The organism is Cupriavidus sp. GW822-FHT02D05 (genome assembly GCF_058802485.1).
This window is the reverse complement of the sequence record NZ_JBXAOE010000017.1, coordinates 1-55,194: the sequence shown is the minus strand read 5'-3', so window position 1 is coordinate 55,194 and position 55,194 is coordinate 1. Positions and strand designations below refer to the sequence as shown.

54 protein-coding genes and 1 pseudogene (1 of these 55 only partly in view) are annotated in these 55,194 nt (G+C 66.3%); 27 read left to right on the top strand and 28 right to left on the bottom strand.

Going from position 1 to position 55,194, the window contains the following annotated elements:
* From AC1RQK_RS22510 to AC1RQK_RS22500, 3 genes are all read right to left on the bottom strand, one after another.
* A protein-coding gene (locus AC1RQK_RS22510) for a glycosyltransferase family 4 protein (protein WP_492372225.1) crosses the window boundary here: on the bottom strand, positions 1–439 show its start. The gene continues 767 nt to the left of window position 1, outside the view; only the first 439 of its 1,206 coding nucleotides appear in the window; it begins with the start codon at positions 437–439; its stop codon lies beyond the left edge, outside the window.
* Positions 436–1,176 (bottom strand): polysaccharide deacetylase family protein, encoded by a 741-nt coding sequence (locus AC1RQK_RS22505; RefSeq protein WP_492372226.1) that lies wholly within the window; start codon positions 1,174–1,176, stop codon positions 436–438. Before AC1RQK_RS22505 ends, AC1RQK_RS22510 begins: the two co-directional genes overlap by 4 nt.
* Before the next feature lie 81 nt (positions 1,177–1,257).
* On the bottom strand, positions 1,258–2,019 hold the full coding sequence (locus tag AC1RQK_RS22500) for a MipA/OmpV family protein (RefSeq protein WP_492372227.1): 762 nt from the start codon (positions 2,017–2,019) through the stop codon (positions 1,258–1,260).
* Between the two features lie 268 nt (positions 2,020–2,287).
* On the opposite strand from AC1RQK_RS22500, the gene AC1RQK_RS22495 reads away from it, so the two are divergent.
* The 5 genes from AC1RQK_RS22495 (at position 2,288) to AC1RQK_RS22475 (ending at position 8,056) form a co-directional block, all read left to right on the top strand.
* The gene (locus tag AC1RQK_RS22495) at positions 2,288–2,866 is read left to right on the top strand and encodes a hypothetical protein (protein ID WP_492811245.1); all 579 of its coding nucleotides are present in this window, start codon (positions 2,288–2,290) and stop codon (positions 2,864–2,866) included.
* A complete protein-coding gene (locus AC1RQK_RS22490) occupies positions 2,752–3,204 on the top strand; it encodes a HAMP domain-containing protein (RefSeq protein WP_492811393.1) in 453 nt (150 codons plus the stop codon). Before AC1RQK_RS22495 ends, AC1RQK_RS22490 begins: the two co-directional genes overlap by 115 nt.
* A 274-nt stretch (positions 3,205–3,478) precedes the next feature.
* Positions 3,479–4,612, top strand: a complete 1,134-nt coding sequence (macA, locus tag AC1RQK_RS22485; RefSeq protein ID WP_492811243.1) for a macrolide transporter subunit MacA — start codon at positions 3,479–3,481, stop codon at positions 4,610–4,612.
* Complete coding sequence (locus tag AC1RQK_RS22480; RefSeq protein ID WP_492811241.1) at positions 4,609–6,609, top strand: MacB family efflux pump subunit; 2,001 nt, start codon at positions 4,609–4,611, stop codon at positions 6,607–6,609. The genes macA and AC1RQK_RS22480 overlap by 4 nt, the downstream gene beginning before the upstream one ends.
* The gene (locus AC1RQK_RS22475; RefSeq protein ID WP_492811239.1) at positions 6,602–8,056 is read left to right on the top strand and encodes an efflux transporter outer membrane subunit; all 1,455 of its coding nucleotides are present in this window, start codon (positions 6,602–6,604) and stop codon (positions 8,054–8,056) included. The genes AC1RQK_RS22480 and AC1RQK_RS22475 overlap by 8 nt, the downstream gene beginning before the upstream one ends.
* 9 nt (positions 8,057–8,065) lie before the next feature.
* Here the strand turns inward: AC1RQK_RS22475 and AC1RQK_RS22470 are convergent, their stop codons facing one another.
* The gene (locus AC1RQK_RS22470) at positions 8,066–9,361 is read right to left on the bottom strand and encodes an MFS transporter (protein ID WP_492372232.1); all 1,296 of its coding nucleotides are present in this window, start codon (positions 9,359–9,361) and stop codon (positions 8,066–8,068) included.
* A gap of 177 nt (positions 9,362–9,538) precedes the next feature.
* Between AC1RQK_RS22470 and AC1RQK_RS22465 the strand changes: the two genes are divergently transcribed.
* Positions 9,539–9,985, top strand: a complete 447-nt coding sequence (locus AC1RQK_RS22465) for a DUF4279 domain-containing protein (protein ID WP_492811237.1) — start codon at positions 9,539–9,541, stop codon at positions 9,983–9,985.
* A 23-nt stretch (positions 9,986–10,008) separates the two neighbouring features.
* Here AC1RQK_RS22465 and AC1RQK_RS22460 read toward each other — a convergent pair whose 3' ends face one another.
* The gene (locus AC1RQK_RS22460; protein ID WP_492811235.1) at positions 10,009–10,998 is read right to left on the bottom strand and encodes a GlxA family transcriptional regulator; all 990 of its coding nucleotides are present in this window, start codon (positions 10,996–10,998) and stop codon (positions 10,009–10,011) included.
* A 94-nt stretch (positions 10,999–11,092) separates the two neighbouring features.
* Here AC1RQK_RS22460 and AC1RQK_RS22455 point away from each other — a divergent pair, with 94 nt between their 5' ends.
* From AC1RQK_RS22455 to AC1RQK_RS22430, 6 genes are all read left to right on the top strand, one after another.
* Complete coding sequence (locus AC1RQK_RS22455; protein WP_492811233.1) at positions 11,093–11,551, top strand: tautomerase; 459 nt, start codon at positions 11,093–11,095, stop codon at positions 11,549–11,551.
* Positions 11,552–11,577: 26 nt separating this feature from the next.
* Complete coding sequence (locus AC1RQK_RS22450) at positions 11,578–12,432, top strand: dienelactone hydrolase family protein (protein ID WP_492811231.1); 855 nt, start codon at positions 11,578–11,580, stop codon at positions 12,430–12,432.
* 362 nt (positions 12,433–12,794) lie between these two features.
* Entirely contained in the window at positions 12,795–13,886 is a 1,092-nt protein-coding gene (locus AC1RQK_RS22445; RefSeq protein ID WP_492811229.1) for a porin, read from the top strand.
* Positions 13,887–13,923: 37 nt separating this feature from the next.
* Positions 13,924–15,558 carry an OPT/YSL family transporter gene (locus tag AC1RQK_RS22440; RefSeq protein ID WP_492811227.1) on the top strand — a complete coding sequence of 545 codons (1,635 nt, stop codon included), beginning with the start codon at positions 13,924–13,926 and terminating at the stop codon, positions 15,556–15,558.
* 63 nt (positions 15,559–15,621) lie between these two features.
* Positions 15,622–16,680 carry an S-methyl thiohydantoin desulfurase domain-containing protein gene (locus AC1RQK_RS22435; protein ID WP_492811225.1) on the top strand — a complete coding sequence of 353 codons (1,059 nt, stop codon included), beginning with the start codon at positions 15,622–15,624 and terminating at the stop codon, positions 16,678–16,680.
* On the top strand, positions 16,677–18,161 hold the full coding sequence (locus tag AC1RQK_RS22430; protein WP_492811223.1) for a M20/M25/M40 family metallo-hydrolase: 1,485 nt from the start codon (positions 16,677–16,679) through the stop codon (positions 18,159–18,161). Before AC1RQK_RS22435 ends, AC1RQK_RS22430 begins: the two co-directional genes overlap by 4 nt.
* Positions 18,162–18,197: 36 nt before the next feature.
* Here AC1RQK_RS22430 and AC1RQK_RS22425 read toward each other — a convergent pair whose 3' ends face one another.
* On the bottom strand, positions 18,198–18,965 hold the full coding sequence (locus tag AC1RQK_RS22425) for an IclR family transcriptional regulator (protein WP_150986080.1): 768 nt from the start codon (positions 18,963–18,965) through the stop codon (positions 18,198–18,200).
* Between the two features lie 137 nt (positions 18,966–19,102).
* On the opposite strand from AC1RQK_RS22425, the gene AC1RQK_RS22420 reads away from it, so the two are divergent.
* Both AC1RQK_RS22420 and AC1RQK_RS22415 read left to right on the top strand, forming a co-directional pair.
* The gene (locus AC1RQK_RS22420; RefSeq protein ID WP_492372241.1) at positions 19,103–19,861 is read left to right on the top strand and encodes an SDR family oxidoreductase; all 759 of its coding nucleotides are present in this window, start codon (positions 19,103–19,105) and stop codon (positions 19,859–19,861) included.
* Positions 19,862–19,959: 98 nt separating this feature from the next.
* Positions 19,960–20,937: an aldo/keto reductase gene (locus AC1RQK_RS22415; RefSeq protein WP_492811221.1), complete on the top strand. Its 978-nt coding sequence runs from the start codon at positions 19,960–19,962 to the stop codon at positions 20,935–20,937.
* A gap of 62 nt (positions 20,938–20,999) precedes the next feature.
* Here the strand turns inward: AC1RQK_RS22415 and AC1RQK_RS22410 are convergent, their stop codons facing one another.
* From AC1RQK_RS22410 to AC1RQK_RS22400, 3 genes are all read right to left on the bottom strand, one after another.
* Positions 21,000–22,364: an MFS transporter gene (locus AC1RQK_RS22410; protein ID WP_492811219.1), complete on the bottom strand. Its 1,365-nt coding sequence runs from the start codon at positions 22,362–22,364 to the stop codon at positions 21,000–21,002.
* A gap of 287 nt (positions 22,365–22,651) precedes the next feature.
* A complete protein-coding gene (locus tag AC1RQK_RS22405; RefSeq protein WP_492811217.1) occupies positions 22,652–23,005 on the bottom strand; it encodes a VOC family protein in 354 nt (117 codons plus the stop codon).
* 76 nt (positions 23,006–23,081) lie between these two features.
* A complete protein-coding gene (locus tag AC1RQK_RS22400; RefSeq protein ID WP_492811391.1) occupies positions 23,082–23,900 on the bottom strand; it encodes a DUF6597 domain-containing transcriptional factor in 819 nt (272 codons plus the stop codon).
* 155 nt (positions 23,901–24,055) lie between these two features.
* Between AC1RQK_RS22400 and AC1RQK_RS22395 the strand changes: the two genes are divergently transcribed.
* The 3 genes from AC1RQK_RS22395 to AC1RQK_RS22385 all read left to right on the top strand — a co-directional run bounded on the left by AC1RQK_RS22395 (position 24,056) and on the right by AC1RQK_RS22385 (position 26,103).
* Positions 24,056–24,817 (top strand): metallophosphoesterase, encoded by a 762-nt coding sequence (locus AC1RQK_RS22395; RefSeq protein WP_492372245.1) that lies wholly within the window; start codon positions 24,056–24,058, stop codon positions 24,815–24,817.
* A 277-nt stretch (positions 24,818–25,094) separates the two neighbouring features.
* Positions 25,095–25,565 (top strand): MarR family transcriptional regulator, encoded by a 471-nt coding sequence (locus tag AC1RQK_RS22390; RefSeq protein ID WP_492811215.1) that lies wholly within the window; start codon positions 25,095–25,097, stop codon positions 25,563–25,565.
* 49 nt (positions 25,566–25,614) lie between these two features.
* Positions 25,615–26,103: a hypothetical protein gene (locus tag AC1RQK_RS22385; RefSeq protein ID WP_492372247.1), complete on the top strand. Its 489-nt coding sequence runs from the start codon at positions 25,615–25,617 to the stop codon at positions 26,101–26,103.
* 34 nt (positions 26,104–26,137) lie between these two features.
* Here the strand turns inward: AC1RQK_RS22385 and AC1RQK_RS22380 are convergent, their stop codons facing one another.
* Positions 26,138–27,055 carry a LysR family transcriptional regulator gene (locus tag AC1RQK_RS22380; protein ID WP_492372248.1) on the bottom strand — a complete coding sequence of 306 codons (918 nt, stop codon included), beginning with the start codon at positions 27,053–27,055 and terminating at the stop codon, positions 26,138–26,140.
* A gap of 163 nt (positions 27,056–27,218) precedes the next feature.
* On the opposite strand from AC1RQK_RS22380, the gene AC1RQK_RS22375 reads away from it, so the two are divergent.
* Together AC1RQK_RS22375 and AC1RQK_RS22370 are read left to right on the top strand one after the other, a co-directional pair.
* A complete protein-coding gene (locus tag AC1RQK_RS22375; protein ID WP_492811212.1) occupies positions 27,219–28,199 on the top strand; it encodes a tripartite tricarboxylate transporter substrate binding protein in 981 nt (326 codons plus the stop codon).
* Between the two features lie 11 nt (positions 28,200–28,210).
* The gene (locus AC1RQK_RS22370) at positions 28,211–29,668 is read left to right on the top strand and encodes a M81 family metallopeptidase (RefSeq protein ID WP_492811210.1); all 1,458 of its coding nucleotides are present in this window, start codon (positions 28,211–28,213) and stop codon (positions 29,666–29,668) included.
* Positions 29,669–29,762: 94 nt separating this feature from the next.
* Here the strand turns inward: AC1RQK_RS22370 and AC1RQK_RS22365 are convergent, their stop codons facing one another.
* From AC1RQK_RS22365 to AC1RQK_RS22345, 5 genes are all read right to left on the bottom strand, one after another.
* The gene (locus AC1RQK_RS22365; RefSeq protein ID WP_492372251.1) at positions 29,763–30,083 is read right to left on the bottom strand and encodes a high-potential iron-sulfur protein; all 321 of its coding nucleotides are present in this window, start codon (positions 30,081–30,083) and stop codon (positions 29,763–29,765) included.
* Positions 30,084–30,443: 360 nt separating this feature from the next.
* Entirely contained in the window at positions 30,444–30,818 is a 375-nt protein-coding gene (locus tag AC1RQK_RS22360) for an RcnB family protein (protein ID WP_492372252.1), read from the bottom strand.
* A gap of 359 nt (positions 30,819–31,177) precedes the next feature.
* Positions 31,178–32,374 (bottom strand): methyl-accepting chemotaxis protein, encoded by a 1,197-nt coding sequence (locus AC1RQK_RS22355; protein WP_492372253.1) that lies wholly within the window; start codon positions 32,372–32,374, stop codon positions 31,178–31,180.
* Between the two features lie 121 nt (positions 32,375–32,495).
* Complete coding sequence (locus AC1RQK_RS22350; protein ID WP_174428415.1) at positions 32,496–33,224, bottom strand: FadR/GntR family transcriptional regulator; 729 nt, start codon at positions 33,222–33,224, stop codon at positions 32,496–32,498.
* A gap of 131 nt (positions 33,225–33,355) precedes the next feature.
* A complete protein-coding gene (locus AC1RQK_RS22345) occupies positions 33,356–34,678 on the bottom strand; it encodes an MFS transporter (RefSeq protein ID WP_492372283.1) in 1,323 nt (440 codons plus the stop codon).
* 258 nt (positions 34,679–34,936) lie between these two features.
* Between AC1RQK_RS22345 and AC1RQK_RS22340 the strand changes: the two genes are divergently transcribed.
* Positions 34,937–35,479: an ureidoglycolate lyase gene (locus AC1RQK_RS22340; RefSeq protein WP_492372254.1), complete on the top strand. Its 543-nt coding sequence runs from the start codon at positions 34,937–34,939 to the stop codon at positions 35,477–35,479.
* A 105-nt stretch (positions 35,480–35,584) separates the two neighbouring features.
* Here AC1RQK_RS22340 and AC1RQK_RS22335 read toward each other — a convergent pair whose 3' ends face one another.
* The 3 genes from AC1RQK_RS22335 to AC1RQK_RS22325 form a co-directional block, all read right to left on the bottom strand.
* Complete coding sequence (locus tag AC1RQK_RS22335; RefSeq protein WP_492811206.1) at positions 35,585–36,541, bottom strand: Bug family tripartite tricarboxylate transporter substrate binding protein; 957 nt, start codon at positions 36,539–36,541, stop codon at positions 35,585–35,587.
* Positions 36,542–36,639: 98 nt separating this feature from the next.
* The gene (locus tag AC1RQK_RS22330; RefSeq protein WP_492811204.1) at positions 36,640–37,473 is read right to left on the bottom strand and encodes a phosphate/phosphite/phosphonate ABC transporter substrate-binding protein; all 834 of its coding nucleotides are present in this window, start codon (positions 37,471–37,473) and stop codon (positions 36,640–36,642) included.
* Complete coding sequence (locus AC1RQK_RS22325; protein WP_492811202.1) at positions 37,470–38,471, bottom strand: ornithine cyclodeaminase family protein; 1,002 nt, start codon at positions 38,469–38,471, stop codon at positions 37,470–37,472. Before AC1RQK_RS22325 ends, AC1RQK_RS22330 begins: the two co-directional genes overlap by 4 nt.
* Before the next feature lie 230 nt (positions 38,472–38,701).
* On the opposite strand from AC1RQK_RS22325, the gene AC1RQK_RS22320 reads away from it, so the two are divergent.
* Entirely contained in the window at positions 38,702–39,589 is an 888-nt protein-coding gene (locus AC1RQK_RS22320) for a LysR family transcriptional regulator (RefSeq protein WP_183033095.1), read from the top strand.
* Positions 39,590–39,630: 41 nt separating this feature from the next.
* Here the strand turns inward: AC1RQK_RS22320 and AC1RQK_RS22315 are convergent, their stop codons facing one another.
* Together AC1RQK_RS22315 and AC1RQK_RS22310 are read right to left on the bottom strand one after the other, a co-directional pair.
* On the bottom strand, positions 39,631–40,740 hold the full coding sequence (locus AC1RQK_RS22315) for an extracellular catalytic domain type 1 short-chain-length polyhydroxyalkanoate depolymerase (RefSeq protein ID WP_492811389.1): 1,110 nt from the start codon (positions 40,738–40,740) through the stop codon (positions 39,631–39,633).
* A gap of 52 nt (positions 40,741–40,792) precedes the next feature.
* Entirely contained in the window at positions 40,793–41,224 is a 432-nt protein-coding gene (locus AC1RQK_RS22310; protein ID WP_492372258.1) for a CopG family transcriptional regulator, read from the bottom strand.
* A 299-nt stretch (positions 41,225–41,523) separates the two neighbouring features.
* Between AC1RQK_RS22310 and AC1RQK_RS22305 the strand changes: the two genes are divergently transcribed.
* A complete protein-coding gene (locus AC1RQK_RS22305; RefSeq protein WP_492372259.1) occupies positions 41,524–41,949 on the top strand; it encodes a hypothetical protein in 426 nt (141 codons plus the stop codon).
* A 91-nt stretch (positions 41,950–42,040) separates the two neighbouring features.
* Here AC1RQK_RS22305 and AC1RQK_RS22300 read toward each other — a convergent pair whose 3' ends face one another.
* Positions 42,041–42,436 (bottom strand): DUF1801 domain-containing protein, encoded by a 396-nt coding sequence (locus AC1RQK_RS22300; RefSeq protein WP_492372260.1) that lies wholly within the window; start codon positions 42,434–42,436, stop codon positions 42,041–42,043.
* 280 nt (positions 42,437–42,716) lie between these two features.
* Between AC1RQK_RS22300 and AC1RQK_RS22295 the strand changes: the two genes are divergently transcribed.
* The 4 genes from AC1RQK_RS22295 to AC1RQK_RS22280 all read left to right on the top strand — a co-directional run bounded on the left by AC1RQK_RS22295 (position 42,717) and on the right by AC1RQK_RS22280 (position 46,454).
* Positions 42,717–43,112 carry a DUF6331 family protein gene (locus AC1RQK_RS22295; protein ID WP_492811198.1) on the top strand — a complete coding sequence of 132 codons (396 nt, stop codon included), beginning with the start codon at positions 42,717–42,719 and terminating at the stop codon, positions 43,110–43,112.
* Between the two features lie 120 nt (positions 43,113–43,232).
* The gene (locus tag AC1RQK_RS22290) at positions 43,233–44,126 is read left to right on the top strand and encodes an alpha/beta hydrolase (protein WP_492372262.1); all 894 of its coding nucleotides are present in this window, start codon (positions 43,233–43,235) and stop codon (positions 44,124–44,126) included.
* Positions 44,123–45,169, top strand: coding sequence for an Ldh family oxidoreductase (locus AC1RQK_RS22285; RefSeq protein ID WP_492387159.1), 1,047 nt, complete (start codon positions 44,123–44,125; stop codon positions 45,167–45,169). Before AC1RQK_RS22290 ends, AC1RQK_RS22285 begins: the two co-directional genes overlap by 4 nt.
* 421 nt (positions 45,170–45,590) lie before the next feature.
* Positions 45,591–46,454, top strand: coding sequence for a helix-turn-helix transcriptional regulator (locus AC1RQK_RS22280; protein ID WP_492372263.1), 864 nt, complete (start codon positions 45,591–45,593; stop codon positions 46,452–46,454).
* Between the two features lie 39 nt (positions 46,455–46,493).
* Here AC1RQK_RS22280 and AC1RQK_RS22275 read toward each other — a convergent pair whose 3' ends face one another.
* The 3 genes from AC1RQK_RS22275 to AC1RQK_RS22265 are packed head-to-tail and all read right to left on the bottom strand — an operon-like array spanning position 46,494 to position 49,425.
* The gene (locus AC1RQK_RS22275; RefSeq protein WP_492811195.1) at positions 46,494–47,684 is read right to left on the bottom strand and encodes an acetamidase/formamidase family protein; all 1,191 of its coding nucleotides are present in this window, start codon (positions 47,682–47,684) and stop codon (positions 46,494–46,496) included.
* 11 nt (positions 47,685–47,695) lie between these two features.
* Positions 47,696–48,346 (bottom strand): c-type cytochrome, encoded by a 651-nt coding sequence (locus AC1RQK_RS22270; protein ID WP_492811194.1) that lies wholly within the window; start codon positions 48,344–48,346, stop codon positions 47,696–47,698.
* A 32-nt stretch (positions 48,347–48,378) separates the two neighbouring features.
* Positions 48,379–49,425, bottom strand: coding sequence for a Bug family tripartite tricarboxylate transporter substrate binding protein (locus AC1RQK_RS22265; protein WP_492372266.1), 1,047 nt, complete (start codon positions 49,423–49,425; stop codon positions 48,379–48,381).
* A 269-nt stretch (positions 49,426–49,694) separates the two neighbouring features.
* Between AC1RQK_RS22265 and AC1RQK_RS22260 the strand changes: the two genes are divergently transcribed.
* Positions 49,695–50,483, top strand: a complete 789-nt coding sequence (locus AC1RQK_RS22260) for an alpha/beta fold hydrolase (RefSeq protein WP_492372267.1) — start codon at positions 49,695–49,697, stop codon at positions 50,481–50,483.
* 73 nt (positions 50,484–50,556) lie between these two features.
* On the opposite strand, the gene AC1RQK_RS22255 is transcribed toward AC1RQK_RS22260, so the two are convergent.
* From AC1RQK_RS22255 to AC1RQK_RS22240, 4 genes and pseudogenes are all read right to left on the bottom strand, one after another.
* Positions 50,557–51,063 carry a GlcG/HbpS family heme-binding protein gene (locus tag AC1RQK_RS22255; RefSeq protein ID WP_492372268.1) on the bottom strand — a complete coding sequence of 169 codons (507 nt, stop codon included), beginning with the start codon at positions 51,061–51,063 and terminating at the stop codon, positions 50,557–50,559.
* An 85-nt stretch (positions 51,064–51,148) separates the two neighbouring features.
* A complete protein-coding gene (locus AC1RQK_RS22250; RefSeq protein ID WP_492811191.1) occupies positions 51,149–52,201 on the bottom strand; it encodes a porin in 1,053 nt (350 codons plus the stop codon).
* Between the two features lie 409 nt (positions 52,202–52,610).
* The gene (gene katG / locus AC1RQK_RS22245; RefSeq protein WP_492811189.1) at positions 52,611–54,851 is read right to left on the bottom strand and encodes a catalase/peroxidase HPI; all 2,241 of its coding nucleotides are present in this window, start codon (positions 54,849–54,851) and stop codon (positions 52,611–52,613) included.
* A gap of 266 nt (positions 54,852–55,117) precedes the next feature.
* Positions 55,118–55,194 (bottom strand): annotated as a pseudogene (locus AC1RQK_RS22240) (hydrolase); the annotation flags it as partial.

Below are 55,194 nucleotides of genomic sequence, written 5' to 3'. Positions count from 1 at the left end.
ACACCGCGATCACGTTGGAGAACGCCGCCAGGTAGCGGCGCGTGCGCTCCTTGAGCTGGGTCATCAGGTGACGCGTCACCACCACCGATGCAGTTCGGCCAGACAGCATCCAGGCCGCGATCGCCACCCAGTAATCGCGCCCGTGATGCGCGTGGATGACATCGATGCGCTGCTCGCGGATATAGCGTGACAGCACCAGCGGCCAGACCACGCGCCCGGCATCCAGCGCAAGCACCTGGATGCCGGGCATGGCTTGCGCCGCGTCAATCCAGCGTGCGCGCGCCGGCGCGGCCAAGCTCACCACGCAATCCTGCAGCCGCAGGGCCCGGCACAGCGACAGCGTGTGCGAATCGATGCCGCCGCCATCCATCCGGGAGTTCAGCACCAGCACCCGCAACTGGCCGGCGGACAGCGCGGCGCCTCGGTCAGCGTGCATCATGACACCACCTCCATGCCGCGGCGATCTTCATAGGTAGTCGCCAGCTTCAGCAAAAAATGTCCGGCATGCGAGGTCCGCGCGACCGGCACGCGCGGCAGGCCGAACAGGTTGCCGCCGATCGCGGCGCGGCCGCGCTGCGTGGTCACCGCACTGTGGTAGCCGGCTTCCCGCACCAGGTCGGCGACAGGTTGATTGAATGCACCATAGGGATAGCAGAAGTGCCGCACCGGTGCCCCCAGCGCATCTTGCAGCGCGAGCTTGCTGCCCGCGATCTGGTCGCGCGCGGCATCGCCATCCATCCTGGTCAGGTCCACATGGGTGCGCGTATGCGCGCCGACTTCCATGCCCGCACGGGTCCAGGTGCGCAGTTCCTGCATGGTCATCAGGGGCGTCTCCGGCACGCCAATGGCCGTGTCCCAGGCATTGGTCCTGCCGAGCAGGCTGCTGACCGCATAGCAGGTTGCGCTGAACCCGCAACGCTGCAGCACTGGCAGCGCATGGTCCAGGTTGTTCCGGTAGCCGTCGTCCAGCGTGATGCCCACCACCTTGCCGGCCTTATCGCCGCGCAGGTAAGGCAGCAGGTCGCGCAAGGCCAGGCCGCGATAGCCCATCAGCCGGAGCAGGCGCATCTGCCAGGAGAAATCGCGCACGGCCACCACAAGGCTGCGCATCGGTGTGCCACGCGGCGGCGGCGCATCGATCTGGTGGTACATCAGGATGGGGATTCGCGGTGTCATGTCTTCCCTCGGCGAACAGGAGCAAAGCAGAACGGAGTTGCGCAGCCGGTGCGGCCGGTGCAGCCGGTGCGGCCGGTGTGGCTAGAAGCGGTACTTGAGCGCCGTCAGGCCAACGAACGACTGTTTCGACTGCACGATCGGGCTGTTGGCGCTGTCACCCAGCAAGCGGGTCACGGCCACCGTGCTGTTGACCGACCAGGAGGGCGAGATCTCGTATTCCCAGGACACGGCCACGCTGGCGCGGTCGAATCCCGCCTTGGTGGTGTAGGGGCGGAACTGGCTGTTCGCGGCTTGCGCGTCGGTCACGCCGTAGAAGGTCTGGGTGTACTTGCGCGAGCCGAAATGCAGGCTGGGGCTGACGCTGACGAGGTGCTTGCCGGCCTTGTACACCGGCACGGACAGGTCGATATGGCCGCTCAGGCCACGGTCGCGCTTGGTCATCGGCGCGTCGAGCGTCACGCTGAGTACGGCGCCGCCGTACACCGGCATGCCGACCTGCAACGCCCCAACCAGGGAACCCGGGATCCGCCCCATGCCTTTCAGGTGATCGGAGCCCGGCAGGTCGAAGCGCTTGCTGTCGGTGCGGCCCAGGTCGTAGTCGAGGCCAAACGACGCAAACATGCCGTTGGAGAACGTGTGGCCGTAGCCCGCGCCGCCGCGCAGGGGACTGATGAAAAAGCCATTGCCGAACTCCGCGCTGAACAGCGGGCCGCCGATCAGCCGGTACTCGTTGCTGCCCTCATAGCGCGGCGCGACGCCCAGGCCCAGTCCGACCGTGTAAATATTGTCGGCATACGCGCTGGCACAGCCAAGGCCGCTGGCCAGAAATGCGCCGGCCCACATCGATCTCTCCAACTTTCTTCTCAACATGCGATTCACCTAAGCCCCCTTGGATCAAGCCCCAGAGTCTAGGGACAGGGCCTATCGGTGTCTGTTGGAAAGTGACGCGAAACTGTGCGTAATTGTGCGTAATTGTCTCGAGTTGATACGAGCCGCTTCAGGGCGAAGCGTTGGCCTCTAGAATCGCTTCGCATTGGCCGGGCAAGACCAATGCGATCCACCCGACGAGATCCTTTCGCCCGCCGCCAAAGCGCGAAGGAGACAAGCCAAGATGTTCCGATCCCTGTTCAAGCTTTTTCTCTTGCTCAACCTGGGCGTGTTCGCTGCCTTTGCCGCGATCGACCATGTACTCATCCCCGCGTACCACCAGCAACTCAGCGAGAGCGAGCGCAAAGAGGTTGGAAGCTATGCCTTCCTGCTCACCGGCTACCTGGCGCGCCACTCGGGCCCCGCGCGCGAGGCTGCGCTGCAGACGTTGCGGCGCAACGCGAGAGAGGGCTTCGCCGTGGTCGGCATGCATGCCGTGGCCCATCTGGGCGAACGCCGCCTGCGCGACCTGCGCGACGACAAGATCGTGTTTGGCGATGATGGCGACGATGCCTACCTGCCCTTGCGCGACGGCCAGGTCCTGCATATCAGCCAAAGGAACGCGAGCCAGGCCAGGATCGAGTTGATCGCCTACACGCTGATCGCATCCGCCACGCTGCTCGCCGTGATTGGCTGGCTCTTTTATCACTGGCGCGAACTCAATGCCCTGTCAATGCCCTGCGCGAGGCGGCCAGGCAGTTCGGCCGCGGCAACCTTGCCGCCCGTGCGCGCTTGTCCAGGCGCGCCAACCTCTATCCGTTGACGCGCCAGTTCAACGACATGGCGTCGCGTATCGAGGCCTCCGTCATGCAGCAGCGCGACATGATCCACGGCATCTCGCATGAGCTCAAGACGCCGATCACGCGGCTGGAATTCGGCATCGCCCTGCTGCAGTCCGCCGATGCCCGGCCCGATCCGCTGCAGCGCGCGCAGCGCCTCGAGGCCCTGCGGCTGGACGTGCGCGAGCTGGATGCGCTGGCCCACGGCGGCCAGGCCTCGCTGGACAGCGGCGTGGCGGGCTGCACGCGCCTTGCCATCACGCTGCCCGCCCGGTACCTCGCGCCAGTGCCTGTGCCTCCATGTCCGGCACGGCGAGACTAATCGGGCAAATCCCACGCTGGCAAGGCCCGCCCTCGCCCAGCCGCACCGCGCGCCCCCGCCAACACAGGCGCGACGACAAAGCCGCACATCTCGCCACACTTTCATACAAGCGGGGATAGATTGCCCACAGACACGGCAGGCCTGTCCGTTCACAATCCCCTCATGCATCGCCACTGCCTTTGATTTCAAAAATAGGCCTCTGCGCCTATTCCCCAAGACATCCGCCGCAGATTGCCTGACCTTGATCCTTTTTCCGTAGATCCCCGCAACGCTAATGGCCCATCCCCCAAACCGCCGCAGGCACGGCTTGATCATCGCCGTGCTCACCCTGTCCGCCATCATTGCGTTGGCGGCCTGGCGCCTGACGCCCGGCAAGCACCCCGAGTACATCACCGCCACCGTCACCCGCGGCGACCTCGAAGTCACCGTGCTGGCCAATGGCGTATTGCAGCCCATCCGCCAGGTCGAAGTCGGCGCGCAGGTCAATGGCCAGCTCAAATCGCTGAAGGTGAAGCTCGGCGACAAGGTCAAGCAGGGTCAGTTGCTGGCCCAGATCGACCCGGTGCTGCTGGAGAATGCGCTGCGCCAGGCGAATGCCGCCGTGGCCAGCGGCAAGGCCCAGCGTGACGCCAAGCGCTCGCGCCTGCGCCAGGCCCGCCTGAACTGGCAACGCCAGCGCGAGCTGCAGTCGCAGGAGGCGGCCTCGCGCCAGGACCTTGAAATCGCCGAAGCCGACCTGCGCTCGCTGGAGGCCGAGCTGATCGCTCTGGACGCCGATATCGCGCAGCTCAGCATCAAGGCCGAGTCCGCCCGCATCGACCTTGGCTACACCCGCATCGTCGCGCCGATGGACGGCGAGGTAGTGGCGCTCACCACGCTGGAAGGCCAGACCGTGGTGGCGTCCTACCAGGTACCGACCATCCTCAAGCTGGCCAACCTCGATGCCATGACCGTCAAGGCGCAGGTGTCGGAGGCCGATGTGATCCGCATCGCCGACCGGCAGGCGGTCTACTTCACCATCATGGGCGAGCCGGACCGCCGCTACCACGCGTCGCTGCAGGCCATTCAGCCGTCGCCGGAGAAGATCAACAACGCCGTGTTCTTCAATGCGTTGTTCGACGTGCCCAATCCGGGCCACAAGCTGCGCATCGATATGACGGCACAGGTCGCCATCATGCTGGGCGAGGCCAGGAACACGCTGCTGGTGCCCTTGGCCGCGCTGGGGCCGCGCGGCCAGGACGGCAGCATGGAAGTCCGCGTGCTGCACCCGGACCAGCGCGTGGAGACGGTGAAGGTGCGCACAGGCCTGAGCAACAACGCGCATGCGCAAGTGCTGAGCGGCCTGGCGCAAGGCGACCGCGTCATCACCGGCGATGCCGGCGCCGTCAACGCGGAGGCCAGGCCATGACGCATGCCCCGCTCTTGCTGTTGCAGCATGTGGAGCGCACGTTCCGCGCCGGCGACCAGGACATCCCCGTGCTGCGCCAGGTCAGCCTGGCCATCTGCGCGGGCGAGATGGTCGCCATCGTCGGCGCGTCCGGCTCCGGCAAGTCCACACTGATGAACATCCTGGGCTGCCTGGACCAGGCCAACGCTGGCCGCTACCTGGTGGCGGGCCAGGACGTGGCGGCCCTGGACGATGACGCGCTGGCCCGCCTGCGCCGCGAGCGCTTCGGCTTTATCTTCCAGCGCTACCACCTGATGGCCCAGCTTTCCGCCGCGGACAACGTGGAGGTGCCGGCCATCTACGCCGCCACCGACCGCGCCGCGCGCCGTGCCCGCGCCCTGCAGCTACTGGAGCGGCTGGGCCTGGGCGAGCGCGCCGGACACCGCCCTTCCCAGCTCTCCGGCGGCCAGCAGCAACGCGTGAGCATTGCCCGCGCGCTGATCAACGGCGGCCAGGTGATCCTGGCGGACGAACCCACGGGCGCGCTGGACAGCCATAGCGGCAAGGAAGTCCTGGCCATCCTGCGCGAGCTGCATGCGCTCGGCCACACCGTGATCATCGTCACCCACGACATGGGACTGGCGCGCAACGCCGAGCGCATCATCGAGATCGCCGACGGCCGTATCGTGGCCGACCGCGCGAACCGGCCGCCGCGGGCCGAGGATGAGCCGGGCAGCAGCCTCGTGCAAGCCAGGCCGGCCACGCAAGCCCCGGGGGCCGGCGGCAACGCCGAGGCTCCGCTGCGGCGTGCGCGCGCCTGGCAGGGCTTCACCGAGGCCTTTTCCATGGCCTGGGGCGCATTGATGGCGCATCGCATGCGCACCGCGCTGACCATGCTGGGCATCATCATCGGCATCGCCTCCGTGGTGTCGATCGTGGCCATCGGCGAAGGCGCCAAGCGCTACGTGATGGCGGATATCCGCGCCATCGGCGCCAACACGCTCGAGATCTTCCCCGGCAAGGATTTTGGCGACGACCGCGCCGCCGGCATCCGCACCCTGGTGGCCGCCGATATCGAGGCCCTGCACGCGCTGCCGTATGTGGACAGCGCCACTGCGATCACCAGCAAGGTCCAGCGCCTGAGGTACCGCAGCGTCGACGTCAACGCCACCGTGCATGGCGTGGGCGCCAGCTTCTTCCGCGTGCGTGGCCTGGGCCTGACGCAAGGCGCGGCCTTCCTGCCGGACGAGCTGCGCAGGCACGCGCAAGTGGCCGTGATCGACGAAAAAACCCGCCGCAAGCTGTTCGGCAATGCCTTGAGCGCGCTGGGCCAGATCATCCTGGTGGGCAACCTGCCTTGCGTGGTGATCGGCGTGGCGCGCGAGAAGAAAACCATGTTCGACGACAACGGCAGCAGCCTCAATATCTGGCTGCCCTACACCACCGCGGGCAGCCGCATCTTTGGCCAGTCGCATTTCGACGAGCTGTCCGTGCGCATCCGCGATGGCCAGCCCAGCGCGGCGGCCCAGCAAGCCATCGAGCGCCTGCTGACGCTGCGCCACGGCAAGAAGGACTTTTTTACCTACAACATGGACAGCATCGTCAAGACCATGGAACGCACCGGGCAGGCGCTCACGCTGTTCTTGTCGGCGGTCGCCGTGATCTCGCTGCTGGTCGGCGGCATCGGCGTGATGAACATCATGCTGGTCTCGGTGACCGAGCGCACCCGCGAGATCGGCATCCGCATGGCCGTGGGGGCCCGCCAGCGCGACGTGCTGATGCAGTTCCTGACCGAGGCCGTGCTGGTATGCCTGCTGGGCGGGGTGATCGGCACCGCCGTGGCCTGCCTGATCGGGCTGGCGCTGGCGCTGCTGATCCCGCAATGGCAGATGGTGTTCTCCGCGGGCGCGGTTGCCGGCGCCTTCCTGTGTTCGACACTGACCGGCGTGGTGTTCGGCTATGTGCCGGCGCGCAACGCGGCGCGCCTGCAACCGATCGAGGCGCTTGGCCATGAATAGGCGCAGTCCGCATTCGCCGCGGCCACCACGGCCGCCACATTCGCCGCGCGCGTTGCCGGTGCGCCTGCTCGCCGCGCTGCCGGTGATTGCCGTTGCCCTGAGTGCTTGCAGCGGACTGCGCACGCCGGAGGTGGAGCCCGCGCTAGACGTGCCGCAGCACTGGCAACATGCGCCCCGGCAGGACACGGCCGGGCAGCCGGGCACGGCGCTGGAGCCGCACGCCTGGTGGGAGGCCTTTGGCGATCCACAGCTGAGCGCGCTGGTCGCGTCCGCACTGGCAACCAACAACGATCTCGCCATTGCCGCGCTGCGCTTTGAGCGCGCCCGGCTGCGTGCGGGGCTGGCCGCCACCAACGGCGCGCCCGAACTGAGCGCGCAGGCCAGGGGCACGCGCCAATGGAGCCTGGACGGCCCCGGGCGGCGCGACGAAGGGGGGATCAATGCGACAGTGAACTATGAGATCGACCTGTGGGGGCGGCTGGCCAGCCTGCGCGGCGCGGCGGACTGGGAAGCGCGCGCGAGCGCGGCCGACCTCGAAGCCGCAACCATCGCCCTGGCGGCCACCACGGCCACGCTGTACTGGCGCGCCGGGCTGTTGAACGAACTGATCGACATCTCCGGCCAAAGCCTGGCGGACGCACGGCGCACGCTTGGCCTGGTGGCCGCGCGCTACCGCGCCGGCGCAGTGTCCGGCCTGGACCTGGCGCAAGCCGAGCAGCAACTGGCCGCCCTGCTGGCCGAGCGTACCGTGCTGGACCAGCAGCGCAGCGAAAACCGCCAGGCCCTGGCCATCCTGTTCAACCGTCCTCCCGGGCAGGGCGTGGCCGAGCCGCAGGCCTTGCCCGTCGAAGCGCTGCCGCGCATCGCCGCCGGCATTCCCGCCGCGGTTATCGGACGTCGGCCCGACGTGCGGCAGGCCGAATGGCGCCTGCGCGCCGCCCTGGCAAACGCCGACGCAACCCGCGCCAGCTTCTACCCCAAGCTGACGCTGACCGGCATCGTCGGCACCGGCAGCGCGGCGCTGGCTTCGCTGCTGCGCGATCCCACCGCGCTGCTCGGCGCCGGACTGAGCCTGCCCTTCCTGCAATGGAACACCACGCAGCTGACAATACAGGTGTCGCAGAACGAGTACCAGGAAACGGTGGTGCAATACCGGCAGTCGCTGTACACGGCCTTTGCCGAAGTGGAAAACGCGCTGTCCGACCATACAGGGCTGGGCGTGCGCGCGGATCGGCTGGCGGAATCGCTGGAGTCCGCGAGCCGGGCGGAGCGGCTTAGCGCGGCGCGCTACCGCGCCGGCGCCACCGCGCTGCAGCCCTGGCTCGATGCGAAGGAGACGTTGCGCCAGGCAGCGGCGGCGGCGGCGCGCAACCGCTTTGACCGGCTGGTGAACATCACGAGCTTGTACAAGGCGTTGGGGGGGCCGCCGGTGGAGAGCGGGGCTTAAGGGTCCGGGCTACTCCAGCGCGGCGCCCTTGCGCTCCGGAATCAGGAACAGCGTGGCCAGGATATCCAGCACATAGATCGACGCCAGCATGGCAATGGCGGTGCCGAACGAATAGCTGGCGGCCAGCGCGCCGACCACCAGCGGGCCAAAGCCGCCCACGCCACGGCCGATATTGAACAGCACGTTCTGCGCGGTGGCGCGGGCCTGCGTGGGATACAGCTCCGAGATCAGCGCGCCGTAGCCGCCGATCATGCCGTTGACGAACAGGCCCATCACCGCGCCGCCGAACAGCAGCGCGTAGGGCGTCGATAGCTGGGAGTAGACAAAGACCATCACCACCGCCCCGGCCTGGTAGATCAGGAAGGTGGGCCGGCGGCCGATGCGGTCCGCGAGCTGGCCGAACACCCAGATCCCGATGGCCATGCCGATGATGGTCACCGAGGTCCACAGCGCGGACTTGGTCAGCGAGTAATTGAACTGCTTGGCCAGATAGGTCGGCATCCAGATCATCAGGCCGTAGTAGCCGAAGTTCTGCACGGAGCACAGCACCACCACGCCCAGGCTGGCACGCGCGGTCGCGGCATCCGCCACCAGCATCTTGAGCGGGTTGCCCTTGCGCGCCACCTTGCTGCTGGCAACGAACACTTCCGGCTCGCCGATAAAGCGGCGCACCACGAACGACGCCACCGCCGGCAGCACGCCGATGGCAAACATGCCGCGCCAGCCGATATAAGGCAGCAGTACCGGCGTCAGCAGCGCCGCGGCAAGCACGCCCGCCTGCCAGCCAAGGCCCACATAGGAGGAAACGCGGGCACGCTGGCCGGGCCGGCAGGCCTCGGTGGCCAGCGCCATGCCGATGCCGAACTCGCCGCCAAGGCCAAAGCCGGCAATGGTCCGGTAGGCCAGCAGGTCCCAGTAGCCCTGCGCGAGCGCGCACAGGCCGGTGAAGACGGCAAACAGCAGGATGGTCCAGGTCAGCACCTTCACCCGGCCCACGTAATCGCTCAGGATGCCGAAGAAGATACCACCGGCCACCGCGCCCACCAGCGTCCAGGTGACCAGCGAGCCCGCCTGGGTGCTGGTCAGCCCGAGGCCGGCAGACACCGCGCTCAAGATAAAGCCGAGGATAAGCAGGTCGAAGCCGTCCAGCGCGTAGCCGACCGCCGAGGCGATCACGGCCTTGCGAGCGTAGGCGCCCTGCTCCTGTTCCGTGAGGCCTTGCCGGCCGTGCGGTGGATTTGCTGCCGCGGCCGGCTCCAGCCCGGTCACCGCGGCGGCGTTGGCATTGGCGTTGCCCTGTGTCATGTCGATTCCCGTGCGCCACAAGCGAAAAATTTTGCGAGATTCTACTCTCGTGGCTGGCCGGCTGGCCGGGAAGGGAGAAAGGGGGGAAGATAGAAAACGAATGACGCACGAATTGCATTCGGCGCGGGAGCAACAATCGGACAGCCAGCCAGACATTGCACGCACGGAACGGGAAAAATGCTAACCAGAATGTATGCGAGCCTTTGTTTCTATGGCGATCAATTCGATCCCGAGGCGCTTGCCGACACCATAGGGCTCAGCACCTACGACTACTCTCGGAAAGGGGAACGCCAAGCGCTGGGCGTCGTTCCTCACTCGGTCCTGAAAGTGACATCCCGCGATGAGATCGAGGGATGTTCAGCGGATGAGCACATCATGTCGCTGATAGAGAAGATCTCCCCGATGTATCAGCACATCCGCGCGGCGCTCGGCAGCGATGGCTATATCTTGTGCTTTCTGTTCTGCGAGGGGGATATCGAAAACGTCGGCGTCTACGTATCACCGCAGACACTCCGGCAATTGGCTGCGGTCGATGCTGGGCTTTCCATCGACACCTGGGCGCCTGCCGCGCCCCCAGGCCCCGAAGAGGGCAACGAGGATGCGCCATATCACCTGCGCCATTGAATGGTCGCCGATGACGACCCGCATCAAGCCGCTTCACCCGCCGTTCGATACTGGCTTGGGGTGACGCCCGCCCTCTTGCGCATCAGGCGCCTGAGCGCCGTGGCATCCTCATAGCCCACTTGCTCGGCAACCTGCTCGACGGACATCCGGCTCGATTCGATCAGCATGCGGGCGCGGTTGAGCCGCACGCTCTGCACCAGCGCCAAGGTACTCTTGCCCGTGGCCTCGCGCACGCGCCGCGACAGCGTTCTCTGGGACATGGCGAACTCGTCCGCCAACACCTGGATGCTGGGTGGCTGCGGCAACGCGGATTCGATCCGTGCCACCAGCCGGCCGACCAGCGCATTGCCGTTGGACAACATGGCCGGCACCACGAAGCGCGCTTGTGCTTGCCGGCCGTCGATCAGCAGGACCCGGCTCACCGCGTCGGCAAGCGCAACGCCAAACCGGCTGCGCAACAGGTGAAGCATCAGATCGGCCTGTGCAAATGCCGCGCCGGCGGTGCTCACGGACTCATCCGCGCAGACCATGCGGTCGGCATCGACGATGCAACGCGGCTCCAGGCGCTGCAACTCGGCTGCCAGCCACCAGGATGTCGTGACCCGGCGCTGCGCCAGCAGGCCCGCGGCCTGTAGCAAGAACACCGCGGAGCAGGATGCCGCGACATGGCCGCCAGCGGCGGCATGCGTGGCAACAGCCCGGGCCGCCAGCCGCGCATCCTCCTGCGCCAGCCGGCTGGCGATGGCGTTGGCATCGTCGATGCCCAGCCCCGGCACGATCCAGGTCGTCGCATGCCTGGCCTGCGCACGCGGCCGCGTTGGCAAGGCCGCGGCTTCGATATGCATGCCGCCGCTCAACGGCACGGAACGCCCGGACGTCGATACAACGCGCCAGGTCGGCCGGGGCAGATGCATGCGCGGCGCAAGCAACGAAGCCGCGCGCAGGATATCCAGCGTCGTAGCCACGCTGGTTGAGTAGGCGCCGGACAGCGCCAGAACGGTGAAATCCTTCATTGGCCGAAAACGCCCCAAAGATGTCTAAATTGACACTCAAAGTCTAACTGACCGAAGCGTCTAATGCACCTACCCCAACGACAACCACGCTTCGATGCCCAATATCCTCGTCAACATTCCCAAAGACGCGTTTGCCGGCCCTGCCCGCGCAGATCTCGCCCGCCACATCAGCGACGCCGCCGCCATGGCTGAGCGCATGCCCGACGACCCGCACAAGCGCTTCGCGATCTGGGTCGTGATCGAAGAAGCGGAGGCCGGCTTGTGGACGTGCGGCGGCGTCGACATGTCATCGCAGGTGCTGCCCTGCATCGCGACGGTCTATGTGCCCGCAGGCGTGCTGGACGCGCCGGCCAGGGCGTTGTACGTGCGGTTGATGCACGACGCCTTCCAGCAGGCACAGCCAGCCGGCGACCGGCGGCGGCTGGCCACCTCGGTGAGGCTCCACGATGTGCCGGACGGCACCTGGGGGGTCAATGGCGATGTCTGGCAGTTGCCTGGCTTCGCGAAGGTGGCCGGCTACGGGCACCTGCAGTATCTGGCCGACGCGGCCTGACTATCCAGCGCACGGGAGACGACGCCATGGCGAACCGCAGCATGATGGAGGAAGATCCCCTTGACGATTTCACGCACCGCACGATCACGCTCGACGGCGTGGCCAAAGTGGTCCACGTGGCAGGCTCGGGGCCTGCCGTGATCGTCATGACGGAGATGCCGGGCATCAGCCCGCACGTCGCACGCTTTGCCCGGTGGGTACGCGATGCGGGCTTGACGGTCTATATGCCGTCGCTCTTCGGCCGCGACGGGGCAGTGCCGGACGCCGAGGCAGGTGCGGCGGTCTTTCGGCGCGCCTGCGTTAGCGCAGAGTTTCGCGCATTCGCTGCCAATCAGGCGAGCCCGGTGACACAGTGGCTAAGGGCGCTGGCGAGGCTGGCGCACCAGGAATGCGGCGGCCCCGGCGTCGGTGCCATCGGCATGTGTTTCACCGGCAACTTCGCGCTGTCGATGATGCTTGAGCCGGCGATGCTGGCGCCGGTGATCTGCCAGCCCTCGCTGCCGTTGGATGATCCGGGTGGCATCGAAATGGCGCCCGGGGAGCTCGCCGTGGTGCGCGAGCGGCTCGAGCGGGAGGATCTCACGGTGCTGGCGTATCGATTTGAAGGCGATCGGTTTTGCAGGGCGGAACGCTTCACTGCGTATGCCGAGGCCCTTGGCGACCGGTTCGTGGGACGCGCGCTGCCGGACAGCGCCGCCAACCCCGATGTCCCTGCCTTCTTTGCCCAGCACGTGCCTTGCCCGCACAGCGTCGTCACCGTCCACCTGATCGACGAAGCTGGCGAGCCGACAGTGGCCGCGCGCGACGAAATCCTGTCGTTCTTTGTGCGGCGCCTTGGCGAGGCGCGCCGAAGCCCCAACCTCAATCCGGCAACCCCTTAACCCGCGACAGCGCATCGACACGTTTCAACGGTTGCCCGGCAATCAGCGCCGGGCTCTCGCTGCCGCAAGCGCATTGCCCGAACGGCACGGCAATGTCGGGGTCAGCGCTGCAAGCCGTGCAACCTGCCCTCCCCCGCAAGCATCGCTCTTCTCCGAGCGCACTCCCCCAAAGCCGTACCGCCGCGCCAGCGGCTGCCTGCACTCGCCAGCTCAAACGGGCTCGAACGGGCTCGAACGGCCTGGATACAAGCCCTCCTTGACAACCAGACTCCATGCATTACCATACGCACATCCATTTTATGGATCTTGATTCCATAAAATGGAACTCGATAAAAAAGAGAAAAAACGCTGGAGGAGAATCGATGCATCGGAAGACCTGGGCATGGCTGCCCTGTACCCTGCTGTGCGCCCCCGCCGTGGCCACGGCAAGTAGCGTCACCCTGTTCGGCCTGATGGACACGGGCCTGGATCTTTCAAGCGCTGGCGGCCCCACCACGGCCCGCATGCAGTCCGGCCAATACGCCGGATCCCGCTTCGGCCTGCGCGGCACGGAAGACCTCGGCGACGGCTTGCAGGCGGTATTCGTGCTGGAAAACGGCCTGAACAGCGATACCGGGGTGGCTGGCCAGAGCGGCCGCCTGTTCGGGCGGCAAGCCTATGTCGGCCTGAGCGGGCGCGCAGGCGCCCTGACGCTGGGCCGGCAATACAGCCCGCTGGTGTCGGTGGCGTTCCAGATGGATGCTTTCGAAAACGGCATGGCCCCGCAGTTCCCCAACCTTGGCCTCTACCCCGGTGGCGAGCGCATCGACAACGCCATCAAGTACACCAGCCCCTCGTTTGGCGGGCTGACGATGGCGGCCATGCTGGCGCTTGGCGAACGCAGCACCGCGCCGCGCGCGGGCGATGACTCGTATGGCGTCAACGTGCACTATGCCAGCGGCCCGATGCGCCTCGTCGCAGCCTATGGCGTGCGCAAGTTCGCCTCCGCGGCGGCGCTGGGCGAAGTGGTGAAGCCCGTGGTGGTGCTGCCCAATGTCGTGACCAACGGCAGCATCACCACCTACATGGCGGGCGGCAACTACGACTTCGGCCTGTTCGCCCTGTACGGCGGCTACCAGCGCCAGCGCATCGCGGATGACGTGTATTTCGGCCGTATCGACCAGGACTTGTACACGTTGAGCGTAGCGGTGCCGGTCGGCAAGGCTGGCCGCTTCCTGGCGGGCTACAGCTTCCTGAACGACCACAGCCCCGCGCAACTGGATGCCTCGCTGTTCGGCTTCGGCTTTGTCTACTCGCTGTCCAGGCGCACCAGCGTCTACACCTCCACGGCCTGGCTGAACAACCACAACGGCGCGGGCAATGTGATTGGCGGCAACACCAGCCCGGGCTTGCCGCTGGCCTACCCGGGCGCCAACGCGCGCACGATCCAGGTCGGGCTGCGCCACGCCTTCTGAACCCGCCCCGCCAACCCACACACCCGGAGACTGCCTCATGCATGACGCTGCGATCCCGCTAGAGAGCGCCGCACCGCCGGCGCGCCACCCGCGCGCGCTGGCGCCCGCCAACCTGCTGCTCATGATCGCCATCAGCGCGTTCGGTGCGGTAGTGGGCATCCAGTTGCTGACCACCCTCGGCATCACGCCCAACACCTCGCTGATCGGCGCGCTGGTGGCCATGACGCTGGCCCGCATCCCGCTTGCCGTGCTGTCCGGCTTCCGCTCGGTCCACGTGCAGAACCTGGCGCAGACAAGCATCTCGTCGGCCACCTTCGGCGCGGCCAACAGCCTCATCCTGCCGATCGGCATTCCCTACGTGATGGGCATGCCCGAGCTGATCCTGCCGATGCTGGCCGGCGTGTCCGTGGCCATGCTGCTGGACGCCTACCTGCTCTACCGCATGTTCGATACCCCCGCCTTTCCTGCGTCCGGCGCCTGGCCGCTTGGCGTGGCGGCAGCCGAGGCCATCAAGGCTGGCGACAGCGGCGGCAAGCAAGCCTGGCTGCTGGCCGGCGGGCTGGTCACCGGCGTGGCCGGTGGCTTGCTCAAGCTGCCGATGTCGGCCTTTGGCGTGGCCTTTATCGGCAGCTTTGGCGCGATGACGGCGTTTGCCGTGGGTCTGCTGCTGCGCGGTTACTCGATGCCGCTGTTCGGCACCGAGATCGGCTCGCACTACGTGCCGCACGGCATGATGATCGGCGCCGGGCTGGTGGCGCTGGCGCAGGTGGCGCGGGCCATGTTCGGCAAGGCCGCGCAGCGCGCACAGGCCGCGAGCCAGGGCGCGGGCGCCACGGTGGATGCCCGCGCCGACGCCCGGCGCATGCGCGCTTCGTTCCGGCTCGGCGGCTTCGGCTATCTGGCCATCATGGCGGGCCTGGCCCTGGCCACCGGCCTGCAGGCAGGCATGCCCTTGCCGCTGCTGCTCGGCTTCATCCTCTACGGTGCGTTCTCCGCCTTTGTCCATGAGCTGATCGTTGGCATCGCGGCCATGCATTCGGGCTGGTTTCCCGCGTTCGCGGTGGCGCTGATCTCCTTGCTGATCGGCATCTGGATCGGGTTTCCGCCGCAGGCGCTGGTGGTGCTGGCGGGCTTTTCCGCCGCCACGGGCCCCGCCTTTGCCGACATGGGCTACGACCTCAAGGCGGGCTACATCCTGCGTGGCGAAGGCGCGGATGCCGCCTATGAGCGCGAAGGCCGGCGCGAGCAGCTGATCGCGGCGATGGTGGGCTTCCTGGTCGCCATCGTGGTGGTGCTGGCGTCCTACCGGGGCTTGTTCGCCAACCATCAGTTCGCCCCCATCAACAACGCCTATGCCGCCGCCATCAAGGCCGGCATCTCGGCGGACACCGCGCGCAACCTGCTGCTGTGGGCCCTGCCCGGCATGGCGCTGCAACTGATTGGCGGCGCGCGCCAGCAGCTTGGCGTGCTGCTGGCCACGGGGCTGCTCATCACCAATCCGGCCGCAGGCTGGATGGTGGCGGCTGGCCTGGTGGTGCGCGCCGCCATGCTGCGTTGGCAAGGGCAGGCCGCAAAGGAGCGCCTTGAAGTCTTTGCCGGCGGCGTGATCGCCGGCGACGCGCTCTTCAGCTTCTTCGGCGGCCTGACCAAGAGCCTGCCGCTGAAAAAGTAAGCGGCAGGAAGCCGGAAGCCGGCACAACACGAAGTAAACATCCATCCATCAAAGGAGCCTGTAGTGAAAAGACAATTGACGGTAGACGACGTGGAAGCCGCGGTGCTCGGCGGCGCCATCCTGGGCGGTGGCGGTGGCGGCCTGATCGAAGAGGGCCTGCGCGTTGCCCGGCTGGCGCTTGCCGCCGGCGTGCCGGAACTGTGGAGCGTGGACGAGTTCGATCCGCAGGCGATCACCACCACCGTGGCCATTGTCGGCGCGCCCGCCGCGCCGCTGCCCTGCGTGCGCCCCGCGCACTTGCTGCGCACGCTGGAGCTGATTCGCGAACATGCCGGCGGGCGCCCGCTGGTGGCGCTGAACTCGAACGAGAACGGCGCCGAGACCACGGTGAATGGCTGGTTCCATGCCGCCATCACCGGCATCCCCGTGATGGACCTGGCCTGCAACGGGCGCGCCCACCCGTCGAGCGTGATGGGCGCGCTCGGGCTGCACACCGAGGCGGATTACGTCTCCGTGCAGGCCTTCGCCGGCGGCGCCCAGGCACGCTACCTGGAAGGTGTGGTTTCCGGCCGGCTGGAGCTGACCTCGGCACTGGTGCGCCGCGCGTCCGTGGAGGCGGGCGGCGTGGTGGCGGTGGCACGCAACCCGGTGACGGTGGGCTACGCCGCCGCGCACGGCGCGCCTGGTGCGATCAGCCATGCCATTGAAGTGGGCCGCGCGTTCTTGTCCGGCGGCGTCGATGGGGCGGCGGCGGCGCTGGGCGGGCGCATCGTGGCAGACGGCATCGTGGCCGAGTACCGCTGCGAGCAGCGCGAGGGGCTGGATGTGGGGCACCTGGTGTTCGACGACACCGCGCGCACCGAGCTGCGCTTTATCAACGAGTACATGACGCTGGAACAGCACGGCGAGCGCCAGAGTGCCTTCCCCAACCTGATCATGACCTTCGATGACGACGGCCAGCCGGTGGTCTCGGCGCGCGTGCGCCAGGGCATGCGGCTGCGCGTGCTGGTGGCCCCCGGCGAGCGCCTGCTGCTGTCGCGCACCATGAACATGCGCGAGCTGTATCAGCCGCTGGAGGCCTCCCTGGGCACGGCGTTCGCGCCGCTGGAGCCGGCGGCATGACGGCAGCCGCGCCGCGCCAGGACGCCGCCGCCCCGGCGGCGGGCCTGCGCGCCATCGGCGCCTTTATCGATGCGAAGTGGGACGGCGAAATCCTGCCCGCGCTGCACGACTACATCCGCGTGCCGGCCAAGAGCCCCGCCTTCGACGCCGGCTGGCAAGCGCGGGGCCTGCTGGATCGCGTCGTGTGCTCGGCCGCCGCGTGGGCCGAGGCACAGAAGATCGCGGGCATGACGGTCGAGGTGATCCGGTTGCCGGGGCGCACGCCGCTGCTGTTCTTCGAGATCCCGGCCACCGCGGACGCGGGCGCCGACACGATCCTCTTCTATGGCCACCTCGACAAGCAACCTGAGTTCGACGGCTGGCGCCGCGACCTCGGGCCGTGGGAGCCAAAGTACGAGAACGGCAAGCTCTACGGCCGCGGCGGCGCCGACGACGGCTACGCGCTTTATGCCGCCCTGGCCGCCGTGATGGCCGTGAGAGCGGGCGGCGCCAGCCATCCGCGCTGCGTCGGCATCATCGAGACCTGCGAGGAATCCGGCAGCTATGACCTGCCCGCCTACCTGGATGCGCTGGCGCACCGCCTGGGGCGCATCGGCCTGGTGGTTTGCCTGGACTCGGGCGCGGGCAACTACGACCAGCTCTGGATGGTCACGTCGCTGCGCGGCTATGTCAGCGGACGGCTGGAAGTGCAGGTGCTGGACGAAGGCGTGCATTCCGGCGATGCCAGCGGCATCGTGCCGTCCAGCTTCCGCGTGCTGCGCCATGTGCTGGACCGGCTGGAGGACAGCGGCTCGGGCGAGATCCTGCCCGCCAGCTTCCATTGCGAGGTGCCGCCACAGCGCCAGGCGCAGGCTGAGCATGCGGCGCGCCAGCTTGGCGACCTGGTGTGGAAGCGCTTTGCGTGGGCCTGCGGCGCGGACGGCGCCAGCGTGCTGCCATCCACCACCGATCCCGCCACCGCGCTGATCCGGCGCGCCTGGCGCCCGGCGTTGTCGGTAGTGGGCGCCGAAGGCCTGCCGCCGCTGGCTACCGCGGGCAATGTGCTGCGCCCGCGCACGGCGTTCAAGCTGTCGCTGCGGCTGCCGCCGCTGGTCGACAGCGCGGCCGCCGCGCAGGAGCTCAAGCGCTTGCTGGAAAGCCACGCGCCATACAACGCGCGCGTGGCCTTCGTGCCGGACAAGAGCGTGGCCGACGGCTGGAACGCACCGGCCACGGCGCCGTGGCTGGCCTCACGGCTGGAGGCGGCCTCGCAGCAGTACTTCGGCGCGTCTTGCGGCTATCTGGGGCAAGGCGGCACGATTCCGCTGATGGGCATGCTGGAAAAGGCCTTCCCCCGCGCGCAGTTCATGGTGTGCGGGGTGCTCGGCCCCAACGCCAACGCGCACGGCCCGAACGAGTTCCTGCACGTGCCGTACGCCAAGCGCCTGACGGCATCGATCGCCAGCGTGATCGGATCGTGGCAGGAGGATGCCGGGCATTAAGGGGCCACAGCAGGGGCAGCGGCAGAGACAGCGGCGTCAGCGCGGCGCAAAGGCGAGCCAGTACGGGTCGCCGATCTGCCGGCCGGCGTCGCTGGTGGCCTCGACGATGCGCGCGCCAAAGCGCTGGACCATGGCATCGGTGAGGTCCTGCACCGGCATGGCGATGCCAAGGCCATAGATTTGCCGCGTGGTCGGATCGCGCAGCGCGGCGGAAATCCCCGCCACGTTCTGCACGAACTCGCCGCGCGACAGCGCCCAGCCGGTTTCCCGCGCTTCCTTCAGCCGCGCCAGCAGGTCCTTGCGCGTGCGCGGGATGTTGCCGCGCCGCACCTCGAAGCCGTCCTGCACCAGCGCCGTGACCTCTTCATCGGTCAGGCGCGACAGGATTGCCCGGCCGATGGACGAAGCATAAGCCGGCGCGCGCGACCCCGGCGGCGTGTAGACCTGCAGCGAGCCCGCGCCGGTGCGCATCTGGATGACGACCGAATCGGCACCGTCCAGCACGTTGATATAGCCGGTGTAGCCGGTCTCGCCGACCAGCTTGTCGAGCACGCCTTGCAGCAACGTGAGCGCGGTATGCGAGGCGCGGAAGTGGTAAGAGGCCTCCATCACCACCGCGCCCGGCCGGTAGGCGCGCGAGACGCTGTCGCGCTCCAGGAAGCCGTACTCGGCCATCATGCTGAGCGTGCGCGAGGCGGAGCTCTTGGCCAGCCCGAGATGAGTCACCACGTCGGTCACCGTGATGTCGCTGCGGAGCTTGGCGATGAGCTTGAGGACATCGGCGGCATTAACGAGTGTGCTCATGAGGAATGGTTCGTTTTATGGATTGAGGTTCCAGAATATAGTCCAAGACCCATAGCGTCAATTTGGGATTCCCCTTAACAACCGCGACAAAGCCCGCGGCAACGCTCACGACAACGCTCAAGACAAGGCACGCATCGATGCACGCACAGACCACCCAAACCCATCCAACCCAGCCGCTGTCCGGCCGGACCGCCGTCATCATCGGCGGCACCTCCGGCATCGGCCGCGCCGTGGCCAGCCGCGTCGTCGCGGCCGGCGGCGCGGTGATCCTCGGCGGCCGCTCGCAAGACGCGCTGGATGCGGAACTCGCCCGCATCGAAGCCGCCGGCGGCGCCGCCTGCGGCCATGTGGTCGACATGGCGGAGCGCGAATCGGTCGCAGCGTTCTTCGCCAGGATTACCCGCCTCGATTACCTGTTCGCACCCGGCGCCACCTACCAGGTCGCGTCTATCCACAGCGATGACCACGATGCGGTGGAAAGCCCCTTTCGCAGCAAGTTCTGGGGCCAGTACCACGCCGTGCACGAAGCCGCGCCCAAGATCGCGCCGGATGGCGCCATCGTGCTGATGTCCGGCGCCGCCGGGGCGCGCCCGATCAAGGGCGCCTCGGCCTATGCGGCTTGCAATGCCGCCATCGAGGGCCTTGGGCGTTCGCTCGCGCTCGACCTGGCGCCGGTGCGGGTCAACAGCGTGTCACCAGGCACCATCGACAGCGACCTGTGGCAGCGCCGGCCTGCCGAGCTGCGCTCGCACGCGTTCGAGAGCTACAGCCGCAGCACCGCGCTTGGCCGGGTTGGCAACGTGGATGAAGTAGCGGATGCCGTGCTGTTCCTGTTCGGCAACGGTTATATGACGGGATCCACCTTGTTCGTCGATGGTGGCTACGTGCTGCCTTGAGCGCCGTCGTCCTCGCTGGAATTGGCATACCATGCCGGAGTCCGCCGCGGGCCCACCGCCCGGCATCGATGGCGGCGACGCATTCAAGGAGAGGCAAGATGGACTATGTAAGGTTTGGCGCGACGGGACTGAAAGTCTCCCGGCTGTGCCTGGGCTGCATGACCTACGGCGTGCCCGAGCGCGGCAACCACCCCTGGACGCTTGGCGAGCCAGCCAGCCGCCCCCTGATCCGGCAGGCGATCGAGGCTGGCATCAACTTCTTCGATACCGCCAACGTGTATTCCGACGGCACCTCCGAGGAAATCGTCGGCCGCGCGTTGAAAGACTTCGCCAGCCGCGACGACGTGGTGATCGCCACCAAGGTCCACGGCCGCATGCGCCCCGGCCCGAACGGGGCCGGCCTGTCGCGCCGCGCCATCCTGGCCGAGATCGACAACAGCCTGCGCCGCCTGGGCACCGACTACGTCGACCTGTACCAGATCCACCGCTGGGATCCGCATACGCCCATCGAGGAAACCCTCGAAGCGCTGCACGATGTGGTCAAGGCGGGCAAGGCGCGCTATATCGGCGCGTCCTCGATGTATGCCTGGCAGTTCTCCAAGGCCATCTACACCTCGCGCCTGCGCGGCTGGACGCAGTTCGCCAGCATGCAGGACCATGTGAACCTGCTGAACCGCGAAGAGGAGCGCGAGATGCTGCCGCTATGCGCCGCCGAGGGCATCGCGGTGATGCCGTGGAGCCCGCTGGCGCGCGGCCGCCTGACCCGGCCGTGGCTTGCCGGCAGCGCCCGCGAGGAGAGCGACACGTTTGGCAAGACGCTGTACCGCGATACCGAGGCGTCGGACCGCAAGGTGGTGGAGCAGGTGCACGCCATTGCGCAGGCGCGCGGCGTGCCGGCTGCCCAGGTGGCGCTGGCGTGGTTGTCGCAGAAGCGGGAGATCACCTCGCCGATCATCGGCGCGTCCAAGCCGCACCATATCGAGGACGCCGTGGCAGCGCTCTCGCTCGGTCTCACCGCCGAGGAGATCGCCGCGCTGGAGGCGCCCTACGTGCCGCACGCGCCCGTGGGCTTCTGAGGCAGCAACGGCAAAGACGGAAGCAACGGCGATGACGGCGCCGGTGAACTACCGGCGGCCGGTCACTCGCCCGAGGGCCGCAGCGCGGCCGCGCCCGGCTCACGCGTGATCAGACGCAGCCCGCTGGCGATGCTGGCCACGCCAGCGAAGCCCGCGCCGATCGCCAGCGCCAGGGTGGGGCCGTGGCGGCCCGCAATGCCGAAGCTGAGCGCGACCAGCGCCGCACCGGTTGCCTGGCCGAGCAGGCGCGCGGTGGCAATCACGCCGCTGGCGCCGCCGGCGCGCTCGCGCGGCGCGCTCGACATCAGCGCCTTGAGGTTGGGCGACTGGAAGAAGCCGAAGCCCGCGCCGCAAATCGCCATGCGAATGCCAATATCCAGCGCGCTGGGATGCGCCGGCAGCAGCGCCAGCGACACCATGCCCATGCACATCACCGCCAGCCCCACGCCGCCAAGCAAACCCGGCGCATAGCGGTCGGACAGCCGCCCGGCCAGCGGCGCCATCAGCGCCACCACCGCCGACCACGGCGTCATCAGGAAGCCCGTCTCGATCGGGCTGCGCCCCAGCACGCTCTCGAAGTAGAACGGCAGCGACACGAAGGCCAGCCCCTGCGCGGCGAACGAGCAGATCGCGGTCATGGTCGACAGCGCGAACATGGGCCGCTTGAGCAAATCGATGGGCAGCATCGGCGCGGAATGTCCACGCTCGCGGCGCAGCAGCAGCACGAACGCCACCAGGAACAAGGCCAGCGCCGCCAGCGACTGCCCCAGCGGCGCGCGTTGCGCGCCCTCGCCCAGCGCAAAGATCAGCGAGGCGAACATCACCACGTTGAGCCCCGCGGCGACGCGGTCAAAGCGGTGCGCGCCGCGCACCGTCTGGGGCAGCGCGGGCCAGGCGATGTAGAGCGCCAGCAAGCCGATCGGCAGGTTCACGGCAAACAGCCACGGCCACGGCCCCAGCGACAGGATGATCGAGGCCACCGTGGGCCCCACCGCAAACGACACGCCAACCACCAGCGCGTTGAGCCCGACGCCACGCCCGAGCCGATGCGGCGGAAAGATCGCGCTGATCAGCGCCGCGTTCACGCTCATGATGGCGCTGGCGCCCACGCCCTGCAGCAACCGGGCTGCCACCAGCGTGGGCAGCGACCAGGAAAGCGCGCAGACCACCGACGCGGCGATGAACAGCATCAAGCCGCCGAGATACACGCGCCGGTGCCCGACGATGCCGCCCAGCGCCGCGAACGGCAGCAGCGTGGCCACCATGGCGAGCTGGTAGGCGTTGATGACCCAGACGGATGCCGCCGGGGTGGCATGCAGCGAGGCCGCGATGTTGGGAAGTGCGGTGTTGGCGATTGCCGTATCGAGCGTAGCGAGCGAGACCGCCACCAGGATGGCGGCCATGCCGCGGCGCTCCAGCGACGTCATGGGCGCATCCGCCGCGCGAGAGGGGAGATTGGATTCTGCTGTGTTCGACACTGTCTTTGCCAGTTACCGCCGCGCCCGGGAAGCCGCGCGCGATGCGCCGGCGCCCTGCCCGATTGTTTGATACATGCACCATGGCTCACCCTCCCGATGCGAGAGAGGGCATGGCAAGCCGACACAATACGGGATAACGCGAATATCTGCAGGCGACGGCGTCGCCGGCAGATAGGCAAATGGCCGAGTTGACCGCCGAAAAGACCGCTAAGGCAGCGCCAGGCGACGCGCCTGCGCTATGCCGCCGACCACACCGCCAGCTCGTAGCCGTCCGGGTCGCGGAAGTGGAAACGCCGCCCGCCCGGGAACGAGAAGACCGCCCGGACCACGGTGCCGCCGGCCGCCTCCACGCCCTGCTGCGCCCGTGCCAGATCATCCGCGTACAGGATCACGAGCGGCCCGCCGGGGCGGACCTCTTCGCCGGTGGTGAAGCCGCCGGTCAGCCGGCCATCGCTGAACTCGCAGTAGGCGGGGCCGTAGTCGGTAAAGGTCCAGCCAAAGGCTGCGCCATAGAACGCCTTGCTGCGCGCGATGTCGCTGACGTTGAACTCGATGTTGTCGATCTGCCGGTCCTGGCCTCTGGTGCCCATGGCGAACTCCCTGGTGATGGATAAGGAACACCATTTTCACCCGGATGCCGTGGCAAAGCTTGAACAAAACGGCCAATCAAGCCTTTGGCGCGCACAACTGGCGCAGCAGGGCCGACGCCGTCATGCCGCACAGCGACTGGATCTCCCGGCTCAGGTGGGCCTGGTCGGCGTAGCCCGCATCCGCCGCGAGCGCGGCCAGCCCAAAGTCGGACCTGTCCGCCCTGCCTGCCCGGTTGCCTGCCCTGCCGCCTGCCCGCTGCGTCGATGCCAGCGCCAGCGACAGCGCACGCTGGAACCGCAGGATCCGCTCCAGCGTCTTCGCGCCATAGCCGAAATGCTCGACGCTGCGGCGCCGCAGCGTGCGCTCGCCAAGGCCCAGCCGGCGCAGGAGCAGGGGAATCGTCTCGCCCGCCATGCCGGCGTTGGCCTGCACCAGCGCGAAGATGGCTGCCGCCTCGCGGCTCGGGGCGTCGACGCTCAACGCCGTCCGCGCCAGTTGGCTCTGGAATACTTCCACCTCGCGCCCTGCAGCCGCGGCCTCCTCCATCCTCCCGGCAAATTCCCGCCCACGCGCGCCCCACAGATCAGCCAGCTCGACCTGGCTCCCGACGATCTCCGACATGGGCAGGCCCAGCCAGGGCAGCGCCGCGCCCGGTTGAAAGCGCGCGCCCAGCACCACCACGCCGGGCGTCAGGTCCGGCCGGGCCGCGGTGATGTCAGGCCCGACCACCAGCAGCCGGCCGGCGCGCCAGAGCACATCCACGCAGCCGTCCGGCACGACGGCGATCGCACCGGCGTGGTCAGTTGGCAAGGCACTGGTCCACACGCACTGGAAGTGCGGCTGGAGTTCAGGCCGGGGCCGGGCTTCGCAGTAGTGCCCGACCGTGCCTGCCAGCGCGGGAATGTCCGGTGAATGTCGCGAATCCGGCTGTTGCATTACTCTGTGGGTCCCCGCAAACGTTGATGGCGATTCATGGCGATTAATGGCGATGGATTGCGATCCAGGCATGGCGCCGGAATTGGCATCGCCAGCCCCCCAAGGAGAGACGCATGAAAATTGGCCTGGTTTCGGACCTGCATCTTTCGGTCTATCCGATGGACTTTCCGAATCCCGATGTCGACGTGATGATACTGGCTGGCGACATCTGGCGCCCCCGGGAAGCCATGGCATGGGCCGCGGCCGCCACCCTGCCCACCCTGTACGTGGCTGGCAACCACGAGTTCTACGGCAGCGACCTGGCCACCACCATGGACGCCCTGCGCGCCGGCGCGGCCGGCACGCAGGTACAGGTGCTGGAGCGCTCGGAATGGCATTACCGTGGCGTGCGCTTTCTCGGCTGCACGCTGTGGTCGGACTACCGCTTGTTCTCCTCCCCGCAGCAGCGCGAAGATGGCCTGCGCGACGCCCAGTCACTGATGCGCGACTTCTCCCGCATCCGCGTTGCGCCGGATTTCGAGGAGCGCTTCACGCCCGCCACGTCGCAGGCGCTGTTCAGGGATTCGGTGGCCTGGCTGGCGCAGCGGTTCCAGGCGCCCCACGACGGCCAGACCGTCGTCATCACGCACTTCGCGCCGTCGCCGCTGAGCATCAGCCCCAAGTTCGCCGGCTCGCACCTCAACGCCAGCTTCGTCTCCGACCTGCGCCAGGAAATCGCGGCATGGCAGCCTGCGCTCTGGGTGCATGGGCATACCCATGACAGCTTCGACTATCGCCTGGGCGCCACCCGCGTGGTGTGCAACCCGCGCGGCTACGCACGGGATGGCAAGCTCGAAAACCCGGGTTTCAATCCGGGCCTTGTCATCGAACTGTAAAGCAACGCCGGCCAGCAACCGCACCGAAGTTCGCGGTGCGAACGCCGGCGTGATGCGCACCGGACAAGCCACTTGGGATTTTCCCTTGGTTTGCGCTGCGTAATGCACTGCCAGACCTTTCGGCCCGCAGGGGCACTTCGCCATGGCAGAAGTTGTCTGCTAATGTCTGCTCCGCAGGAAATCAAGGCAGGCGACGCCCGCCGCATCCCCTGCGCCGCCCGGGCCGGCCACGCGCCGGCCCCTGGTCTGGCAAGCCCGAAAGACAGGAGATAAAGCAATGCAGCCTAAGGCTCTCGAACCGACGGAATCCGTACTTCTTGCTTTGATGGACAGCGTGCGCGAATGGCAGCGCGTGCTGGACCAGACTCTGTGCGATGCTGGACTCGACTATCCGAAATGGATCTTGCTGCGCGCTATCCGCCAGGAAGAGTTCGTTCGCCATGAGCCTTACCTGGGCCTGATGCTGATATCCGCGGCGCACTCGGAAAGCCTGCTGGACGCCTTGCACGCCGACGGCTGGATCGCATACGATCCCGCCGGCCAGCCGTTGATCCCCGCGCGCGCCGAGCCCAAGGTGGACCGCGTCTGGAAAGGGTTGAAGGCGCTCCACTCCGTCTCCGTGGCCCCCTTCAGCACCGAGGAACGCCACGCGCTGACGGCCTCGCTCAGGCGCATGAAGGCCACGCTGCACGACCACAGCGTGCGGCTTGGGCGCCAGGCGGAACGCCGGGTGGAACTGGCGCACTGAAAATAGATAAACAGACAAACAAACCAACAAACAACAAACCGGAACCCCGATGCTCCCTGCCGCACCCAGCGCCGATATGACGAATGACATGCCGCCTCCCGCCGTGGTCTGCCATTGGATAAGACGGCTGCTGCGGCGCGCGGAGCTGGCGCAAGATCCTCGGCGGGTGCAATTGGCGGCGCAAGACCCCGGTATTGCGCAAGCCGTCCGCTACGCTGCCGACCCCGCCTACATCACCGCGTATCCGGCCTGGCCCCGCGCCACGGCCTTGGCGCAGGCCGCCGGCCTGGGCGAAGCCGGCACGGAAATCCTGGCATTCCTGATCGCCGCCGAGACGTCCCCGCCGCTGCAGAGGTGCCTTGCCGCATTTGGCCCGTTGACGCAAGAGCGCATGGCTTCGGTGTTGGCCACGGCGCTGTACCGGCCAATGGCCGTCGTGACCCAGGGCCTTGCGACAGCCACCGCGCTTTGCCGCGCGGCACGGCTCGCCGCGGCGCCAGCCACGGCGAGCCTGTCCCAGGCATCCATGCCGAGCTAAGCCACGGCCACGCCTGCGAGCAGCCCGCCGGCCCTCATTGCCCGCCACCAAACAACGGCGACGCTTCGATGCGCTCAAGCATGCCGCGTGCCGCGCTGGTCAGCGGCCGGTTGGCCCTGACGATCAGGCGCGACTGCGCGGCCTCGAAGATGGGGTTGGTGGTGCGCAGCGCCACCAGCTCGCCCCTGGCGACTTCCGTCACCACGGAATTCGAGGAGGTGAAGGTCAGGCCAAGGCGGCACTCGACATAGCGCTTGAGCGTGAGGATGGAGTTGGCGACGAAGCTGGGCGTGAGAACAATGTTCTCGGACAGCTCGGCCATCTGGATCAGCTGGCGCAAGCCGAATCCCGGCGCCATCAGCGCCACCGGATAACGCGCCACGTCCTTCAGGGCGGGCCGTTTGCGCTGCCGCGCAAGCGGATGGTCCGGCCAGGCGATCACGCACAGCGGATGCGTGCGCGCCGTGACCACGCGAACGGCGGGATCCGCGGGCGCGCCGAACAAGACGCCGATATGCGCGTCGTCGTGCGCCACCGCGCGCACGGCGTCGGAGGCGCCCGCCACCTTGAGCGAGACGCGGATGCCGGGATATTGCCGGCAGAACGCATCCACCACCCCGCTCATCAGGATATCCACAAAGCCCTCGCTGGCCACCAGCTGGATATCCCCGCGCTGCAGGCCGTTCACTTCATCGAGCCGGGCCATCAGCGCTTGTTCGCTGGCCTGGCGGTCGCGGCAATGGTCCATCACGATGGCGGCCACCTCCGTGGGCACGATGCCCCGGCCTTTGCGCTCCAGCAGCGCCACGCCTAGCTCGGTCTCCAGCAGCTGGATCTGCCGGCTGACGATCGACGGCTCCACGCCCAGTCGCTCGGCCGCGCCGCGCACCGACCCTGTGTTGACCGCTTCGAAGAAATACTGCAGGCGCCGCGCGCTCAGTCCGCCTTCCATGTTCCGTTCCTGTTTCACGTTTCCTGACTGGCTCAAACTCCGCCAATCGTTGCCAAATAGGCAACAATTTCCCGGCAAGCTTACATTGATTCGGACGACTGGAATTGCGAATAATGTGCGGGCGGCAAATCCGCGACCACGATCCCCTTCGAGCAAACAAAGCATGAAACCCTTCGCTTCAATCCTGGCAGCCGCAACCTTGGGCGTGCTCTGTCACCAGGCCGCGGGCGCGGCGCCGCAAGACCCCGCGTACCCGGTCAAACCCGTGAAGATCGTGGTCGGTTACGCGCCCGGCGGCTCCTCCGATGCCGTGGCGCGGCTGGTGGCCAACCGGCTTTCGGAACGGCTCGGGCAGAGCTTCGTGGTCGAGAACCGTCCTGGCGCGGCCAGCAATATCGCGGCGGCCGGCGTGGCGCGCTCGCCCAATGATGGCTACACCATCCTGCTAGGCTCCAATGCCAGCACCATCAATGTCTCGCTGTACAAGAAGCTGCCCTTCGACTTCCAGAAGGACTTCGCGCCGGTGGTGCTGCTCACGCGCTTCCCGAACATCATGGCGGTGAACCCGTCGGTGCCGGCCACGACGGTGGCGGAGTTCATCAGCTATGCCAAAGCGCATCCCAAGGGCATCTTCTTCGCGTCGTCCGGCGCGGGCTCGTCCACGCGCCTGTCGGCCGAGTTGTTCAAGACGATGGCGGGCATCCAGATGGAGCACGTGCAGTACAAGGGCAGCGCGCCGGCGCTGACCGACCTGATGGCGGGCCAGGTGCAGGTGATGTTCGATACGGCGCCGTCGGTCATGCCCCTGATCAAGAGCGGCAAGCTGCGCGCGCTGGCCGTGACCAGCGCCAGCCCGCAGCCCTTCGCGCCGGAGATCCCCACCGTGGATGCGGGCGGGTTGAAGGGCTATGAAGTGGTGTCGTGGTATGCGCTCTTCCTGCCCGCTGGCACCCCAGGCAGCATCGTCGATACGCTGAACAAGGAAGTCAACGCGATCATGGCCGAGAAGGAAACCCGCGAGAAGCTCGCCGCGATGGTGGCGACGCCGGGCGGCGGCACGCCCGAGGCGCTGCGCCAGTTTGTCGGCTCGGAAATCACCAAATGGGGCGCGGTGGTCAAGGCCTCTGGCGCCACCGCGGACTAGGCCGGCAGATCATGCGCGTTTTTACCGGCTCGCTGGCCACCGAGACCAACACCTTCGCCCCGCTGCCGACCGCGCTCGATGCGTTCGTCGACCGCGGCTACTTTCCCGCAGGCACGCACCCGCCGGAGATGACCATGTTCAGCGGCCCGCTGTGGGCCGCGCGCGAACGCGGCCGCGCGCGCGGCTGGGTGGTGATCGAGGGCATGGCCGCGGGCGCGCAGCCCGGCGGCGTCACCACGCGTCACGCCTATGAGGCGCTGCGCGATGAACTGCTCGGCGACCTGCGGCGGGTGCTGCCCGTCGACATGGTGGTGCTGGGCCTGCACGGCGCCATGGTGGCCGATGGCTACGCGGACTGCGAGGGCGACCTGCTCACCCGCGTGCGCGCGCTGGTTGGCCCCGGCGTGGTGATCGGCGCCGAGCTGGACCCGCACTGCCACCTGTCGGATGACATGGTGGCGCATGCCGACATCCTGGTGGCCTACAAGGAATATCCGCACACCGATATCCGCGAGCGAGCGCTGGAGCTGGTGGACCTATGCGCGGCGCAGGTGGCGGGCCACATCGCCCCCGTGGCGGCGGTGGCCGACTGCGCGATGGTCGTCACCATCCGGACCAACCAGGAGCCGGCACGCAGCTACGTCGACCGGCTGATCGCACTGGAGGGACACGACGGCATCCTCTCGGTCTCCGTGGCACATGGCTTCCCGTGGGGCGACGTGCCAGACATGGGCACCAAGCTGCTGGTGTACGCGAATGGCGATGGCGCAGCCGCGCACCGGCTCGCGCGGCGCCTGGCCGACGAGCTGATCCGCATGCGCGAGACCCTGACGCCCGCTTACCCTGGCCCGGATGCGGCCATCGACCAGGCGCTGGCATTGGCCAAGGCGCCGGGCGGCGCGCCCGTGGTGATCGCGGATGCGGCCGACAACCCCGGCGGCGGCGCGGCGGGCGATGCCACGTTCCTGCTGCATCGCCTGCGCGCGCGTGGCATCGGCAACGTGGCGGTGGGCCCCTTGTGGGATCCCATCGCGGCGCGCATTGCCTTTAGTGCCGGCGTGGGCGCGCGGCTGGCGCTGCGCATCGGCGGCAAGGTCAGCCCGATGTCCGGCGAGCCCATCGACCTGGCTTGCACCGTGAAGGCGCTGGTTCCTGACATGATCATGACGGGGCTGTCGGGCGCGCCGGCGGCGGTGGGCAACGCGGCGCTGGTGGAGGCGGATGGCATCGAGATCGTGCTGATCACGCGGCGCGCGCAGGCGCTGGACACCGATGTCTTCACGCAGCTCGGCTGCCGGCTGTCCGAAAAGACGCTAATCATCGTCAAATCCGCGCAGCACTTCCACACCGCGTTCTCGCGGATCGCGCGCCATGTCATCTACGCGGACGCGCCAGGCTCGGTCTCGCTCAATTTGCGCTCCCTGCCCTATCGGCACATTCGCCGGCCCAAGTGGCCGATCGATGCCTGAACGAAAAAAGGCGGCGCACGCGCCCAGACGCGCGAGCGCCGCCTTCACGGCATCAAGCCTCCATCAACCTGCATCAACCTGCATCAAGCTTTCTTCACGCTTTCTTCACCCACGCACTGCACCAGCCCTTGGTCGCGACCTGCTTGCCGGCGAACAGCGGGCAGCCGCCGCTTGCGTCCGCCGCCTTGCCCTGGAAGAGCTGGCAGTTGCCGCAATGCTGGCTGGTGTCATGCTTCGGGTACTTGGCCTTGTCCACCTTCGACGAATCCGCCTTGTAGCCAAGGCCGACCGCCTGCGGGTCCTTTTCATCCACCATCGGGCCGCTTCCCTGCGCCCGGGCTGGCAGGGAGACACCCAGCGCGCCGGCCGCCGCGATGATCGGAATGCCTTTCAAGAAATGACGACGAGTTGACATCTTTAATCCTCTTTTTTCTGTGGGGGACAAACCGGACAGGGCCGCGCCTTGTGCAACCACGCAAGCCCCCGTCCGTCAACCATCGGCGCGCCCATGACGGCGCGCGCCAGATACCAGCCCGGACGCAGGCTACGCCCCAGCAAAAAACCAAGTGTCAGACACGTCGATTCAAAGTGCGCGCAGCCGGCACCCGGAGCCGCCATCGTGGCCGGCTCCAGGCTTGTATCCCGATTGAGTTTAGACGACGCCGATTACGTCGACGTTGCGCGTAGTCATGGAATGCGATCGATCCATGCCCTGCGCGCACCCGGAATCCGGCCGCAGGATCGTATGAGGCCGGATCAGGCAGGGAAGAACGTTCTAGCGCCGTCCGCCCACATCCACAATCGCCCCATTTGGTGCGACCATGTAGTAATCCGCGCCAATGCCAACCCAGTGGTGGCCCTTCGATGGCTTCGGCAGTTCGTGCGAACGCCAGTCATCCACCACATATTGGCGATCACGGTACTCCGCGGGGAGCCTGTCGCCCTTATGCCACTGGCCCGGCCCGCTACGCGCGTTGTCACGGTCGTCACCCGGCCGCCCACGGTCATCCCGGTGCGGCTGCGGCTGGCCCCGGTATTGGTAGCCACGGTCAGAGTCGCGGTCCGGCTGCGCAGAACTTTGGGCCGAAACCAGGAACCCGCCGGCGAGCATCACGCCCAACAGCAGTTTGCTTCTCACGGTTTTCGTCATCAGGCACTCCTTTTTATTAGCCGCTGTAGCCACGCTGGCCGCGGTGGCCGCGCTGGCCCTGGCAGGACATCGTCAACAAGGCCAAAAGCACGAACAGTCCACGCGAATGGCTTGTCGCCATGGACTGGCTCGCAACTTCGATGCCCGATTGAAGAATAGTGGCTGCGGCGCAGGATGCCGCCGAGAAGCGCCGCATCGGGCGCTCATCATGCTTGCGCGGAGGAAAAATGAAGTGCGGAGGGAGACAGGCAAGAACACGATGGCGGTAAATGCCCACCATCCGTGTAAGAAATACAAGCCGATTTGACCAGGACGCGGCACGCAAGCCGCGCCCGCATCACAAGGCCTGCCGCCAGCGATCAGGCGTGCGCGCCCTGCAGCGTGCCGGCAAAGCGGTGTTGCCCAGGGGCGTCGTCGTCGGGGGTGGCTTCCAGCTTGAACTCGCCCACCGCGTTCTGCAACTGGTGCGCCTGTTCCGCCAGGGCAGACGCGGCGGCGGCGGCTTGCTCCACCAGCGCGGCGTTCTGCTGCGTGACCGCATCCATTTGCATCACGGCTTGATTGACCTGCTCGATGCCGCCGCTCTGCTGCGCCGATGCCACCGAAATCTCGCCCAGGATGGTGGTGACCTGGCTGGACGCCGTCACGATCTCGCGCATGGTCTGGCCGGCATGCTCCACCCGCGCGGAGCCGTTGCGCACCTGCTCAACCGAATCGCCGATGAGACCGCGGATTTCCTTGGCGGCCGCGGCGCTGCGCTGCGCCAGCGTGCGCACCTCGCCGGCCACCACGGCAAAGCCGCGCCCTTGCTCGCCCGCGCGCGCCGCTTCCACGGCGGCATTGAGCGCCAGGATATTGGTCTGGAACGCAATGCCCTCGATCACGTCGATGATGTCGACGACCTTCTTGGAGCTGGCGCTGATCGCCTGCATGGTTTCCACCACCTCGCCCACCACGGTGCCGCCGCGCTGCGCAATATGCGAGGCATTCGCCGCCAGTTCATTGGCCGCGTGCGCGCGCTCGGTATTCTGCCTGACCATGGCGGTCAGCTCGCCCATGCTCGATGCGGTTTCCTGCAGCGCCGAGGCCTGCTCCTCCGTGCGCTGCGAGAGGTCGGCATTGCCGGCGGCGATCTGCTTGGAGGCGTCGGAAATGGAATCGGTCGATTCCTTGATGCGGGTCACCAGGTCCGTGAGCATGTCCTCCATCTCGCCCATGCCGGCCAGCAAGCGGCCGAACTCGCCCTTGCGCTCGGTTTCGAATTCCTTGCTGAGGTCGCCGGAGGCCACGGTCTCGGCGATATAGACAGCCTCGCCTAGCGGCTCGGCGATACTGCGCGCAATGCCGTAGGTGAAGGCGGCGCCAACCAGAAGCGCGACAAGCCATAGGGTAAACATCAAGGTACGCGCGCCGTCGATGGCCTGCTGCGCGCCGCCGCCGCTCGCACCAGGCAGGCGGTCCAGCCCGGCCGCGATTGCCGCGGCCATCAAGAGCAAAACCACCGCGAATCCCACGCCAAGGCGCGTACGGATGGTCAGGTTGGCAAATGACATCATTGCTGCATCTCCCCTTTTTTATGTGGACTCCGCCTGCGTCGTCGCCTGGATAACGGCGATGCGCGCAGAAACTTTAGGAGAAATCCTGGATGCCTTTATCGGCTCCGTCCGCAAGGCCCGCTCAGCCGGGGAGATGGCCCGGCGCCGCCCCGTCGCCCGCGCGGCTGCCCGCGGGGAAATGCACGCCGGCGCGCTGGGCCGCCCGGACGATGTGATCCGACATGGCGCGCTGGGCCAGGCTGGCATCGCCCGCGGCCAAGGCGTCGATGATGGCGCAATGCTCGGTGTAGGTGGCATGGCGGCTGCCGCGCTGGTAGAACGGCAAGCGCTGGCTTTCCTGCATGACGTCAGTGCTGTTGCGCAGGATATCGGCGATGGCGCGGTTGCCGGCGATCGCGATGATGCGCATATGAAAATCAAAGTCCAGCCGGGCGGCCTGCGTGAAGTCGGACGCGTCGATGCACACCCGCATGGCCTCGGTGTTCTCGCGCAGGGCGTCGATGTCTTCCGGCAGCAGCGCCGCCGCGGCCAGCCCCACGGTGAAGCCCTCCAGCGCGAAGCGCAACTGGTAGATATCGGTCAGCGAATGCGATTTGGAGAAACGCCATGGCGGTGGTGCGCCGTCGCCAGCGTCGGCGGCCACGTACACGCCCTTGCCGGGGCGCGAGACCACCAGCCCGAGCCCCTGCAGCGTGGACAACGCCTCACGCAGCGAGGTGCGGCTGATGCCGAGCTGCTCCGACAGGTCGCGCTGCGAGGGCAACAGCGATCCGGCCGGATACTTGCCGCCCTCGATCCACTCGCGGATCAGGTTCGCGGCGTTGGCGGAGATGGCGGTAGCTGTGACCATTGGGTGCGATGAAGTCCTGCGCGGGATCGTGAAAGATGGAGGCCGGCGCTTGCCGCCGGATTGACGGCAAATTGTACTCGACGACCCGCCCGGAGCACGCCCCGGGCAGCGCCATCGCATACCTGCCTGACTTACTTGTTCACCAGCCGCGCCGGTACCGTATAGGTCAGCGCCGCGCCGCAAAGCAGCACGCCAGCCAGCACGAACATGGCCAGGTTGGTGCTCTGCGTCGCGTCCTTGATCAGGCCGATCATGTAAGGGCTGACAAAGCCCGCCAGGTTGGCAAACGAGTTGATCATGGCGATGCCGGCAGCGGCACCCGCGCCGGACAGCAGCGCGGTCGGCAGGCTCCAGAACAACGGCGACGTGGCCAGGCTGCCGCCCGCGGCGAGCGCCAGTGCGGCGAGCGAGAGCACCACGTTGTCGCTGAAGATCGCGCTCAGCGCCAGGCCGGCTGCGCCGCAGCAAAACGGCACGATCAGGTGCCAGCGGCGCTCGCGCATGCGGTCGGAGCTGCGGCTGACCAGGATCATCGAACACACCGCGACGGAGAACGGGATGGCCGTCAGCAGGCCGATATTCAGCGCGCCGCTCACGCCGGCCTGCCGGATCAGGGACGGCAGCCAGAACGTCAGCCCGTACTGGCCCATCACCGTGCAAAAGCAGATGCAGGCCATCTTGATGATGCGGCGGTCCGAGAACAGCTGCCGCATGGTCATGTGCCCGCCTTTGGTGGCGTTCTCGTTGGCGATGTTGCGCTCCAGCAGGTCCTTCTCGCCCTGCGTGAGCCAGCGCGCCGAGCGGATGTTGTTGTCCAGGTAGGCCAGCACGGCAACGCCGACCAGCAGCGAAGGCAGCGCTTCGATCAGGAACATCCATTGCCAGCCGCGCAGCCCCGCCACGCCCTGCATGGACTCCATGATGAAGCCGGAGAGCGGGCCGCCAAAGATGCCCGACACCGGGATCGCGCACATGAACAGCGCCACCATGCGCGCGCGGCGGTGCGACGGGAACCAGTAGGTCAGGTACAGGATCATGCCGGGGTAAAAGCCAGCCTCGGCCGCGCCGAGCAGGAAGCGCAGCACGTAGAACTGCGTGGTGGTCTGCACGAACACCATCGCCGCCGAAATCACGCTCCACATGATCATGATGCGCGAGATGGTCGCCTTGGCGCCGATGCGGTGCATCAGCACATTGCTCGGCACTTCAAAGAAGAAGTACCCGATGAAGAACAGGCCTGCGCCCAGCCCGTAGGCGGACTCGCTGAACTGCAGGTCGCCAAGCATATGCAGCTTGGCAAACCCCACGTTGACGCGGTCCAGGTAGGCCACGACATAACAGAGCATCAGGAACGGCAGCAGGCGCCACGCAACCTTGCGGTAGACGGCGTTTTCCTGCGCCGCCGCCGCGCGGGCGGCGGCGGGCTCGGGGGCTAGCGATGGGGCGGTGGTCAGGGACACAGCGGTTTCCTCCTCAGGTGGCTCGGCTTGTTATCTCAACTGGTATTACCAGTCTGTTTTCTTGGAGATGGCGAAGGATACGTCCCAGCGTTTCTCTGGAAAAGCAGCGTAAACCCTGTGATAAAAGCGTCTTGACGCCAGTCGTTGACAATCGGATACTGGATCTACTGGTATTACCAGTTGATCCACGGAGGTTGGCCAAGCGCCTTCCCCGGCCACTTCTTACCCATGACAAGAGGAAAAAGGAAAAACGTGTCTGCTCCCGACGAGAAGGCGATCCAGCCCCCACTGCCATCCCAAGCGCCGGTGCGCCTGCGGGTGGAGCCACTGACCGTAGCCGCATTCGCCCCGTTTGGCGATGTCATCGAAAGCGAGGGGCGCGCGCCGATGGTGATCAATGGCGGCATGACGCTGCGCTACGACGACCTTGCCAGCGTTGACGTCGGCACGCAGGGCGGCCGGGCGCTGATCAGCTTCTTCGACGCGCAGCCTTATGCGCTGCCGCTCGGCATCCGCGCCATGGAGCGGCATCCGCTGGGCAGCCAGGCCTTCGTGCCCCTGGACGAGGCCGCCTTCCTGGTGGTCGTGGCGCCCGTTGGCGACCAGATCGACGAATCGGCCATCCGCGTGTTCGTCACCAACGGCAGGCAAGGCGTGAACTACAAGCGCGGCGCCTGGCATCACTCGCTGATCGTCACGCAAGGCACGGCGCGCTTCCTGGTGGTGGACCGCGGCGGCGAGGGCCACAACTGCGACGTCACCGAGCTGCGCGGCAACTACCTGGTGGCGGGGTAAAGGCGTCGTCGCCTGTTGCGAGCGGGGTCCAGGACTGCACCGGCTTGATCCCCCCTGCTGCCTGCTATGGGCGCAGCGGATCAGACTGGCGGCTTCGCAATGCCCTCAGTCCACCGTGATCTGGCGCTTGCGAATCACGCCGGCCCAGCGCGCGCTGTCCTGCTCAATCGTGGTGGCCAGTTCCTGCGGCGTGCCGCCGCTGGGCTCCATGCCGAGCGTGGCCAGCTTCTCCTTGAGCGCCGGGTTCGCCAGGACTTCAAGCGCCTGGTGATTGATGCGGGCGATCACCTCCCTGGGCGTGCCTGCCGGCGCCATCAGCGCATACCAGGATACCGCCTCGAACCTGGGGAAGCCCTGCTCGGCAATGGTGGGCACGTCGGGCATCACCGCCAGGCGTTTCTGGCTGGCCACGCCGAGCGCGTGGAGCTTGCCCGCCTTGACGTACGGCAACGCCGACGAGACCTGCGCGAACATCATGGTCACCTGGCCCCCGACCAGGTCGGTCATGGCCGGGCTCACGCCCTTGTAGGGAATGTGGTTGAGCTTGACCTTGGCGTCCAGCTGCAGCAACTCGCCCGCCAGGTGCGCCTGGCTGCCGGCCCCGGGCGAGGCAAAGGTCAGCTCGCCCGGCTTTTGCGCCGCCAGCTTGAGGAGATCCGCGAGGGAAGCGGCAGGGACGTTGGCACCGACCACCAGCACGTTCTGCGCCGTCGCCAGCATCGTCACCGGCACCAGGTCTTGCGCCTTGTACGGCAGGCTGCGGAACAGTGAAGGATTGACGGCGATATTGCCCACCGGCACCACTGCCAGCGTATAGCCATCCGGCGCGGCCTTGGCCGCCTGCTCCACGCCAATGGTGCCGGCCGCGCCCGCCTTGTTCTCCACCAGCACGCTTTGGCCCCACACCTTGGACAGCCCCTCGCCCACGACCCTGCCGAGCACGTCGGCGGGCCCGCCCGCCGGGAACGGCACGATCAGCCGCACGGGCTTGGACGGATAGGCCTGGGCGCTGGCCAGCATCGGCAACCCGGCAGCCAGCAATGTCATCAGGAAACGCTTCATCGACAATTCTCCACGTCAGTCGGACTATCAGGAAATCACAAAAACGGGCTCCCGGGCACGGTCAGGCCGCGCGCAAGCCGCGCTCGCTGCCGTGGCGGTCATGGACGCTGCTCCCAGGCGTCAAGGGTGCCGGTCAGCGCAAAGCCCGCGTGGTCGGCTTCGCTGGCGTAGCGCGCCAGCACGTCATAGTCCTGCCCGGTGACGCAAGCAAAGCGCGCCAGCCGCAATTGCGCGAGCCAGCCCGCGCAGGCCGGGTCGCGATGCAGGTCCAGCAGCACGGCGCGCACGCGCGCCACGGCGGCGTCGCCGGCCTGCGGCGCGGCCACCAGCGGCGGGATCGGAGACGCCGGCGTCACCGCCACGCTGCGCACCTTCGCCATCAGCTCAGGGACATGCATGCGCAGCAGGTCCAGCACATAGCTGTCGACCACGCCAACCTCGGCATCGCCGCCGATCACTGCGTCGATCACCTGGCGCGGCGTGGGGGTTGGCGCCGCCGTTGGCCGGAACAGCGTGGCAGCGCCAGCGGCAGCCTTTGCCATCAGGTAGTGCCGCGGCGCATTGAAGCCGGAGTTCGATTCCGGCAACATGCAAGCCAGCCGGCCACCAAAGGCCGGCTCCAGGGTGGCGAACGCCGCATCGTCGCGCACGATGAACTCGGTGAAGTATTCCGGCCGGTCCCCATAGCGCGGCAGCGATGGCACCGGCGCCGCCAGCAGGCGATGCCGGCTGCCCGTGCTGACGAACGGGAACCCGCACATGAAGACGCAGCCGCAGTCCGGCCGCGCCCACAGCGCGCTGACCGGCGCCGGCGCGGCATGCTCGACGTACGTCCACGCCACGCCGGCGCGCTCGCCCACGTAGGCAAACAACGCACGCCACGCCTGGGCCACCGGCGCGGCCACCGCATACATGCGCGCGTTGGCGATCATGCGTAGACGAGCTGCTGGCCAATGCCCATGCGCTCGGCCTTCTTCATGATGGCGTGGCCAAGCGCGATATCGCTCAGCGACAGGCCTCGGTGCCAGAACAGGTTGGTCTCGTCATCGCTCTGGCGGCCCGGCTTGCGGCCCGCGACGATATCGCCGAGTTCCGCGTGCAGCGTCTGCTCGGACAACCTGCCCGCCTCCACATGCGCGCGCAGCGAGCCGAACATGCCGCCCTTGCATTGCGTCCAGTCGTCCACCACCAGCTTGCTCATGATGTCGGTCAGCGACAGCTCCACCGCGCTCATGGTCCCGTACGGCACCACAAACGCGCCCGGCTTGATCCACTCGGTCTTGAGCAGCGGCGTGGGCTTGTCCAGCCGCGACGCCTCGACCACGATGTCCGCGCCCCGCACGCACGACTCCCAGTCCTGCGTGACGATGACCTTCTTGCCAAGATCCTTCTCCAGCCGCGCGGCGAACGCGTCGCGGCTTTCCGGGCGGCGCGAATGCACCCGGATCTCGTCGAAGTCGAAGAGGCTGTCGAGCAGGCGCACATTCCAGTACGACGTGCCGCGCGCGCCGATATGGCCAAGCACCTTGCTGTTGCGTCGTGCCAGGTGGCGAGCGCCAAGCGCGGTCACCGCGCCGGTGCGCGCATCGGTGATGAAGGTCGCGTCGATCATCGCCACCGGCATGCCGGTGCGAGGGTCGAACAGGTTGAGCATGGCCATCTCCGACGGCAGGCCCAGCTTGTAGTTGTCGACGTAGTCGCCAACGATCTTCACGCCGGCCAGCCCCAGGGGCGCCACATAGCCCCGCAGCACATTGAAGTGGCCATTGAATGCCGGGTCTGGAATCAGGTGCACGCGCGGCTCGATCACCGTCTGCTTGTTGCCTTGCGCCAGCAGGCCCTGCTCGACCGCGTCGAGGATTTCCTGGTCGGTCATCGCGAGCTTCGCAATGTCTCGGCCGTTGATGTAAGTCAGATGGATGTCGCTCATGTTCTCTCCTTGTCTCCCGCAGTGGACGTTGGGGCGATGCACCAGCATGCATCAAGATGCCCCGCGATGGGCCATGCATCCCCATCGCGGTGCCGGCGCCGATGGCACCTGGCGCCGCCTTGGTGCACGTGGGCAAGCGCGCTGCCAGGACCCAGTGTAGGCAGCCGCACCCTTACTGTCATATGCTTATATATCCGCGCGACTTAACATCAGGTTAATAGGTTGAAATCATGAAAATGAACCTCCGGCAGATCGAAGTGTTCCGTGCCGTGATGCTCACGGGCTCGATCAGCGGCGCGTCCAAGCTCCTGTATGTGTCGCAGCCCGCCATCAGCCGGCTGATGTCGCACACCGAGCAGCGCCTGGGGCTGGAACTGTTCCGCCGCGTGAAGGGCCGCCTGCATCCAACGCCGGAAGCCAGGCGGCTGCTGGGCGAGGTCAATGTGGTGTACGAGGGGATCGAGCGCGTGAACGAGATCGCAGAAGACCTCGCAACCAACCGCACGGGCAGCCTGCGCATTTCATGCAGCCCGAATCTCGGGCAGACGGTGCTGCCCCGCGCCATCGCCTCGTTTCGCGCCGCGCATCCTGCGGTGCGCATCGTCGTGCGCACGCAGATCCCGGGCAACATGCTGCGCGCCCTGCTCTCCGGCCAGGCCGAGCTGGCCGTGTCCAACATGCCGCTGGCGCATCCCAACCTGGAATCCCGGCTGCTGGTGAAGAACCCGATGGTGGCGCTGGTGCCCGCGGGGCACCCTTTGAGCGGGCGCAGCTACGTGCGCCCGGCCGAGCTTGCCGGGGAGCCATTGATCGGCTACGGCGCGGATGTGCCGTTCGGCTTGCTGGTGCGGGAAATGTTTGGCAGCGGCTTCGACGACCTCGATATGCGCATCGAAGTGGAGCAGGCGCACGTGGCGCGCGCGCTGGCGCAGGCCGGGGCCGGCATCGCGCTGGTCGATGCCATGACGGTGTTCGGGCAGGCGTGGCCCAATATCGTGGCGATTCCGATCCGGACCAAGGTCAATGCCTCGGTCCAGATCTTCAATGTCCAGTCCGAGCCGCTGTCGCGGCTGTCGCTGGAGTTTGCGCAGGAACTGGTGGCGCGGATGAAGGCTTGAGGCGTGCAGGGGCAATCAGGCCGACGCACCCGCGCCACCGCTTACCTCTTCAGCGGATGCGCCAGGAAAAACCGCACCATCTCCGCGCTGGCATCGGGCCCGCTCGCATCGGTGTACGAACCATGCGTACTGCCACCCGCCCACGCGTGCGGCGCGCCATGAAGCAGCCAATACTCCGCATCAACGCCATCGCGCGACTTCAACTGACGGCGCGTGAAGGCGCGCCCGTTCTGCTTGCTCCGGCGCTGGCCGTCCTGCTCACCGTCATGCTCGAATGCTCGCAGCAACCGGTCGGCGTTAGACACATGCACCGTCGTATCCGCGTCTGCCTGGAAGACGATCAGGGGCCGCAACGGCGCGGCCTGCGCTTTCGCCATGTGCGTGCCTGCCAGCTTGCCGCCTTTCATCGCGGCGAGTGCCGAGGGCAAGTCATGCGCGCTGGCATACGGCAAGCCGGAGTGAATCCCCGCCGCGGCATACAGGTCGGGATAAGCATGCACCATCACGGCGGCCATGGCGCCGCCGGCGGACAAGCCGGCCACGTACACGCGATCGGGATCGACCGGATGGCTGGCCATGACTTCCCGCGTGATGCCCGCGATCAGCGACGGCTCGCCCAGCTCGCGCTGCTGGTCGCCCGGCTTGAACCAGTTCCAGCATTTGGACGGGTTCGCCGCCGCGGGCTGGATGGGGTAAGCAACCAGGAAACCGTGCTGCTTTGCCAGCGCATTCATGCGGGTACCCGCGGCAAAATCGTCGGCGTCCTGCGTGCAGCCGTGCAGCATCACCACCAGCGGCAGGCGCTTGCCCTCGAAGCCGGCGGGCACGTAAAGCTTGTAGGCGCGCTGGCCGGCATGTCCGGCATGGCGCCGGGTGGTGAAGTGGCCGGTGTCCCGCACGTCGGGTTGCGCTGCGGGTTGCCGCGCATCCGCGGGGTGTGCGCGGCCTTCACGCGCATGCACTGCGTTCTCCTGCGCCTGGCGCGGCAGCAGCGCCTCGACAACTTGCGCAGGCTGGAAGCCGGCATTGGGCACTGCGCTGTTGCCGCGCAACGCGCGCGCAATGACCTCGGTGGCTTCCAGCGGCCCCGCGGTGCGCAGCAGCGCCATGGCTTCCTGCATGGAAGCCAGAAATTCTTCGTTCATCTTCATCATGGTGTCCTTCTACGCGCCTTTGGCGTTGGGCTTTCCGTTGCCTGGCGGCTTAGCGGATGCGGCCGGCCAGCGCCGCCTTGACGGCGGCGGAAGCATGGAAAGCGCCCAGCACCACGATCGACTCGATCGTGGCCAGGGCAAGCTCGGGCGTGACATCGGATGCGATGCTGGCCAGTCCCAGCACATGGATATCCAGGCGCTGGTGCGCGGCTTGCGCCGCCTCCAGGTCCTGGCGGGAGAAATGCTGCAGGCCAAGCACCAGCGCGCGCCGCGTCACGGTCTCGCTGACGGCCTGCGCGTGGATCGCAAGCTGGTTGCGGATCGCGGTGCGGATCAGGTCGGTACGGTTTGAGTAAAAGCCTTCCTCGACCAGCAGGTCGATCTGGCCGAGATCGACCGGACCGAGATTGATCGTGATCTTCTCGGTTTCGCCGCCTTTAGGGCGGGGTTGCGCCACAAGTGCCCTTTGTTGCTCATCCATCGTTGTTAACCATCCGGCACCATCCTATAACCATCCAATGGGATGGTTATAGGATGGAACGATCCAGTATTCAAGGACGATTGCCAATTTTTGCTGCAATCGCACATAAAAGTGCGGCCTACGGTATACGGCAACATTGCCCACCCTGGCATTCAAGCCTTTACCGGCGACCCATGAAATTTTTCGCCATGCGGCAAGGTGCCGGGGGATCCGCTCTATCCTTGGGCGTGGCTTCACGCACACCGAACCAGAGCAGCAGGGAACCAGGGATCAAGTGATCGAGAGGACATAGGAGCGATATGCCAGCCCCCGCAATGACAACGCGCCGCAGCCCACGGCATCGCCGAGTGGCGTCCTGGCTTGCCTGCGCTTGCGCAGCCCTGGCGCTATGCGCCTGCGCGCCAGACTCGGTGCGCAACTACGAGGCAAAAGGCTTCGACGCCTACCTCGACAGCGTGCAACGAGGCTGCCCGAACATGATGATCGGAAACAACAACATCAGCGATTGGCTGCGCACCGACGGTGGCCAGAACAACAGCGACTACGTGTACTGGCTCGACCAGACCTCCCGGCTTTACTACCGGCGCATCACGCCGGTGCAGTATCGCGACTCGGTCATCGGCGCGCTCGGGCAAGGCAAATCGGATACGCGCGCGGTGGATTGCATCCTCGGCAAGCTGCCTGCGCAGCGCCCTACCAGCCCGGCAGGCGACAAGCGGCCGTAGTTGCTGGGCGTGGTAGTTGGCCGTTGTAGCTGGCCATGGTTGTTGCGTGGCCGGCCAGGATAGGCGCCAACACATGAGGCGCCGGATTCGGCTATCGGGCCGATGACCTGTTCAGGGCTGCAGCGGCGCGTATGAGCGTCTTGAAGGCATCCTCATCCATTTCGTCACCCTCATGCAAATCGATAGCGCGCCGGGTGTTGCCTTCCAGGCTGGCGTTGAAAAGTCCTGAAGGGTCCTCGAGCGAAGCGCCCTTGGCGAAAGTCAGCTTCACAACGCTCTTGTAGGTCTCGCCGGTGCAGATCAGTCCATCGTGAGACCAGACCGGAACGCCTCTCCACTTCCACTCCTCGACCACCTCAGGGTCAGCCTGTTTGATGAGAGCGCGGACATGGGCGAGCGTCTTGCCCCGCCAATCGTCCAGTTCCTGGATCCTGGCATCGATCAGCCGGGAAGGGGATTCGCCCTGGGGCGTTGCGCTCTTTTTCATAGGGATTGCACCTGATTCGGCTGTTTTACTAGCTTGCTTGCATAGCCGGCTCGCCGTTCCCTGAGCCGCACCGCGCCTGAATAGGCGGCATTGAATCTAGCATACCCCGTTGGTTCATGCTGCATGATCGCTATCGACCATACGGCGTCGTGGCGACATGGTGACACGCTTCAGATTGCTGCCGGCCGTCGCCAGATGACATGGTTTTGTCAGCCGATACTGGCGCGCTGCGGTCGGCTACACTTTGCCGACTCTACCCTCTCAGACATGCGCGAAGGAAATGGCAAATCAAGGCGACATCAGCATCGGCGAAGACAAATGGATCCCGTTCATCGACCTGCAAGGGAAGCACCACGACGCGGTGGACGTCGACGAGTGGCTCGTCCCTATCCTGCCCTTGCTTGACTGGCTCGAAACGGAATGCGTCGCGGACTGTTGCGGCATTGACGCCTATGGTTTCTGGCCTGATGCCATTGCCCGGGCGGCGATGCAAGCCGGGCTCCCCGATCTTGCCGAACGGATTGCCCAGGTAAGAGAACGCGTCGCCGGCGCTGGCGGCGACGTGTTCCTCAGCCACAGGATGAACAACTACTTCGACAGGCAGGTCTTGCTTCAACTGATCGACCACATCGCTGCCTGCCTTGCGTCCGGCGCGCGCGATCGTGAGCCGTACTGACGGACACGCAAATCGCGCCCGTCATCAAAGTCAGCGGACGATCGGGTAAGTCAGTGGATTCTTGGGCAGTCATGGAACCGCGGATTTCGTAGAACATCGTGTGTCACCAAACCTGGAGAAATGAGCGTGCACACGGATGTAACATTTGACTCCGACGGGCTCCGCCTGGCCGGAGCCCTGCATCTCCCCCCCAATCTTGCCAGCGGCGAGCGACGTCCAGCCATCGCCGTGCTGCATGGGTTCGGCAGCAACAAGGATGACGGTATGGTGCAGCTGGCGACGCGCCTGTTTTCTTCGCTGGGCTATGTGGTCCTGCGCTTCGACATGCGGGGCTGCGGTAACAGCGAAGGCGAGCGCGGCAAGGTACTGTGCGAGGACCAGGTGCGCGACACGCGCAATGCGGTCAGCTACTTGCAGAGCCTTTCCGAGGTGGAGCCAGCGAAAATTGCTGTGATGGGCCACAGCTTCGGCGCGGCCGTGGCGGTCTATGCGGCCGGCGTTGACCCTCGCATCGTGGCCTGCATCTCATCGGCCGGATGGGGCGACGGGGAGGTAAAGCTGCGTCAGCAACATGCCGGACCGGGCGAATGGCAGCGCTTCGAGGCAATGGTGGAAGAAGGCCGTGCCCGATTGGCCATGGGCCAGTCGATGCAGGTCTCGCGCTTTGACATCGTGCCGATCCCCGCCGCGATGCGCAGCAATCTGCCTGCGGGAAGCTTCATGGCGTTCCCGTTCGAGGTGGTCGAAAGCATGCTGGGCTTTCGGCCGAACGCAGTGGTCGGAGACATTGCCCCGCGCCCGCTCCTGCTGCTGCATCCGGCGGACGATTCGGTCACCCCTACGGACCAGTCGATCGCGCTGTTCCGCAACGCCAGGATGCCGGTCGAACTGCACCTGTTCTCGGAAATCGATCATTTCATCTTCTCCGACGACAACCGGGCCGTCCTGAACCTGGTCACGGACTGGCTGTACAAGTTCTTCCCGGTCCACCAGGCGCCATCGGGGGCCGCATGACGGCGCGCCCCCCGACCATGATCAGTGCAGCCCGGCTGCAAACCTTCGCGCAGGCGCTACTTGCCTCGGCAGGGCTGCACGAACCTGGCGCCTCACTGGTGGCGCAGAGCCTGGTGTGGGCTGACCTGCGTGGTTCTCCCGGACATGGGGTAGCGCGCATCCCGCAGTACATTGCGTGGCTGGCCTCGGGCGACATGAATGGCCGGGCACAACCGCGCCCGGTGCTCAGCCTGCCAGCGCTAACCGTTGTCGAAGGGGATCGCTGCGCCGGTGCGCTGGGCATGCGCATTGCCGCCGGGCAAGCCATTGCCGCTGCGCGCCAGGCCGGGGCGAGCCTGGTGCTCTTGCGGGAGACAACGCATACCGGCGCGCTCGGCTTTCACACCGCTCATGTGGCCAGTGCGGGCATGTTTGCCATGGCGATGGCCGCGTCGGGACCGTTGATGGCCTACCATGGCGCCTCGGTGGCTGGCGTCTCAACGGCTCCGCTGTCCATGGCCTGCCCTGGCCTCGTCGAGCCGATCGTGTTCGACATGGCTTCGGGTGCGGTTGCCTTCGGCAAACTGATGCAGGCTCGGGCAGCCGGCCGGCCGCTCGAGCCGGGCTGGGCCATCGATGCCATGGGTAACCCCACCACGGACGCCCATCAGGCGACAACGCCGCTGCCATTGGGCGGCCCGAAAGGCTCGGGCCTCGCGCTGATGGCCGAGATCGCCTGCAGCCTGCTGACCAACCATCCGATCCTGGCACCCGCGCTGCTTGCTTCCCCTGCGGTTCATCGGCACACGCAGAACGCGTGGATGCTCGTCATCGATATCGCTCAGGTGCTGGACCCCTCCATGTTTCAAGCGCAGTTGAGCGAGCTCGCGGAGGCCATCCACAATCTGCCGGCGTCTTTCGAAGGCCCTCCACGGCTGCCGGGAGAACGCGGCTACGCCGAATCCCGGGAGCGGGGCGTGAGCGGAATTGCCTTGGCGGGTGTAACCGCTGCCGCGCTGGAAAAACTTGCCAGCCAGGCGGGCATTCGCGCTCCCTGGGCATAGCATGACCGGGAAGTCACATTCAAACGCGCACACGGATACGGGCCTGCCGGCCACCGGGCCCGCGGCGCCTTGACGCGTACAAACGAGAAAGGCTGACTAGTCGAGCCTTGCCGACGTGTCGGAGCCAGCGAAGGACGGGGCGTATTCGACGCTTGCATCGTCATCGGCCCCCTTTCCTTCGTCTCCGTGTAGACCTTGCCTCACATCTGACCGGATCGATAGGGACTGTTCCCCCTTGACGACTGCCCGACAGATGACATAATCCCAACCAATGCAAACGTTTGCATAACCAGGATGATCGAGTGGCTTGTCGGCGTGTGCTGGTCGAGCACCGGGCTCGCGCAAGGCGAAGCCTTGCTCCACCGCCCGCCGCGCGTAAGCACGCACGATCCCCCAAGGCATTGATGAGGAGACACCCTGAATGGCAAAGGACCGCCAGCTACGCATCATTCACGGCAGCTTCGGCCGTGCCACCCTTCATCGCATATCGGGGCCGCTCGTCGCGCATGCCCATGCGGAGTTCCATCTGATCTTCAAGTTCGGCGGCACGGATGCGACATTCAAGATCGACGGCCACGCGCAGACACTGACCGACGGATGCGCGCTGCTGATCAATCCCTGGTCGACGCATGCGAAGAGCGCTAAGGAGGGCTCGCCCTCGCTGCTACTCGCCTTGCTGCTGGAACCGGAATGGCTCGGACGCACGCTCGGCGTCGACAATCCTGCCAGCGGCCTGCGCTTCAGCAAAACGCTGGCGCGCATGGATGCGGATACCGTCGCATCATTGACAGAGTTGGGTACCCGCCTGGCCCGGGACCTGGCTGACGATTCGGCGATTGGCTCGGTAGATTGCGAGGCCGCCGTCGCGGAACTGGCACGCAGGGTATCGGCCTGCCATCTTCAGCGGCGGTCCATGACCGAAGTGCTGGCAAACACCAGACCGCTGGACTACCGGATCAAGCGCGCGACCGAGTACATACGCAACCATGCGGGGGAAAATCCCAACGTGGAGACGGTCGCCAGCGCGGTGGGCATGTCCCGCAGCCGGCTCTTCCACCAGTTCAAGGCCTGCATGGGCATTTCGCCGCAGCAATACCTTGACTGGATCCGAATCGGCATCGCCACCCGACTGCTGGCTCAACGGCATGCCAGCATCGGGGACGTAGCAGACCAGCTCGGATTCAGCGCGCAAGGACACTTCACGCGCTTTTTCGTCCAACACTTGGGGCTTAGCCCGTCGGAGTTTCGCCGCATCGGCATGCCGGGCGATGCGCAAGGCGACTGAGACGCCCAACGCCGCCCGGCGTCAACTGTGTCAACTGTGTCAACCGCGCAGCGAGCGCGACAACTTGTCCTGGATCGCCGCGTCGAATACTGCCTTGGGCAGCATGCCGTGCACGGTCTTGGCCGGGATCGACGTGTAGTTGCTGGCCGTCTGGTTGGAGTACTGGGTGATGCGGAATCCCGCGGTAATGCTAGCGAGCGAGTACACGTCCTGAGGATCCATGCCGGTCGCAGCGCTCACCCAGTTGAGCATCTGCCGCAGGCAGGCGACCAGCGCCTCGTCGAGATTGTTGCCGAAGCCGAGAATGATCCAGTGGCCGGGCGTCTCTGCCATCGGCAGGGACAAGGGCCGCTGCTTGTGCAGGAAATACTGGATCTGCATGTCCTCCATCGCGGTTTCAATGGCGGTCTGATTGACCACGCCGTCGCCTTGGGCGGCGTGCGAATCGCCTGTCCAGATCATCGCGCCCGGCCGCTGGACCGGCAGGAACAGTGACGTACCCTCAACCAGCTCGCGCAACACGAGATTGCCGCCATACCGACCGCTGAGGATGGCGCTGACCGGTTCGTCGCCGGCGGGCTGCACCGCCATCACGCCCTGGAACGGCGCCAGCTTGATGTGGATGCCCGGCGCGAACTCGGTGTACTGCCGGCTCTCGTCAAATTTGAAGTAGCGCAGGTACGGCTTTGGAAAGTCGTTGGGCAGTGCACCGACACCTTTGGGCGCGGAGTTCCATCCCCAGCCGATCGGACGCAACTTGACCATCCTGCACTCCACCACGTCGCCGGGCATCGCCCCGCGTAGTTCCACGGGGCCGACGTTCGAGTACGGCCCTTGCGGAAATCGCTTGCGCACGGGTTCGCGATCCTCGTAGCTCATGCCGTACGCGGCGCCGTTGGCCCAGTTCACCCAGGTATTGGGATACATCACGAGATCGCCGGACTCGATGCTGGCGGCCGGCGTTGCCTTGGGGTCGAGAATGCCGACGTGCACGGTCTGCGTGGCCGACTCGATCCGGTGGATCTTGCCCGGTTTGATTGCGGGGAGTGGAACCGCACCCGGTTCGGCAACCGGTGCGTTCCGCCCCAACGTCACCTGCGCCGCTGCCTGCAGCGAAGCGGCTCCCAGGCCAAGGGCACCTGCAGCCTTCAGCCAATGTCTCCTGTCGATCATCATCGTTTTGGTTCCTTTCGATTGTGCCGTCCGCGGCACCACTGCGCTGGACGGCAAGATGCAGCACATCAGCGCAGTTGCGCGACGTACTGCGCAACGGCGAGGATCTCTTCGTCCGTCATCAACGGCACAAGCAGGCTCATCAGCTTGCCCGGACCGCCACGTGTGCCGGATTTCCACGCTTGGAGCTGCCTGGCCACGTATTCCGGCTGCTGGCCGGCAATGCGCGGAAAGTCGGGCGCGATGCCTTCCCCATTTGGCCGATGGCATGTCACGCAGGCCGGCAGGTGATTGGACGGATTGCCCCTCCAGTAGATGACCATGCCCGCCCCGACCAAGTGCGGCAGGGCGGCCTGTCCGCGCGCGGGTGCCTGGCGGCTAAAGTAGCGAGCCACTTCGCGCATCTCCATTTCACTCATGCTTTGCACCACGGCAGCCATCGTGGCGTCCTGGCGCAGTGCCGGCTCGCTGGCGCCGGCCTTGAACTGCCGCAGTTGCTTGAACAGGTAGTCTTCGTTCTGACCCGCTAGGCTGGGGTATTCCTTCTGCGCGCTCTGGCCTGTGTTGCCGTGGCATGCCGCGCAGACTTGCTCAACGATCAGCCGCGCGGGCCGCGATTCGCCTGCCTCTGATGCGGGCTGCGCCAGCGCAGGCACGGCCAGCGTGCACAACGCGAGCAAGCGGGCAGACAGCCGGCGGCGCTCCATGGGATGTTTCACGTTGGAATCCTCACAACAAGACAATGCCCGATCTAGTTCAGGTAGCCGCCGGTTTTGGTGACGATCTGGTGCGCGCGCCGCGTTTCGCTGGTCAGACGGCTGGTCAGGCCGATCACGCCGGTCTGGCTGAAGGCGGTGTCAATGCTCTGGCCGGCCAGCCTGGCGCGGATGTCGGCATCGTTCATGATGGCGCGGACCTCGCTGCGCAGCCGCTCGGTCACCGGCGCCGGCGTGCCCTTGGGGGCGAACAAGCCATACCAGACGGTAATGTCGTACCCGGGAATGCTCTCAGCCACCGTGGGCACGTTGGGCAGGCCCTGGAGCCGGCTCGCGGTACCGACGGCCAGCAGCCTCAGTTTGCCGGCGTTCACATGGGGCATGTACTCCAGCAGCGGGCCCGTCGCCAGGTCGATGTGTCCGGCGATCATATCGTTGATGGTTGGGCCGCTGCCCTTGTAAGGGATATTGGTGATGTCGACACCAGCCATCGTCTTGATCATTTCGAGCGGATAGCTGGTCGGGCCACCGTAGTTGACCTTGCCGGGATTCGCCTTGGCGTAGGCAATCAGTTCGGTGACGGACTTGTATGGTGTGTGCGGATTCGTAACCAGCACAAGCGGCGACTCGCCCAGTGGCGCAACAGGTACCACGTCGCGCGTCACGTCGTAGGGCAGCTTGCGGTAGAAGGCGGCGTTGACCGCGTGGATGCTGTTCAGGATGCCGATCGTATGGCCGTCCGGCGCCGCGCGCACAAGCGCCTCCGCGCCGATGTTGCCGCTGGCGCCCGGTCGGTTCTCCACCACGACTGGTTGTCCCAGCGCTTTCGACAAGCGTTGCGCCACGGCCCTGGCCAGTACGTCGTTGATGCCTGCCGGCGGGAACGGCACGATAAAGACGATAGGCTTCGAAGGCTTCCAGTTGGCCTGTGTATTTGTGTCCGCTTGCGCTGCGTTGGCGGCGGCGGGCCGCAGGCCTGCGAGTGCCACGGCCAGTGCGGCGGTGATGGCCGCAGTGATGGCGGCAAATGTGGCCACCCGCTGAGGGGCGCTGAGGAATGATGGAAGCTTCCGGCTTTGCATTGACTCTTGTCTCCTGGTGAATCGCGAGGCGTGGGCGATGCGGTCAGCCCAGGCTCACACTCTACGGATCCGGAAACAAGACGCTTGCCCATTTGGGGAGCCGTTTACCAATACGTCCTCCGTTCTGCGGCATAGGCACGCCGGCAAGCGATCGCCCGATGCCGCGCGGCGTCTGCTTACCGGATTGTCCAAGAACTTGACAGGGGCCGCCCTCACGCCGCGGTTCGTCATGCAATATCGGGCGGGACATCGACGACCGGAGGAAATCAATGCATTACCAGCAAAAAGGCACCGTGGTCACCATCGGCAACGGCCCACACCATGTCATCGCCTTGCACGGCTGGTTTGGCCATGCGCGTGGATGGGGGCCCCTTGTGGACGTGCTCGACGGTGACCGCTTCACCTACGCCTTCATCGACTATCGAGGCTATGGTGCCCGGCGAGAGGTCAAGGGCAGATTCGACATGCAGGAGATCGCCGCCGACGTGCTGGCGCTCGGTGACGAACTGGGATGGCAATGTTTCTCGCTGATCGGACACTCTATGGGAGGAAAGGCCATGCAGGCTGTCGCCATGCTGGCCCCTGCACGCGTCAAGGCCATGGTCGGCGTCACGCCTGTGCCGCCGACGCGCGTGCTGTTCGACGAGCCGGCACGCTCGCTGTTCGAACGTGCTGCCGACGATTTCACCGCAAGAATTGCTGTCGTGGACAATTCCACGGGCAAACGCCTGAGCCGGTACTGGGTAGAAAAATTGGTTCAGGCCTCGACGCTGCATGCCGATGCCAACGCGTTCGCCGCCTACTTCCGGGCATGGGCCGACACTGATTTCTCTGCCGAGATTGCGGGCATCCGTGTTCCCACACTGCTGCTGGTTGGTGAGCACGACCCGTCGCTGACAGCTGACGTCATGGAGCAGACGTATGGCAAAGTATGCCTCGATCTGGCCATCGACGTGATCCGCAACGCGGGACACTATCCGATGGACGAGACACCGGTGGACCTCATCACGCGGATCGAGCGCTTCCTGACGGACGTCCAGGCCCGCAGCGAACGCTGACGTCCTGAATGGCCGATGCGGAGTGCCTGCCGGTGTCGTACACCAGCAGGCACCACCATAGCGCATACGCTACTCAGGGCGCCTCGGCCGCACCGATCGCGACCACGCCGCGGCGCCCGATCTCCTCGTCCATGTCCGATGGCCCGCCGCTAACGCCGACGGCCCCGACCAGCCGGCCACCGACGTAGATGCCCAGTGAACCCTGCGACGGAAAGACGGGCCCGCCATACACCAGCGAACTCATCTGGCCAAAGACGATGGGATTGGCCTGATAGCGCTTCACGAGTTCGGCGCCGGAGACGCCTCCCGTGGCCGCCGAAGCGATGGCCTTGCCGCGTGCGACATCAAAAGTCGCAAACGGGGCGCCATCCATTCTCACGCCGCTGAGAAAGTGGCCGGAAACGTCGACCACGACGATGCTGACGGCAAGTCTTCGGTCCTCGGCAAACCGTTTGGCGGCATCGGTAAGCCGCACCGCGGTGTCCGCGCCAAGGGTCTGCACCTGTACGACGGCCGCAGATGCGATCGACGCGCAGAACAGATGCAGCCCGAAGGCCACTGCGAAGGTAGAGCGCTTCATGGATTCTCCTAGGCATGACGAGATCGCGACGCGTCGGCCTCTGGCCGACGACGGCGACCGGGTGGCGTACGCCGGCGTGCGCACATCAGAAGAGATGGCGCATGCCTATCATGACCCCGCGCGGGTCGGACACGCTACTTGCTGTGACCTCATTGGGGATGTTTGAAAATGTGTAGTTGGCCCCGTTCGTGTTCCAGATCTTACTGGCGTTGGCATAGAGCGTTGTACGCTTGGACATCGAGTACTGATAGCCGATCGACATCTGCTGGCCACGATTCGGCGTGCCGACCGATTGCTGCATGCCATATGCCACCAGCACCAGTCCGGCGCCGCCCACGGGAATGGTCGTGCCGACATGGAAACCGCGGTCCTTCAGCGTCGCCTGGCCTGGCACCCATCGTGTGGCTTGGCGGACATTGGCGAACAACTTCGCCCACGGGAACTCATACGTGGCGCCGATCGCGCGCTCGTCGCGGTCGGCATCCGTTACCGCGTTGATGCTGTAGGTACGTTCGTAGGCAAGGCCCAGCCAGAGCGGTCCGCGTGCATAAGTCAGCGCCAAGCCCGCCAGCCGGTCGGCATCGCGTGGCGCGCTGGTCCGCTCGGCGCCGAATGAATAGATCGCACTGCCCTGCAGCCCGGCAAGTTCGGGACTCTCGTACCGAATGGAATTGTCCGCGCGCGCGGTCAGGCTGCTGCCCGCGGGGCCGCCGTTCTGCAGGCGACCGAGCGGGCCATACGGGGAGAAGCCAAAGGCCGATGCCTGCCCCTCGATGTAGTAGATCGGCGTGTTCTGCCGGCCAAACGTCAGCGCGCCCCAGTCGTTGCTGCTCAGGCCGACCCAGGCCTGGCGGCCGAACAGGCGTCCCCCCTGCTGGGCGGTGCCACTGTCCAGTGCAAGCCCAGTCTCTAGTGTGAATACCGTGGAAAGTCCCGGCGCCAGTTCCTCCTTGCCCCGCAAACCCCACCTCGATTGATACAGCCCGCCGTCTTCGACCCGCGCGACATGAACTGCCCCAGACCTGACATACTCGGTGTAGAGATCGGCTACGCCATAGATGGTCACCCCCGATTGTGCCGCCGCTATGCCCGGCATCGTTGCCACCGCCACTACCAAGAGTGTTCCCATTCTTTTCATGCGTTTCTCCTCGCTGTTCCGTCCTGTTTGACGATATGGTTCTTGCACGGTCTTTGCACCGGCGCAGCAAGGGTATGGGTTCGCGCCGGGAGGGCGCTAACCCAATCATCCCGCCACTTGGAAAGGTGTCCGGAATGCGTGGCCGGGTGGTTCAGGAGCGCAGGCTCGCGAGCAAGGTGCGGGGGGGCAGGCCTGGAAGTCCGCGAGAAGCACTGGCGGATTCGGCAAGGCGATGGAGGGCTTTGTCGCAGTAAGAGGCTGCTTCAAAATGAAGCGAAGCGGTTCTGGCTAGGCGCGCGGCCGCAGACAATACATGTGGATCGGCCAAGGCCGCGCAACGACGCCAGCATCTTTTTGAAATGGCCTCTAAGATGGATCCGTCGACAAACAGCCGACGGTGATGGTTGGCTTATGCGCAGGCCAGGTCGAACCGATCGAGATTCATCACCTTGACCCATGCCGTGACGAAGTCTCGGATGAATTTCTCTTGGGCGTCCTCGCTTGCGTAGACTTCAGAGAGCGCGCGGAGCTGTGCGTGCGAACCGAAGATCAGATCGACACGCGTGCCAGTCCATTTCAGTTCACCGGTCTTGCGGACGTATCCCTCGAATACGCCCCGGGAAGCCGAAAGTGGCTTCCATTCAGTACGCATGTCGAGCAAGTTACGAAAGAAGTCATTGGTCAACGTCTGCGGCCGGTCGGTGAGAACGCCGTGAGCCTCCGTTCCGGCATGAACGCTCAGCACACGAAGCCCGCCAATCAGAACGGTCATCTCCGGTGCGGTCAGCGTCAGCAGTTGGGCCTTGTCGATCAGCAACGCCTCCGCGGGAACGCCGTATTCTCCCTTGACGTAATTGCGAAAGCCATCTGCAACCGGCTCAAGCACCTCGAAAGATTGCACGTCGGTCTGTTCCTGCGACGCGTCCATGCGACCTGGCGAGAACGGCACGGTCACCCGATGGCCTGCCCTTTCTGCTGCCTGCTCGATACCAGCTCCGCCGGCCAGCACAATCAAATCCGCCAGTGAGATCTTCTTGCCGCCAGACTGTGCGCGGTTGAACTCGGACTGGATGCCATCCAGGACCGTCAGCACCCTCGCCAATTGCTGAGGCTGGTTGACGTGCCATTCAACCTGCGGTGCCAAGCGGATGCGCGCACCATTGGCACCGCCGCGCTTGTCCGAGCCACGGAAGGTCGATGCCGATGCCCAGGCCGTCGACACCAACTCCGCTACAGACAACCCCGACGCGCGAATCGTCTGCTTGAGCGAAACGATATCCTGGTCGTTGACCAACGGATGGTCGACGACGGGGATCGGGTCTTGCCAGATCAAGGCTTGCGCAGGCACTTCCGGGCCAAGGTAACGGGCGCGCGGCCCCATGTCGCGATGGGTCAGCTTGAACCAGGCGCGGGCGAAGGCGTCGGCAAACTGGTCGGGCTTCTCCAGGAAGCGCCGCGAGATCTTCTCGTAAGCCGGGTCGAAGCGCAGCGAAAGGTCAGTGGTCAGCATCGTAGGCCGCAGCTTCTTCGACGGATCATGCGCGTGCGGGATCGTCTCACCGGCATCCTTTGCCACCCATTGATGCGCGCCGGCCGGGCTCTTGGTCAACGCCCAATCGTAGCGGAACAGGTTCTCGAAAAATCCCATGCCCCATTTCGTCGGCGTCGCGGTCCAGGTCACTTCCAGACCGCTGGTAATGGCATCGGCCCCCATGCCGGTGCCAAAACTGCTCTTCCAGCCCAGCCCCTGCTGCTCCAGATCAGCAATCTCCGGCTCCGGGCCAACGTTGCCGGCCGGTCCAGCGCCGTGCGTCTTGCCAAAAGTATGGCCACCGGCGATCAGCGCGACGGTTTCCTCGTCGTCCATGGCCATGCGGCGGAAGGTCTCGCGGATATCGCGCGCGGCCGCAATTGGATCCGGATTGCCGTCGGGGCCTTCCGGATTCACGTAAATGAGGCCCATCTGCACCGCGGCCAGTGGATTTTCCAGGTTTCGTCCGTCGTCCGGGCGGCCGGCCCCCGCGCCATGCGGATCCCCCTCGTTGCCGGCCGCGCCCTTGCCGTAACGGATATCGCCGCCCAGCCAGGTTTTCTCGTTGCCCCAGTAGACGTCATTATCCGGTTCCCAAGTATCTTCACGACCTCCGGCGAAGCCGAAGGTCTTGAATCCCATGGTCTCAAGTGCGACATTTCCGGTGAGGATCAGCAGGTCGGCCCAGGAAATCTTGTTCCCGTACTTCTGCTTGATCGGCCAGAGCAGGCGACGTGCCTTGTCCAGGCTGACGTTATCGGGCCAGCTATTGAGCGGTGCGAAACGCTGCTGACCGCGTCCGGCGCCTCCCCGGCCGTCGTCGACACGGTAAGTGCCCGCACTATGCCAAGCCATGCGGATGAAGAGTGGACCATAGTGGCCAAAGTCCGCCGGCCACCAATCCTGCGAGTCGGTCATCAGAGCAGCAAGGTCCCTTTTTACCGCTGCGAGGTCGAGACTCTTGAAAGCCTCGGCATATCTGAAGCTCCCATCCATTGGGCTGGACTTGTCGGAATGCTGGCCAAGCAAGTCCAACCGCAACTGCTTCGGCCACCAGTCACGATTTGTCGTACCGCCGCCGGCGGCATGATTGAACGGACACGTTGCTTCATTGGACATGCGCTCTCTCCTATCAGAATCAGTCAGCGGCCATGGCCACCGGGCACTTGTGTGCCCGGTGGATGCGGTGCGAGCCGATGATCGTTGCGACGGCGAGAAGCTGTCAATCAAACTAAAGGATAGGCAGGGCGCGCATCGACGATGCACTCACTGTGTGGGACCGAAGCCAGTGGGCCAAGGACGAGCGCCTGGCCCAGTGGGGCATCTCGCCTGGCCGGCGCATCATGGGCGTGATGCAGCCTGACGGGCCGACACGGCAGCGCGGTTCAGCGGGCCGGAACCGGGGCGATCGACGCGTGCGGCGTGGCGGTGCGCTGCGCGGCCTTGTGCACCATGGTGTAGG

Excerpts from the sequence above, each read along its gene's own strand:
- AC1RQK_RS22250 (WP_492811191.1), bottom strand. The coding sequence starts at position 52,201 with ATGAAAAGAATGGGAACACTCTTGGTAGTGGCGGTGGCAACGATGCCG.
- AC1RQK_RS22450 (WP_492811231.1), top strand. The coding sequence starts at position 11,578 with ATGGCGAACCGCAGCATGATGGAGGAAGATCCCCTTGACGATTTCACG.
- AC1RQK_RS22320 (WP_183033095.1), top strand. The coding sequence starts at position 38,702 with ATGAAAATGAACCTCCGGCAGATCGAAGTGTTCCGTGCCGTGATGCTC.
- AC1RQK_RS22330 (WP_492811204.1), bottom strand. The coding sequence starts at position 37,473 with ATGATCGCCAACGCGCGCATGTATGCGGTGGCCGCGCCGGTGGCCCAG.
- AC1RQK_RS22300 (WP_492372260.1), bottom strand. The coding sequence starts at position 42,436 with ATGAAAAAGAGCGCAACGCCCCAGGGCGAATCCCCTTCCCGGCTGATC.
- AC1RQK_RS22480 (WP_492811241.1), top strand. The coding sequence starts at position 4,609 with ATGACGCATGCCCCGCTCTTGCTGTTGCAGCATGTGGAGCGCACGTTC.
- AC1RQK_RS22390 (WP_492811215.1), top strand. The coding sequence starts at position 25,095 with ATGCAGCCTAAGGCTCTCGAACCGACGGAATCCGTACTTCTTGCTTTG.
- AC1RQK_RS22415 (WP_492811221.1), top strand. The coding sequence starts at position 19,960 with ATGGACTATGTAAGGTTTGGCGCGACGGGACTGAAAGTCTCCCGGCTG.
- AC1RQK_RS22475 (WP_492811239.1), top strand. The coding sequence starts at position 6,602 with ATGAATAGGCGCAGTCCGCATTCGCCGCGGCCACCACGGCCGCCACAT.
- AC1RQK_RS22470 (WP_492372232.1), bottom strand. The coding sequence starts at position 9,361 with ATGACACAGGGCAACGCCAATGCCAACGCCGCCGCGGTGACCGGGCTG.
- AC1RQK_RS22395 (WP_492372245.1), top strand. The coding sequence starts at position 24,056 with ATGAAAATTGGCCTGGTTTCGGACCTGCATCTTTCGGTCTATCCGATG.
- AC1RQK_RS22495 (WP_492811245.1), top strand. The coding sequence starts at position 2,288 with ATGTTCCGATCCCTGTTCAAGCTTTTTCTCTTGCTCAACCTGGGCGTG.
- AC1RQK_RS22290 (WP_492372262.1), top strand. The coding sequence starts at position 43,233 with ATGAGCGTGCACACGGATGTAACATTTGACTCCGACGGGCTCCGCCTG.
- AC1RQK_RS22455 (WP_492811233.1), top strand. The coding sequence starts at position 11,093 with ATGCCCAATATCCTCGTCAACATTCCCAAAGACGCGTTTGCCGGCCCT.
- AC1RQK_RS22285 (WP_492387159.1), top strand. The coding sequence starts at position 44,123 with ATGACGGCGCGCCCCCCGACCATGATCAGTGCAGCCCGGCTGCAAACC.
- AC1RQK_RS22255 (WP_492372268.1), bottom strand. The coding sequence starts at position 51,063 with ATGAAGCGCTCTACCTTCGCAGTGGCCTTCGGGCTGCATCTGTTCTGC.
- AC1RQK_RS22425 (WP_150986080.1), bottom strand. The coding sequence starts at position 18,965 with ATGAGCACACTCGTTAATGCCGCCGATGTCCTCAAGCTCATCGCCAAG.
- AC1RQK_RS22365 (WP_492372251.1), bottom strand. The coding sequence starts at position 30,083 with ATGTCAACTCGTCGTCATTTCTTGAAAGGCATTCCGATCATCGCGGCG.
- AC1RQK_RS22405 (WP_492811217.1), bottom strand. The coding sequence starts at position 23,005 with ATGGGCACCAGAGGCCAGGACCGGCAGATCGACAACATCGAGTTCAAC.
- AC1RQK_RS22310 (WP_492372258.1), bottom strand. The coding sequence starts at position 41,224 with ATGGATGAGCAACAAAGGGCACTTGTGGCGCAACCCCGCCCTAAAGGC.
- AC1RQK_RS22445 (WP_492811229.1), top strand. The coding sequence starts at position 12,795 with ATGCATCGGAAGACCTGGGCATGGCTGCCCTGTACCCTGCTGTGCGCC.
- AC1RQK_RS22385 (WP_492372247.1), top strand. The coding sequence starts at position 25,615 with ATGCTCCCTGCCGCACCCAGCGCCGATATGACGAATGACATGCCGCCT.
- AC1RQK_RS22460 (WP_492811235.1), bottom strand. The coding sequence starts at position 10,998 with ATGAAGGATTTCACCGTTCTGGCGCTGTCCGGCGCCTACTCAACCAGC.
- AC1RQK_RS22325 (WP_492811202.1), bottom strand. The coding sequence starts at position 38,471 with ATGAGCGACATCCATCTGACTTACATCAACGGCCGAGACATTGCGAAG.
- AC1RQK_RS22355 (WP_492372253.1), bottom strand. The coding sequence starts at position 32,374 with ATGATGTCATTTGCCAACCTGACCATCCGTACGCGCCTTGGCGTGGGA.
- AC1RQK_RS22265 (WP_492372266.1), bottom strand. The coding sequence starts at position 49,425 with ATGCAAAGCCGGAAGCTTCCATCATTCCTCAGCGCCCCTCAGCGGGTG.
- AC1RQK_RS22260 (WP_492372267.1), top strand. The coding sequence starts at position 49,695 with ATGCATTACCAGCAAAAAGGCACCGTGGTCACCATCGGCAACGGCCCA.
- AC1RQK_RS22440 (WP_492811227.1), top strand. The coding sequence starts at position 13,924 with ATGCATGACGCTGCGATCCCGCTAGAGAGCGCCGCACCGCCGGCGCGC.
- AC1RQK_RS22380 (WP_492372248.1), bottom strand. The coding sequence starts at position 27,055 with ATGGAAGGCGGACTGAGCGCGCGGCGCCTGCAGTATTTCTTCGAAGCG.
- AC1RQK_RS22360 (WP_492372252.1), bottom strand. The coding sequence starts at position 30,818 with ATGACGAAAACCGTGAGAAGCAAACTGCTGTTGGGCGTGATGCTCGCC.
- AC1RQK_RS22305 (WP_492372259.1), top strand. The coding sequence starts at position 41,524 with ATGCCAGCCCCCGCAATGACAACGCGCCGCAGCCCACGGCATCGCCGA.
- AC1RQK_RS22350 (WP_174428415.1), bottom strand. The coding sequence starts at position 33,224 with ATGGTCACAGCTACCGCCATCTCCGCCAACGCCGCGAACCTGATCCGC.
- macA (WP_492811243.1), top strand. The coding sequence starts at position 3,479 with ATGGCCCATCCCCCAAACCGCCGCAGGCACGGCTTGATCATCGCCGTG.
- AC1RQK_RS22375 (WP_492811212.1), top strand. The coding sequence starts at position 27,219 with ATGAAACCCTTCGCTTCAATCCTGGCAGCCGCAACCTTGGGCGTGCTC.
- AC1RQK_RS22505 (WP_492372226.1), bottom strand. The coding sequence starts at position 1,176 with ATGACACCGCGAATCCCCATCCTGATGTACCACCAGATCGATGCGCCG.
- AC1RQK_RS22465 (WP_492811237.1), top strand. The coding sequence starts at position 9,539 with ATGCTAACCAGAATGTATGCGAGCCTTTGTTTCTATGGCGATCAATTC.
- AC1RQK_RS22335 (WP_492811206.1), bottom strand. The coding sequence starts at position 36,541 with ATGAAGCGTTTCCTGATGACATTGCTGGCTGCCGGGTTGCCGATGCTG.
- AC1RQK_RS22410 (WP_492811219.1), bottom strand. The coding sequence starts at position 22,364 with ATGACGTCGCTGGAGCGCCGCGGCATGGCCGCCATCCTGGTGGCGGTC.
- AC1RQK_RS22295 (WP_492811198.1), top strand. The coding sequence starts at position 42,717 with ATGGCAAATCAAGGCGACATCAGCATCGGCGAAGACAAATGGATCCCG.
- AC1RQK_RS22430 (WP_492811223.1), top strand. The coding sequence starts at position 16,677 with ATGACGGCAGCCGCGCCGCGCCAGGACGCCGCCGCCCCGGCGGCGGGC.
- AC1RQK_RS22280 (WP_492372263.1), top strand. The coding sequence starts at position 45,591 with ATGGCAAAGGACCGCCAGCTACGCATCATTCACGGCAGCTTCGGCCGT.
- AC1RQK_RS22420 (WP_492372241.1), top strand. The coding sequence starts at position 19,103 with ATGCACGCACAGACCACCCAAACCCATCCAACCCAGCCGCTGTCCGGC.
- AC1RQK_RS22315 (WP_492811389.1), bottom strand. The coding sequence starts at position 40,740 with ATGAAGATGAACGAAGAATTTCTGGCTTCCATGCAGGAAGCCATGGCG.
- AC1RQK_RS22500 (WP_492372227.1), bottom strand. The coding sequence starts at position 2,019 with ATGTGGGCCGGCGCATTTCTGGCCAGCGGCCTTGGCTGTGCCAGCGCG.
- AC1RQK_RS22370 (WP_492811210.1), top strand. The coding sequence starts at position 28,211 with ATGCGCGTTTTTACCGGCTCGCTGGCCACCGAGACCAACACCTTCGCC.
- katG (WP_492811189.1), bottom strand. The coding sequence starts at position 54,851 with ATGTCCAATGAAGCAACGTGTCCGTTCAATCATGCCGCCGGCGGCGGT.